Annotated in this window: 50 protein-coding genes, 1 tRNA gene and 1 other RNA gene (1 of these 52 only partly in view); 18 read left to right on the forward strand and 34 right to left on the reverse strand. The window is 72.1% G+C overall.

What is annotated here, in order from left to right; translation table 11 throughout:
- The 4 genes from ACFFF6_RS01505 to ffs all read right to left on the reverse strand — a co-directional run.
- Window positions 1-1,313, reverse strand: a 1,313-nt coding sequence (locus tag ACFFF6_RS01505; RefSeq protein WP_376977565.1) for a DNA polymerase III subunit gamma and tau, incomplete at its 3' end; no start/stop codon positions are given.
- Between the two features lie 59 nt (window positions 1,314-1,372).
- The gene (locus tag ACFFF6_RS01510; RefSeq protein ID WP_376977567.1) at window positions 1,373-2,260 is read right to left on the reverse strand and encodes a hypothetical protein; all 888 of its coding nucleotides are present in this window, start codon (window positions 2,258-2,260) and stop codon (window positions 1,373-1,375) included.
- A 68-nt stretch (window positions 2,261-2,328) separates the two neighbouring features.
- Window positions 2,329-3,255 (reverse strand): TIGR01777 family oxidoreductase, encoded by a 927-nt coding sequence (locus ACFFF6_RS01515; protein ID WP_376977569.1) that lies wholly within the window; start codon window positions 3,253-3,255, stop codon window positions 2,329-2,331.
- A gap of 33 nt (window positions 3,256-3,288) precedes the next feature.
- Window positions 3,289-3,385, reverse strand: an RNA gene (gene ffs, locus ACFFF6_RS01520) — signal recognition particle sRNA small type.
- 225 nt (window positions 3,386-3,610) lie between these two features.
- Here ffs and ACFFF6_RS01525 point away from each other — a divergent pair.
- Window positions 3,611-5,152, forward strand: coding sequence for an alanine/glycine:cation symporter family protein (locus tag ACFFF6_RS01525; RefSeq protein ID WP_376977571.1), 1,542 nt, complete (start codon window positions 3,611-3,613; stop codon window positions 5,150-5,152).
- Between the two features lie 69 nt (window positions 5,153-5,221).
- On the opposite strand, the gene ACFFF6_RS01530 is transcribed toward ACFFF6_RS01525, so the two are convergent.
- From ACFFF6_RS01530 to ACFFF6_RS01540, 3 genes are all read right to left on the reverse strand, one after another.
- Entirely contained in the window at window positions 5,222-6,226 is a 1,005-nt protein-coding gene (locus ACFFF6_RS01530; protein ID WP_376977573.1) for an aldo/keto reductase family protein, read from the reverse strand.
- 5 nt (window positions 6,227-6,231) lie between these two features.
- Window positions 6,232-7,266 (reverse strand): glycoside hydrolase family 43 protein, encoded by a 1,035-nt coding sequence (locus tag ACFFF6_RS01535; RefSeq protein WP_376977575.1) that lies wholly within the window; start codon window positions 7,264-7,266, stop codon window positions 6,232-6,234.
- A gap of 113 nt (window positions 7,267-7,379) precedes the next feature.
- On the reverse strand, window positions 7,380-8,015 hold the full coding sequence (locus tag ACFFF6_RS01540; protein ID WP_376977577.1) for a MerR family transcriptional regulator: 636 nt from the start codon (window positions 8,013-8,015) through the stop codon (window positions 7,380-7,382).
- Window positions 8,016-8,212: 197 nt separating this feature from the next.
- On the opposite strand from ACFFF6_RS01540, the gene ACFFF6_RS01545 reads away from it, so the two are divergent.
- Entirely contained in the window at window positions 8,213-8,854 is a 642-nt protein-coding gene (locus tag ACFFF6_RS01545; RefSeq protein WP_376977579.1) for a DUF4188 domain-containing protein, read from the forward strand.
- Here the strand turns inward: ACFFF6_RS01545 and ACFFF6_RS01550 are convergent.
- The 7 genes from ACFFF6_RS01550 to ACFFF6_RS01580 all read right to left on the reverse strand — a co-directional run bounded on the left by ACFFF6_RS01550 (window position 8,827) and on the right by ACFFF6_RS01580 (window position 15,942).
- Complete coding sequence (locus tag ACFFF6_RS01550; RefSeq protein WP_376977580.1) at window positions 8,827-9,465, reverse strand: response regulator transcription factor; 639 nt, start codon at window positions 9,463-9,465, stop codon at window positions 8,827-8,829. The genes ACFFF6_RS01545 and ACFFF6_RS01550 overlap by 28 nt on opposite strands.
- Window positions 9,462-10,652 (reverse strand): sensor histidine kinase, encoded by a 1,191-nt coding sequence (locus ACFFF6_RS01555; protein WP_376977581.1) that lies wholly within the window; start codon window positions 10,650-10,652, stop codon window positions 9,462-9,464. The genes ACFFF6_RS01550 and ACFFF6_RS01555 overlap by 4 nt, the downstream gene beginning before the upstream one ends.
- A 35-nt stretch (window positions 10,653-10,687) precedes the next feature.
- The gene (locus tag ACFFF6_RS01560) at window positions 10,688-11,827 is read right to left on the reverse strand and encodes a hypothetical protein (RefSeq protein WP_376977583.1); all 1,140 of its coding nucleotides are present in this window, start codon (window positions 11,825-11,827) and stop codon (window positions 10,688-10,690) included.
- Between the two features lie 64 nt (window positions 11,828-11,891).
- Entirely contained in the window at window positions 11,892-12,590 is a 699-nt protein-coding gene (locus ACFFF6_RS01565; RefSeq protein WP_376977584.1) for an LrgB family protein, read from the reverse strand.
- A complete protein-coding gene (locus tag ACFFF6_RS01570; RefSeq protein WP_376977586.1) occupies window positions 12,587-12,982 on the reverse strand; it encodes a CidA/LrgA family protein in 396 nt (131 codons plus the stop codon). The genes ACFFF6_RS01565 and ACFFF6_RS01570 overlap by 4 nt, the downstream gene beginning before the upstream one ends.
- A gap of 4 nt (window positions 12,983-12,986) precedes the next feature.
- Window positions 12,987-14,582 carry an AbgT family transporter gene (locus tag ACFFF6_RS01575; RefSeq protein WP_376977588.1) on the reverse strand — a complete coding sequence of 532 codons (1,596 nt, stop codon included), beginning with the start codon at window positions 14,580-14,582 and terminating at the stop codon, window positions 12,987-12,989.
- Between the two features lie 10 nt (window positions 14,583-14,592).
- Window positions 14,593-15,942, reverse strand: a complete 1,350-nt coding sequence (locus tag ACFFF6_RS01580) for a M20 family metallopeptidase (RefSeq protein WP_376977590.1) — start codon at window positions 15,940-15,942, stop codon at window positions 14,593-14,595.
- A 153-nt stretch (window positions 15,943-16,095) separates the two neighbouring features.
- Here ACFFF6_RS01580 and ACFFF6_RS01585 point away from each other — a divergent pair, with 153 nt between their 5' ends.
- The 3 genes from ACFFF6_RS01585 (at window position 16,096) to ACFFF6_RS01595 (ending at window position 18,105) form a co-directional block, all read left to right on the forward strand.
- Entirely contained in the window at window positions 16,096-17,742 is a 1,647-nt protein-coding gene (locus ACFFF6_RS01585) for a sodium-dependent transporter (protein WP_376977591.1), read from the forward strand.
- A 23-nt stretch (window positions 17,743-17,765) separates the two neighbouring features.
- Window positions 17,766-17,873 (forward strand): methionine/alanine import family NSS transporter small subunit, encoded by a 108-nt coding sequence (locus ACFFF6_RS01590; RefSeq protein WP_376977593.1) that lies wholly within the window; start codon window positions 17,766-17,768, stop codon window positions 17,871-17,873.
- 144 nt (window positions 17,874-18,017) lie between these two features.
- Window positions 18,018-18,105: transfer RNA gene (locus tag ACFFF6_RS01595), tRNA-Ser, on the forward strand.
- Between the two features lie 164 nt (window positions 18,106-18,269).
- On the opposite strand, the gene ACFFF6_RS01600 is transcribed toward ACFFF6_RS01595, so the two are convergent.
- From ACFFF6_RS01600 to ACFFF6_RS01620, 5 genes are all read right to left on the reverse strand, one after another.
- The gene (locus ACFFF6_RS01600) at window positions 18,270-19,004 is read right to left on the reverse strand and encodes an ABC transporter permease (RefSeq protein ID WP_376977594.1); all 735 of its coding nucleotides are present in this window, start codon (window positions 19,002-19,004) and stop codon (window positions 18,270-18,272) included.
- A complete protein-coding gene (locus tag ACFFF6_RS01605; protein WP_376977596.1) occupies window positions 19,001-19,768 on the reverse strand; it encodes an ABC transporter ATP-binding protein in 768 nt (255 codons plus the stop codon). Before ACFFF6_RS01605 ends, ACFFF6_RS01600 begins: the two co-directional genes overlap by 4 nt.
- A 361-nt stretch (window positions 19,769-20,129) precedes the next feature.
- Window positions 20,130-20,717, reverse strand: coding sequence for a TetR/AcrR family transcriptional regulator (locus ACFFF6_RS01610; protein WP_376977597.1), 588 nt, complete (start codon window positions 20,715-20,717; stop codon window positions 20,130-20,132).
- Between the two features lie 19 nt (window positions 20,718-20,736).
- Window positions 20,737-21,786 (reverse strand): Rv2578c family radical SAM protein, encoded by a 1,050-nt coding sequence (locus tag ACFFF6_RS01615; protein WP_376977598.1) that lies wholly within the window; start codon window positions 21,784-21,786, stop codon window positions 20,737-20,739.
- Between the two features lie 73 nt (window positions 21,787-21,859).
- Window positions 21,860-22,501, reverse strand: a complete 642-nt coding sequence (locus tag ACFFF6_RS01620) for an NAD(P)-dependent oxidoreductase (RefSeq protein WP_376977599.1) — start codon at window positions 22,499-22,501, stop codon at window positions 21,860-21,862.
- 124 nt (window positions 22,502-22,625) lie between these two features.
- Here ACFFF6_RS01620 and ACFFF6_RS01625 point away from each other — a divergent pair, with 124 nt between their 5' ends.
- From ACFFF6_RS01625 to ACFFF6_RS01645, 5 genes are all read left to right on the forward strand, one after another.
- Window positions 22,626-23,006, forward strand: a complete 381-nt coding sequence (locus ACFFF6_RS01625; RefSeq protein ID WP_376977600.1) for a winged helix-turn-helix transcriptional regulator — start codon at window positions 22,626-22,628, stop codon at window positions 23,004-23,006.
- A 78-nt stretch (window positions 23,007-23,084) separates the two neighbouring features.
- Window positions 23,085-24,167, forward strand: a complete 1,083-nt coding sequence (locus ACFFF6_RS01630; RefSeq protein ID WP_376977601.1) for a hypothetical protein — start codon at window positions 23,085-23,087, stop codon at window positions 24,165-24,167.
- A 4-nt stretch (window positions 24,168-24,171) separates the two neighbouring features.
- Window positions 24,172-25,149: a hypothetical protein gene (locus ACFFF6_RS01635; protein WP_376977603.1), complete on the forward strand. Its 978-nt coding sequence runs from the start codon at window positions 24,172-24,174 to the stop codon at window positions 25,147-25,149.
- 134 nt (window positions 25,150-25,283) lie between these two features.
- The gene (locus ACFFF6_RS01640) at window positions 25,284-26,444 is read left to right on the forward strand and encodes an LLM class flavin-dependent oxidoreductase (RefSeq protein WP_376977604.1); all 1,161 of its coding nucleotides are present in this window, start codon (window positions 25,284-25,286) and stop codon (window positions 26,442-26,444) included.
- Window position 26,445: 1 nt separating this feature from the next.
- Window positions 26,446-27,108, forward strand: coding sequence for a CE1759 family FMN reductase (locus tag ACFFF6_RS01645; protein ID WP_376977606.1), 663 nt, complete (start codon window positions 26,446-26,448; stop codon window positions 27,106-27,108).
- Window positions 27,109-27,120: 12 nt separating this feature from the next.
- On the opposite strand, the gene ACFFF6_RS01650 is transcribed toward ACFFF6_RS01645, so the two are convergent.
- On the reverse strand, window positions 27,121-28,545 hold the full coding sequence (locus tag ACFFF6_RS01650) for a sulfatase family protein (protein ID WP_376977608.1): 1,425 nt from the start codon (window positions 28,543-28,545) through the stop codon (window positions 27,121-27,123).
- Window positions 28,546-28,710: 165 nt separating this feature from the next.
- On the opposite strand from ACFFF6_RS01650, the gene ACFFF6_RS01655 reads away from it, so the two are divergent.
- Both ACFFF6_RS01655 and ACFFF6_RS01660 read left to right on the forward strand, forming a co-directional pair.
- Window positions 28,711-29,457: a siderophore-interacting protein gene (locus tag ACFFF6_RS01655; RefSeq protein WP_376977610.1), complete on the forward strand. Its 747-nt coding sequence runs from the start codon at window positions 28,711-28,713 to the stop codon at window positions 29,455-29,457.
- 112 nt (window positions 29,458-29,569) lie between these two features.
- Window positions 29,570-31,432, forward strand: coding sequence for a glycoside hydrolase family 3 protein (locus ACFFF6_RS01660; protein WP_376977612.1), 1,863 nt, complete (start codon window positions 29,570-29,572; stop codon window positions 31,430-31,432).
- Here ACFFF6_RS01660 and ACFFF6_RS01665 read toward each other — a convergent pair.
- The gene (locus ACFFF6_RS01665) at window positions 31,419-33,668 is read right to left on the reverse strand and encodes a glycoside hydrolase family 3 C-terminal domain-containing protein (protein WP_376977614.1); all 2,250 of its coding nucleotides are present in this window, start codon (window positions 33,666-33,668) and stop codon (window positions 31,419-31,421) included. The genes ACFFF6_RS01660 and ACFFF6_RS01665 overlap by 14 nt on opposite strands.
- 116 nt (window positions 33,669-33,784) lie before the next feature.
- Between ACFFF6_RS01665 and ACFFF6_RS01670 the strand changes: the two genes are divergently transcribed.
- Entirely contained in the window at window positions 33,785-34,555 is a 771-nt protein-coding gene (locus ACFFF6_RS01670) for a sugar phosphate isomerase/epimerase family protein (RefSeq protein WP_376977616.1), read from the forward strand.
- 93 nt (window positions 34,556-34,648) lie between these two features.
- On the forward strand, window positions 34,649-35,821 hold the full coding sequence (locus ACFFF6_RS01675; protein ID WP_376977618.1) for a LacI family DNA-binding transcriptional regulator: 1,173 nt from the start codon (window positions 34,649-34,651) through the stop codon (window positions 35,819-35,821).
- 64 nt (window positions 35,822-35,885) lie between these two features.
- Here ACFFF6_RS01675 and ACFFF6_RS01680 read toward each other — a convergent pair whose 3' ends face one another.
- Complete coding sequence (locus tag ACFFF6_RS01680) at window positions 35,886-38,024, reverse strand: hypothetical protein (RefSeq protein ID WP_376977620.1); 2,139 nt, start codon at window positions 38,022-38,024, stop codon at window positions 35,886-35,888.
- 400 nt (window positions 38,025-38,424) lie between these two features.
- Here ACFFF6_RS01680 and ACFFF6_RS01685 point away from each other — a divergent pair, with 400 nt between their 5' ends.
- Window positions 38,425-39,189 (forward strand): SurA N-terminal domain-containing protein, encoded by a 765-nt coding sequence (locus ACFFF6_RS01685; protein WP_376977622.1) that lies wholly within the window; start codon window positions 38,425-38,427, stop codon window positions 39,187-39,189.
- Here the strand turns inward: ACFFF6_RS01685 and ACFFF6_RS01690 are convergent.
- From ACFFF6_RS01690 to ACFFF6_RS01740, 11 genes are all read right to left on the reverse strand, one after another.
- Window positions 39,173-41,152 carry a DUF2264 domain-containing protein gene (locus tag ACFFF6_RS01690; RefSeq protein WP_376977624.1) on the reverse strand — a complete coding sequence of 660 codons (1,980 nt, stop codon included), beginning with the start codon at window positions 41,150-41,152 and terminating at the stop codon, window positions 39,173-39,175. The two genes, ACFFF6_RS01685 and ACFFF6_RS01690, sit on opposite strands and share 17 nt — an antisense overlap.
- Entirely contained in the window at window positions 41,152-41,991 is an 840-nt protein-coding gene (locus tag ACFFF6_RS01695) for a sugar phosphate isomerase/epimerase family protein (protein ID WP_376977626.1), read from the reverse strand. The genes ACFFF6_RS01690 and ACFFF6_RS01695 overlap by 1 nt, the downstream gene beginning before the upstream one ends.
- Window positions 41,988-43,235: a DUF993 family protein gene (locus tag ACFFF6_RS01700; protein WP_376977628.1), complete on the reverse strand. Its 1,248-nt coding sequence runs from the start codon at window positions 43,233-43,235 to the stop codon at window positions 41,988-41,990. Before ACFFF6_RS01700 ends, ACFFF6_RS01695 begins: the two co-directional genes overlap by 4 nt.
- Window positions 43,236-43,240: 5 nt before the next feature.
- Entirely contained in the window at window positions 43,241-44,392 is a 1,152-nt protein-coding gene (locus tag ACFFF6_RS01705; RefSeq protein WP_376977630.1) for a Gfo/Idh/MocA family protein, read from the reverse strand.
- Window positions 44,393-44,617: 225 nt separating this feature from the next.
- Window positions 44,618-45,403, reverse strand: coding sequence for a sugar phosphate isomerase/epimerase family protein (locus ACFFF6_RS01710; RefSeq protein ID WP_376977632.1), 786 nt, complete (start codon window positions 45,401-45,403; stop codon window positions 44,618-44,620).
- 198 nt (window positions 45,404-45,601) lie between these two features.
- Window positions 45,602-47,416, reverse strand: a complete 1,815-nt coding sequence (locus tag ACFFF6_RS01715) for an ABC transporter substrate-binding protein (protein ID WP_376977634.1) — start codon at window positions 47,414-47,416, stop codon at window positions 45,602-45,604.
- Window positions 47,413-47,664, reverse strand: a complete 252-nt coding sequence (locus ACFFF6_RS01720) for a hypothetical protein (RefSeq protein WP_376977636.1) — start codon at window positions 47,662-47,664, stop codon at window positions 47,413-47,415. Before ACFFF6_RS01720 ends, ACFFF6_RS01715 begins: the two co-directional genes overlap by 4 nt.
- Window positions 47,661-48,719: an ABC transporter ATP-binding protein gene (locus ACFFF6_RS01725; protein WP_376977638.1), complete on the reverse strand. Its 1,059-nt coding sequence runs from the start codon at window positions 48,717-48,719 to the stop codon at window positions 47,661-47,663. Before ACFFF6_RS01725 ends, ACFFF6_RS01720 begins: the two co-directional genes overlap by 4 nt.
- Window positions 48,712-49,767, reverse strand: coding sequence for an ABC transporter ATP-binding protein (locus tag ACFFF6_RS01730; RefSeq protein ID WP_376977639.1), 1,056 nt, complete (start codon window positions 49,765-49,767; stop codon window positions 48,712-48,714). Before ACFFF6_RS01730 ends, ACFFF6_RS01725 begins: the two co-directional genes overlap by 8 nt.
- Window positions 49,767-50,678: an ABC transporter permease gene (locus ACFFF6_RS01735; RefSeq protein WP_376977641.1), complete on the reverse strand. Its 912-nt coding sequence runs from the start codon at window positions 50,676-50,678 to the stop codon at window positions 49,767-49,769. Before ACFFF6_RS01735 ends, ACFFF6_RS01730 begins: the two co-directional genes overlap by 1 nt.
- Window positions 50,675-51,775, reverse strand: coding sequence for an ABC transporter permease (locus tag ACFFF6_RS01740; RefSeq protein WP_376977642.1), 1,101 nt, complete (start codon window positions 51,773-51,775; stop codon window positions 50,675-50,677). The genes ACFFF6_RS01735 and ACFFF6_RS01740 overlap by 4 nt, the downstream gene beginning before the upstream one ends.
- A gap of 471 nt (window positions 51,776-52,246) precedes the next feature.
- On the opposite strand from ACFFF6_RS01740, the gene ACFFF6_RS01745 reads away from it, so the two are divergent.
- The 3 genes from ACFFF6_RS01745 to ACFFF6_RS01755 are packed head-to-tail and all read left to right on the forward strand — an operon-like array spanning window position 52,247 to window position 55,312.
- Window positions 52,247-53,536, forward strand: a complete 1,290-nt coding sequence (locus ACFFF6_RS01745; RefSeq protein WP_376977644.1) for an ABC transporter substrate-binding protein — start codon at window positions 52,247-52,249, stop codon at window positions 53,534-53,536.
- Window position 53,537: 1 nt separating this feature from the next.
- Window positions 53,538-54,452 (forward strand): carbohydrate ABC transporter permease, encoded by a 915-nt coding sequence (locus tag ACFFF6_RS01750; RefSeq protein ID WP_376977646.1) that lies wholly within the window; start codon window positions 53,538-53,540, stop codon window positions 54,450-54,452.
- Window positions 54,449-55,312: a carbohydrate ABC transporter permease gene (locus ACFFF6_RS01755; RefSeq protein WP_376977648.1), complete on the forward strand. Its 864-nt coding sequence runs from the start codon at window positions 54,449-54,451 to the stop codon at window positions 55,310-55,312. Before ACFFF6_RS01750 ends, ACFFF6_RS01755 begins: the two co-directional genes overlap by 4 nt.
- A gap of 312 nt (window positions 55,313-55,624) precedes the next feature.
- Here the strand turns inward: ACFFF6_RS01755 and ACFFF6_RS01760 are convergent, their stop codons facing one another.
- Window positions 55,625-56,007, reverse strand: the 3' portion of a protein-coding gene (locus ACFFF6_RS01760; protein ID WP_376977650.1) for an alpha-galactosidase. It continues 892 nt past the right edge of the window; the window shows 383 of its 1,275 coding nt (coding positions 893-1,275); the start codon falls outside the window, past its right edge — the gene reads right to left on this strand; its stop codon occupies window positions 55,625-55,627.

Genomic DNA, 56,007 nt, shown 5'->3' on the forward strand with positions numbered 1-56,007 from the left:
GGCGGTGCGTCCTCGGTGCGCGGCGCCTGCGCGGCAGCGGGAGCCGTGGCCGATGCGGCCGGCTCCGGCGGCGCACTCCGCCCGCGGCGGGCCTCGGCCTGCTCCTGAGCGATGCGCCGGGCCTGCTCCCGACCGCTTCCGGCAGACACGGAGCCCGCGGCAGCGGCACCCGCGGCGGGAGAGGATGCGCCAGGGGATCCTGCGGCGGAGCGCTCGTCCCGCAGCACGAGGCGGGCGGCGAGCAGCTCGAGGTGCAGGCGCGGCGAGGTCGCCCCGGACATGGTCGAGAGGGTCTCGTGGATCAGGTCGCCGCAGCGGGACAGGTCCGCGGGGGCGAACGTGGAGGCCTGCTCGCGCATGTGCACGAGATCCTCCGCGGGGACCTGGGGCAGCAGCTCCTCGCCGCGATCCGGGACGGCGCCGAGGACGATCAGGTCCCGCATCCGCTCGAGCAGGTCCTCCACGAAGCGACGCGGCTCGTGACCGGTGGCGAGCACCTGCTCGACGGCGCCGTAGAGCCCGGCGCCGTCGCGCTGCGCGATCGCCGTCACGGCCCGGTCCAGCAGGGCGCTGTCGGTGAAGCCCAGCAGCGCGATCGCGGTCGCGTGGTCGAGGCCCTGCTCCCCCGCCCCGGCCATGAGCTGGTCCAGGACGGACATGGTGTCACGGGCGGAGCCGCCGCCGGCGCGGACCACCAGGGGCAGCACGCCCTCCCCCACCTGGACGTCCTCCGCCCGGCAGACCTGGTCCAGATACGGCAGCAGCACCTGCGGCGGGATCAGCCGGAAGGGATAGTGGTGGGTGCGCGAGCGGATGGTGCCGATGACCTTGTCCGGCTCGGTGGTCGCGAAGACGAACTTCACGTGCTCCGGCGGCTCCTCGACGAGCTTGAGCAGGGCGTTGAAGCCGGCGGAGGTCACCATGTGGGCCTCGTCGATGATGAAGACCTTGTAGCGGTCGCGCGCCGGGGCGAAGGTCGCCCGCTCCCGCAGCTCGCGGGCGTCGTCGACGCCGCCGTGGCTCGCGGCGTCGATCTCGACGACGTCGAGGCTCCCGGGACCGCCACGGGACAGGTCGCGGCAGGAGTCGCAGGTCCCGCACGGGGTGTCGGTGGGGCCCTGCGCGCAGTTCAGGCAGCGGGCGAGGATGCGCGCGGACGTGGTCTTGCCGCAGCCGCGCGGACCGGAGAACAGGTACGCGTGGCCGATCCTCCCCGCCCGCAGCGCCCGCTTCAGGGGCGTGGTGACGTGGTCCTGGCCGATGACATCGGCGAAGGACTCGGGACGATAGCGACGGTACAGAGCGGTGGCCACCCCACCAGGCTAGTGGAGCCTCCCGACAGAGCGCGCCGCGGACCCCGCCGCTGTGGACGTCAGGACGATGGGGAGGAGGAGCCGGGCTCCTCCTCGCGGCCCGGGGTCCCGTCCGCCCGGCCAGCGGCCTCGTCCATCCGCCGGGCCCGCCATCGCACCCGCTTCCAGGCGGCGGCCCCGACCAGGGCCACGACCACGACGGGCACCAGCACGTCGCCCGCCCAGTCGGGGATCGCCGGGAGGAACGGTAGATGGATGTCGGGCCAGGGAATCGCCGGGATCCATCCGAACAGGAAGCGCCTCACCGCCGCGATCGCCTCCCCCACAGGGGCGAGCACCTCGCCGAGCCACAGGACCGGCGGTCGCACCAGGCCCTCGACGAATCGCCTCGCCGGCGCCAGGAAGCCGGAGAAGAGGGCGCCGATCCCCAGCAGAGGGACGAGATAGACGGCCGCCTTTCCGCCCGCGGCCAACAGCGCGGCGCGCAGCGGATGCGCAGCCTTCCGCTCCTCCCGCGCGGCGGAGGCGCTGCCGGGATCGGGGCGCAGCGGGGTGCCCCGCAGCTCGAGCGATCCGGTCACGTCGACCTCTCCCATGCCGCCGAGGCCCGTCGTGCGCACCTCGATCGTCTCGGCATCGGCGAGCGTCCCGTCCTCGCCCGGACGGCGGACCCGATAGATGATCGACCGGATGCTCTCCCCGGCGCGGAAGGCGAGACCGTCCGCCTCCCCGCTCACCGCGTCGTGCACGGCCTCGTGGACGACCACGCCCGGGGCGGTGGCCTCGACGCGGGGCTCTTCCTCCTTCTTCGGGTCGTGGTAGACCCCGTCGATGACGAGGACCGCCCGCGCGTCGAGGACGCCGTGCCGGGCGAGGACCACGTAGTCGTGCCCGCCGTGATGTCCCCGGTAGGCGGTCACGGGCGGAGTCGTTCCCTGCGCGCTCATGCCCCCATCGTCCCGGCCGCCCGATGCGCAGAGGCCCCCCGATGGCAGGCGGAGCCCCCGTCGATCGTCTACGCCCGCCCCAGCTCCTGGCGCAGCGCGGACTCCAGATCGATGGCGTTCGGCACGAAGCCGCTGGCCCGGAGGCGGGCATCGCTCACCGCCTGGTCGGTGAGGATCAGCTCGTCGGTCCCGTCCGCGCCCAGCAGGAGCCGCGGGCCGAGGGGCGGGACCGGCAGCCGGGCCGGACGGTGCAGCACGTGCCCCAGGGTGCGTGCGAACTCGGCCTGCGTGACGGGGCGGGGGCCGACGGCGTCGACGGGACCGTGCAGCTGCGCGGCGCTCACGGCGTGCGCGTACACCCGTGCCATGTCCGTGAGACCGATCCAGCTCATCATCGCTCCGGCCGGCCCCATCCGTCCGCCCAGGCCCAGCCGGTACAGCGGCAGCTGCGGCCGGAGCGCCCCGCCGAGCGGGCTGAGGACCATGCCGGTGCGCACCAGGACGGTCCGGATTCCGGCGTCGGCCGCGGGCCGCGCGCAGGCCTCCCAGGCGCGGACGACGTCCGCGAGGAAGCCCTCGCCGGTGGACGAGTCCTCGTCCAGCATCTCCCCCGGACGCCGTGGCCCGTAGATGCCGATGCCGCTGGCCTGGACGAGCGCCGCGGGCCGCTCGGAGGCGGGGAGCGAGACGAGGGCCGAGGCCAGCAGGCGGGAGCTGCGCAGGCGGGAGCCCAGGATCTCCTCCCGGGCGCGAGGCGTCCAGCGGGTGGCGATGCTGCGGCCGGAGAGGTGGACGACCGCATCGGCCCCGGCGAGGGCCGCGGGATCCAGCAGGCCGGTGTCCGGGTCCCAGCGGATCTCCTGCGGCGCCGAGACCGGGCGTCGGACCAGGCGTCGGACCTCGCACCCCTCCGCCCGGAGCAGAGCGACCAGGCGGGTTCCGATGAGCCCGGAGGCCCCCGAGATCACGACGGTGCGGTGCGGGGCGGCATCCATGGGCTCACGGTACTCGCGCGCCGCCGCCGGGCATAGGACGACCCCTCGCGCACCTGCCAGAGCCTGCCTGCCCTTGCTGCCGTCAAGCCCTGGGGGAGTTCAGCCGGATGACACCGCACGAGGGGTCGCGGACAACTCTATCGGACGGGCGGGGAGCATGCACGCCGAGCACGGCGCCGCCTCCTCGGGGAGGACGAACATCACGGCCCGGCAACGGCGCGCCCGATTCCTCCGATTCGCCCCCGCCCCGCTCCCCGGTCCGCTACGGTGTCACCCAGCACCCGCGCCTGTGCTCGCCGTCACAGGCGAGGACGCTCCGCGGAGCACCGCCCTTCCCCACACGCGGAGGATCTCCATGAACTTCGACGAACTCGTCGGCGGCGCGAACGACCTGGTCTGGTCGCTCCCGCTGGTCGGACTGCTGCTGCTCGCCGGCCTCTACTTCTCGCTGCGCACCGCATTCCTGCAGGTCCGCTGCATCCCTGACATGCTCGCCCAGCTCAAGAAGGGCGAGTCCTCCCCGGACGGCACGTCGTCCTTCCAGTCCCTCATGATGTCGCTGGCCGGGCGCGTGGGCATGGGCAACATCGGCGGCGTCGCCACGGCGATCGCGCTGGGCGGTCCCGGAGCCGTGTTCTGGATGTGGCTGATCGCCTTCCTCGGCGCCTCCACCTCGTTCGTCGAGTGCACCCTGGGGCAGATCTACAAGGAGAAGGACAAGGACACCGGGGAGTACCGCGGCGGCCCCGCGTACTACATCGAGAAGGCGTACAAGCACACGGCCGCCGCGCCCCTCTTCCTGATCTACGCGATCGTCTTCGCGGTCGTCACGATCCTCGCGATGTGCTTCTTCCTGCCCGGCGTGCAGGCCAACGGCATGTCCTCCGCGGTGTACAACGCGTGGGGCGTCCCGCACTGGCTCACCGGAGCCTCCGTCGTGATCCTGCTGGCGTTCATCGTCATCGGCGGCGTCAAGCGCATCGCCCAGTTCGCGGTGATCGTGGTCCCGCTCATGGCGATCCTGTACATCCTCGCGGCGCTCATCGTCTTCTTCGTGAACTTCGACCAGATCGGGCACGTGTTCAGCACGATCTTCTCGAGCGCGTTCGGCGCGCACGCCGTGTTCGGCGCGATCGTCGGCAAGGCGATCGAGATGGGCGTCAAGCGCGGCCTGTACTCGAACGAGGCCGGTCAGGGCACGGGCCCCCACGCGGCGGCCGCCGCGGAGGTCTCGCATCCGGCGAAGCAGGGCTTCGCCCAGTCCTTCGCGGTCTACATCGACACCCTGTTCGTCTGCACCGCGACCGCCTTCCTCATCATCTCCACGGACATGTACAAGGTGTTCGCGCTCGACGAGGAGACGGTCATCTACCCCGGCACCATCCCGGCGGAGACCGACTACGGCCCCGAGTTCGCGCAGGCCGGCTTCGAGACGGTCTTCCATGGCCTGGGCCCCACCTTCGTGGCGATCGCCCTGCTGTTCTTCGCCTTCACCACCATCGTGGCGTACTACTACATGGCGGAGGTCAACCTGACCTACCTCAACCGCTGGATCCCCAATGCTCTCCTGCGTCGCGCGCTGATCCGCGTGCTCCAGGGCCTGATCCTGTTCGCGGTGATCTTCGGCGCCGTGACGACGACGGGAACGGCCTGGGGCCTCGGCGACATCGGCGTGGGCACGATGGCCTGGCTCAACGTGGTCGCGATCATCATCCTGCAGGTCCCTGCGCTGAAGGCCTTCAAGGACTACCAGACGCAGAAGAAGCAGGGCCTGGACCCGCAGTTCGATCCGCGCACGCTCGGCATCCGCAACGCCGAGTTCTGGGAGAGGCGCGCCGACGGCCTCGTCCAGCAGGGCCGCCCCGACGAGGACCTCGCGAGCTCCGCGAAGGACTGACCGCCCCTCGGGATCGACAGCGGCCCGTCCGCCCCGCGCGCGGGGTGGACGGGCCGCTCCTGTCGGGCCTCAGGACAGGCGCTGCGCCGGGGAGAGCGTCTTGGCGGCGTCGGTCTCCGGCAGATCGCCGAGGACCTCGTCGATGCGGGCCCTCACGTCCGCGGAGAGCCTCACCCCGGAGGCCTTCACGTTCTCGGTGACCTGCTCGGGACGGGAGGCGCCGATGATCGCGCCCGCGACGTTGTCGTTCGACAGCACCCAGGCGACGGCGAGCTGGGCGAGGCTGAGGCCCAGGTCCTCCGCGATGGGGCGCAGCTCCTGGACGGCGGCGAGCGTGCGGTCCTCCAGGAAGCGCCTGATCATGTCGGCGCCGCCCTTCTCGTCCCGGGCGCGGGAGCCCTCCGGCGCCTCGTGGCCGGGCAGGTACTTGCCGGTGAGGATGCCCTGGGCGATCGGCGACCAGACGATCTGGGAGACGCCCAGCTCACGGGAGGTCGGCACGACCCGCTCCTCGATCACGCGCCACAGCATCGAGTACTGCGGCTGGTTCGAGACGAGCTGGATGCCCAGCTCACGGGCCAGCTGATGACCGGCCCGGATCTGGTCGGCGTTCCACTCGCTGACGCCGATGTACAGGGCCTTGCCCTGGCGGACCACGTCCGCGAAGGCCTGCATGGTCTCCTCCAGCGGCGTCGCATAGTCGTACCGGTGCGCCTGGTAGAGGTCGACGTAGTCGGTCTGCAGGCGGCGCAGGGACCCGTCGATCGACTCGCGGATGTGCTTGCGGGACAGGCCGGTGTCGTTGTGGCCCTTGGGGCCGGTCGGGAAGTACACCTTGGTGAGGATCTCGAGCCCGGCGCGGCGCTCGCCCTTCAGCGCCTCGCCGAGCACGACCTCGGCGGCGGTGTTGGCGTAGGTGTCGGCGGTGTCGAAGGTGGTGATGCCGGCGTCGAGGGCGGCGCGCACGCAGGCCCTCGCACGCTCGTCCTCGACCTGCGAGGCGTGGGTGAGCCAGTTGCCGTAGATGATCTCGCTGATCTTGAGGCCGCTGCGGCCCAGGTGACGGAATTCCATGCGGCTCACACTACGGCGGGGGCGGTCCCGGCGGGGTCCAGGATCGCCGTGGAGGTCGGGGAGGGCCGCGTCGCGGGCAGGGGCGTGCCCCAGATCGGCGCGCCGGACGCGTCGAAGCGGAGGACCTGGGCGCAGGCGTGGCGGTTGGGGTCCAGCAGCGGGTCGCCGATGATCTCCGTGTAGGTGCGGGCGTGGTACACGAGCACGGGCTCGCCGGTCTTCGTGGTGGTGAAGGAGTTGTGGCCGGGGCCGTAGCGGTCCACCGAGGGATCGGAGGTGAAGACGGGCTCGGGGCTCTTGGTCCAGGAGGCGGGGTCCAGGAGGTCGGCATCGGCCGGAGCGGTGAGCAGACCCATCGCATACTGCGGCCCGGTCGCCGCGGCGGAGTAGGTGAGGTAGACGGTGTCCCCGTGCTGCAGCACGGCGGGCCCCTCGTTGACCCAGAATCCGTCCTGCTCCCAGGCGAGCTCGGGGCGGGTGAGCTCGACCGCGGGGCCGGAGAGCGTCCACGGATCCGACATCGGCGCGATGTACAGGTTCGAGTTCCCCGGAACGCCCTCGCGCTGCTGCGCCCACACGTAGTACTGCTGGCCGTCCCGGACGAAGGTGGTCGCGTCCAGGGCGAAGGACTCCCAGCCGCTGTCGACCTGCCCGCGCAGGACCCACTCCCCTGCCACCGGGTCCTCAGCGGTGTTCTCGAGGACGTACATGCGGTGGTTGAAGGTCTGCGCCATGCCGGGGGCGTCGGCGGAGACCTCGCCGTCCGGGGCGGCGGCGACGTAGATGTACCAGGCGCCGGCCACGCGGTGGATCTCCGGGGCCCAGATGAGATGGGAGAGCGGACCGTCCGCGGGCTTGGTCCAGATGACATGCTCGACGGCGGCCTGCAGGTCCTCGAGGCGCTCGGCGCGACGCAGGATGATCCGGTCGTACTGCGGATGCGAGGCGGTGAAGAGGTACTCCTCGCCGTGGCGGAGCACGCAGGGATCGGCCCGCTGGAGCACGAGCGGGTTCGGGAGGGCTGCGGGGACATCGGGCATGGGGGCCTCCGGGGAGCGGGGTCAGGAGTCGCCGACGGCGCGTCGGCATCTCATGGTAAACGTTGTAAAGTCCATCGCGCCAGCATGGGCACGACCATCCGGAGCGCGACCGATCAGCCCTGCCCCATCGGCCGCGCATCGCCGCCCGCCTCGAGCCAGGCGACCTTGCGCTGGGCGAGCAGCCGCAGCGCGGAGAGCACGGGGTCGATCATCACGGTGCCGACCACGACCCGGTGCACCGCGGCGGCAGGGTCCCGGACCGGCACCGAGGCGACGTCGACCCGCGCGACCTGCTCGACCGCATCGGCATAGCGGTCCATCACGGAGCCGTCGATGTCGATCCCCGCACGCTCGCAGGCGGACCACGCCGCCTCGAGCCGTCCCGGCAGCGGATCGTCCTCCGGCAGGATCGGCCACCCCCGGCGGACCAGCCAGGCCCGGGCGCGGGTGTCGTCGGGGAGCTCTCGGCCGACCCCGGCGACCAGAGCGTCCTGCGAGGTCGCCATGAGGTCCAGGCGCGCCGGATCGGGCACGTCCAGGGCCGCCACCACCCGACGCACGCCGTCGATGCCGAGCCCGCCCTCCTCGAGCAGGGCGCGGATGAGACGCAGCCGCCCCAGATGCTCCTCGCCGTACTCGGCCGTGGTGCGGGAGGTCCGCTCCCCCGCCGGCAGCAGCCCCTCACGCAGGTAGTACTTGATCGTCCCCACGCTGACGGCCGAGGCCGAGGACAGCTCGGAGATCTTCATCGGGGCTCCTCCTGGATCTCGCGGACATCCGGATGATCGCGCGCCGCACGGACCGGGATGACGACGCAGTCCGATCCTGCCATCTCCGAGGCGCGGATCCGCGGGGACGCCGGCCCCAGGGACCTTGACGCCACCAGCCCGCCGGCCCCACACTTGGAAAGCAGTGCTTTCCAGTATGCGCACCCCAGGAGCACGCCATGCCCCGCAGGACCTCCCGCCTCCCGTTCCCGTTCCGCAGCCGGCACGCATCCCGCGGCCCGGGGCGCGCACCGGCCCCTCTCCCGCAGCGCCCGCCGACGCTCACCCACGCGCCGACCGACGACCTCGTCGTCTTCCACATCGGCATGACGATCCGCGCCCGGCACCGGCCCGACCTCTGGGCACCCGTGCTGCTGGCGATGCCCCCGATGATCTCCGAGCTGGTCCGCAACCGGGACGCCGCCGCCCGCGGGGAGACCGAGGACCTGGGCTTCCTGCACGCCGAGATGCTGATCGGGAAGGACGGACCGTGGGTCATGCAGTACTGGCGCAGTGCGGACCATCTGTACGCCTATGCCCGGGACCCGCATCGCGTGCACCTGCCGGCGTGGAAGCGGTTCAACGCCGCGGCTCGCGCGCATCCCGGGGCGGTCGGCATCTGGCACGAGACCCACCTCGTCCCTGCCTCCGGGATCGAGTCGGTGTACGTGGGCGGGGCCGCGGTGGGCCTGGCCCGCGCCGTCGGCACCGTGCCGGTCTCCGCGCGCGGCCGCGCGGCGCGGGAGCGCCTGCTCGGGGCGGGGAGAGCTCCCGGATCGCCCGCGCCGCCCGGTCAGGGCTCCACGAGCCCGCATCGGTAGGCGATGACGGCGGCCTGCGTGCGATCGCGGGCGCCGAGCTTGCGCAGGATCGCCGCGACGTGGGTGCGGATCGTCTCCACGCCCAGCTGCAGCCGGTCGGCGATCTCCGCATTGCTGAAGCCCTCGGCGAGCAGGGCGAGGACCTCCCTCTCGCGGGTGGTGAGCTCGGGGCCTCCGGGGCGGGGCCCGCGCGGGCGGGGCCGCAGCAGGGACCGCGCATGCTCGGGCAGCAGCAGGCTGTCCCCGCCCGCGACGGTGCGCACCGCCTGCACGATCTCCTCCGCGCGGGCGCGCTTGAGCAGGAATCCCGCAGCGCCGGCGGCGAGCGCGTCCTGCACGTACCGGTCGTGCTCGAAGGTGGTCACCACCAGGATCCGCGGCCGGTGCGGCAGGCGCAGCGCCAGCTCCGTCGCGCGGATCCCGTCGACCCCGGGCATGCGCACGTCCATGCAGATGACGTCGGGCCGCTCGCGGCGGGCGAGGGTCAGGGCCTCGGCGCCGTCGGCCGCCTCGCCGACCACCTCGATGCCGTTCTCGGAGTCGAGGATCATGCGCAGCCCCTGGCGCACCAGCGGCTCGTCGTCGGCGAGCAGCACGCGGATGATGGTCATGGGCCCTCCTGGAGGATCGGGAGACGAGCGCGGACTCTCCAGCGGCCGGCTTCGGCCCCGGCCTCGAGGTCGCCGCCGAACAGGGCGAGCCGCTCGGCCAGCCCCGGCAGCCCCCGGCCCCCGCGACGGGGCGCCGGATCCGCATCGGCCGGACTCCCCTCCGTCGCGGGAGCGAGGGGGTTGGTGACCACGAGATGCAGCTCGGCCCCGACCGGGCCCAGGCTCAGCTCCACGGGGCCGGGACCGCCGTGGCGACGGGCGTTGACGAGCAGCTCGGCGAGGATCCGCACCAGCTGCTCGCCCTGCACGGCCGGGAGATCGGCAGGGACCTCGACCCGGGCCCTCAGGTCCATGCCGGTGCGGCGGTGCTCGGCCAGCACCGCCTCGAGACGGCGCCGGTGCTGCGCGGGCGGGCCCACGGGACCGGCGGGGGCATCCTCCCGCAGCGCCGCGAGCATGCCGTCGAGCTCCTCGAGGGCTCCGCGGGCGGTGTCCTCGATGCGGGCCAGGGCCTCCTCGGCGGAGGCGGGGTCCTTCGCGATGACGTGCCGGCCCGCGGCGGCCTGGAGGGAGACGACGGTGAGCGCGTGGCCGATGCCGTCGTGGAGGTCCCGGGCGATGCGGGTGCGGGCGGCCTCCTGCGCGCTGCGGCGGAGGGCCAGCGCCAGGCGGTCCTGCGCGGTGGGGCCCAGCAGCAGCGGGGCGAGTCGGGCCGCGAGCACCCCGAGAGGCCACCAGATGCCGAGGGCCCCGACGGCGAGGAGCACCGCGGCGATCCCGAGCGCGGTCCGGCCGGGAGCGCCGGAGGGGATCGGCACGATCGCGCCCGGCCCCCCGCGCAGCAGCTCCGCGATCACCAGGACGCTCGCGGGCAGGGCCATCGTCAGCCCCGCGGCGAGGATCGCCCCGGACAGCAGGTGCAGCTGCACGAAGGCGATGCCGCCCGCGCGGTGGGCGGCGCGCGGGCGGGAGGGGACGACGAGATCCTCCTCGACGCCGAGCATGGTGCGCGCCGCGGAGACCTCGATCTCCCGCACGCCGGGCACGAGACCCAGCAGCCCGCCGAGCAGCGCGCTGCCGAGCACGAGCGGCACGAGTCCGCGCACCCGGAGCTCCGGCGGGATGAACAGCGCGATCAGGAGGGCGACGGCGGTGCAGATGGCCGCGCCGGCCATCAGCCACGCCACCCGGCCTCCCTGCCGGCCGCCTCTCATCCCACGGTTCACCCCGCCATCCTCGCCGATGCGACCGGCACGGGGCGAGACCCGGCCGATGCGGCGCGGCGGTGCGCCACGTACCCGGCGACCGCGAGGGCGAGCGACGGCCCCCAGATCCAGCACGGGAAGATCAGCGCGAAGCCGAAGCCGAGCACCGGGCCGAGGCCCGCCCCGGACAGCACCACCGGCACGGCCGCGAAGCACAGCAGCGCAGCGACCGCGAACCCCGGGACCGCGGCGAGCGCCACGGGAACGCTGCGCCCACCCACCACCGGGAACCATCGGGGGAAGGTCTCGCCCCAGGGACGGATCAGGCCCACGGTCAGCAGCGCTCCCAGCCAGCATCCGCCGGAGAGGGCGAGACCCCATACCCGGGTGGCGGGATCGGCCGAGGCCATCTCCCCGCCGAACAGAGGCCACGGGGTCAGCCAGGTCAGGCGCGTGAGGGCGTAGGGCATCGGCCCGCAGGCGGCCAGGATCGTCCACGCCCGGCGGTGGCGGCGCAGCGCCCCAGCGATGCGATCCATGGTCGGGGCGCCGTGGAGGGCACGCAGCGCGATGCCGGCCCAGATCGCCCCGGTGCCCACGAACAGCGCCGTCGAGGCCAGCGGCACGACCTCCTCGAGCAGGGCGGGCAGCAGATAGCCGAGAAGATGCGCGAGCACCTCACGACCTGCCAGCACACCGATCAGGATCGCGGCCATCAGGGGCATCCCGACCGCCCAGCGGGCCGCCCCGCCGCGATGGATCAGGGCCGCGGCCGCCGTCAGCACGATCACGGGGACGACGAAGGCGACCATGTAGCCCGCGTGCGAGAGGGTCGCCATGGAGCCGAAGGCGAGGCCCGGGACGAGGAGCTGGATGCCGGCCGCGCCCAGCAGCAGACGGCGCGGCGGCGGGCCGCCCCTGCGCAGGAGCGAGAGCGCCCGGAGCGCGGCCGCCCCGGCCAGCAGAGCCGAGAGGAGCTGCACCGCGTGCATCGGCGCAGCGCCGAGGAGGTCCGCCAGCGGAGGGCGGGATGCCGCGTGCAGCGGCGAGGCCGACGGCAGGAGCAGCCACGCGAGCGCGGCGGCGGTGCCGAGGAGCGCAGCGGCGACCGCCGCGCGCAGGAGAGGGACGAGGTGGGGATTCTTCTCAGGAGCCATGTCCCGAGCCTTCCGCGGCGGCGGGAGCCGCGGCTCCCCCGCACGGGGGACCCCCCTCCCCCGGTCAGCGCAGGAGCGCCGCCGCGAGGAGCGGCAGCACGACCGTCATGAGCAGCGCGTTCAGGACCATGGCGGCGCTGGACCAGCCGCCGGCGACCTCGGACTGCGCGAGCGCACGGGAGGTGCCGATCCCGTGCGAGGTCATCCCTATCGCGAAGCCGCGGGCGCGCGGGTCCCGGACCCCGACGAGGCTCAGCAGCTCGGGGCCGAGGACCGCGCCGAGGGTCCCCGAGATGAGGGTCAGGATCACCGCGAGCGGCACGGAGGCGCCCAGCACCTCCGCGATCGACAGCCCCACCGGGGAGGTGACCGAGCGCGGCAGCGCGGAGAGCAGGACGGCGTCGTCGGCTCCCAGCAGCCTCAGCGCGAGCACGGTGACGGCGATGCTCACGGCGCCGCCGACGGCGAGGGAGAGGGCGACCGCGGGGATCGACGCGGCGAGCGCCCGACCGCTCCGGAGCAGGGGCAGGGCGAGCGCCACCGTGGCCGGGCCCAGCAGCAGGGTCAGGATCGCGACCTGCTCGAGGTACTCGGCGTACGACAGGCCCGTGACCTGCAGGACCGTCGCCACCAGGACGACGGTCACGAGAACCGGGGACAGCAGTCCGGGGCGCCCCAGCCGTTCGTACACCGCCAGGGCGAGCAGATAGGAGGACAGGGTCAGGGCGAGGCCGAACACGGGCAGGTGGATGATCGTGCTCATGCGGCATCGGCCTGCCGCCGCGCGTCCTGCCGCCGCAGCAGCGCCTGCAGCAGGTGCCCCACCACCACGAGGGTGAGGGCGAAGGAGCCGCCGACGGCGAGCGCGAGCGGCAGCGCGTTCTGCGCCAGGTGCTGCAGCTCGAGCAGGATGCCCACTCCGGGCGGCACGAACAGCAGCTGGAGGTGCGCCAGCAGCGGCGCGGCCGCGGGCTCGGCCAGGCGCAGCAGCGGCCGGGTCGCGGGCACCAGGCCGAGGACCACCAGCAGCACGAGACCCAGGACCACCCCCGGGACGGGGAGATCCAGCAGCTCCGCGGCGGTCAGCCCCGCCAGCTGGAGCAGCACCAGGATGACCAGGCCCCGCAGGACCGGGGGCAGATGGACGCGGGACATGCCCTCAGCCCAGCCGGATCCCGTTGCCCGGGCCCAGCGGGAGATCGGCGAAGAAGAACACGGCGAGGATCGCCGTCCACACCAGCCAGAACGGGACCACGAAGGGGAGCATCCGCGCGAACAGGGTGCCGAGCCCCGCCTCCGGCTCGTAGCGGCGCAGCATGCCCAGCAGCACGACCATGTACGGGTTCATGGGCGTGATGACCTGCGTGGCGGAGTCGCCGACGCGGAAGGCGGCCTGGGTGAAGGCCGGCTCGTAGCCGAGCAGCGCGAACATGGGGACGAAGACGGCGGCCATGATCGTCCACATCCCCGAGCCGGAGATGATGAAGAGGTTCAGGACGCTCGCCAGCAGGATGAATCCGAGCACGGCCCCGAACCCGGTGAGGCCGATGGCCTCCAGCCCGGCCGCGCCGGTGACCGCGATCCAGGAGCCGATGCCGGACCAGTTGAACAGGGCGATGAAGTTGCCGAGGACGAAGGCGAGCACGAGGAACGGCAGCATCTCCGTGATCGCCGCGGTCATCATGGCGACGGCGTCCCGGGTCGAGCGGAGCGTGCCGACGACCGCGCCGTACACCGCGCCGAGGACGACGAAGTAGGCGAAGACGAGGAAGACGATCGAGCTGAGCAGCGGCGACTTCGGCAGGAACCCGCCGTCCTCGTTGCGCCACGGCGAGTCGGGCAGGAGCGCGGCGACGAGCACGATCGCGGTGAGCAGGACACCTGCGCCGACCGCGGCGAGCAGGCCCCGGTTCTCGGCCGGGCTGAGCTTCGCGCGCATCTGCTCGACCGAGGAGCCGGTGTCCTGCTCGCCCTCGAGCGGGACCTCGTCGCGGGGCACTCCCTGGCGCAGGAGCCGGGGCTCGATGACGCGGTCGATGATCACCCCGGCCAGGACGCCCAGCACGAGGGAGGAGGCGATGTTGAAGAACCAGTTCGAGACCGGGTTGACCGCGGTCGCGCCGAGCCCGGGGAAGGTCTCCACGACGGACGTCGTGATCCCCGCGAAGAGGGCGTCCAGGCTCGTGGGGACGATGTTCGTGGAGTACCCGGCCCCGGCCGCCGCGAAGCCTCCCAGGAGACCGGCGACCGGATGGCGTCCGGCGGCCTTGAACACGAGGGCGGCCAGCGGCGGCACGACCACGAAGGCGGAGTCCGCCATGATCGAGGAGATCACGCCGACGACGCCGACGACGTAGGGCAGCAGCGCCGCGGGCGAGGAGCCGAACAGCTTGCGGATCCCGGCGGCCAGCAGGCCCGAGTGCTGTGCGATGCCGATGCCCAGGAGGATGGGCATGACGGTGATGAGCGGCGGGAAGCCCATGTAGTTCTCGCCGAGGCTCGTGGTGAGCCAGGTCAGCCCCTCGCCGGTGAACAGGCCCTTCACCACGGTGGGCTCCTCGGCGCCGGGCACCTCGACGACGACGCCGCGCATCTGCATGATCGTCGAGACCGCGCCGGTGATCAGGAACAGGATGAGGAAGAGCATGAACGGCTCGGGCAGCCGGTTGCCGGCCCTCTCGATGCCGGTCAGGAGGCGGTCGCCGGCGCCGCGGAGGCGTCCGGCGGGGGCAGGGGAGGTCGGGGCGGAGGGCATCGGGATCTCCTCAGTCGAAGTAGGAGGGGACGTCGATCGCTCCGCCCGCGGCCTCGAACTCCGCCGTGACCGCGTCCATCAGAGCGCGGTCGTGCAGGGCGTCCAGGACGGCGGCGGCGAGCCCGTAGGCGCCGTCGGCGGCGGCCGCCGCCGCGGCATCGGAGACGGCGTGCCGGGCGAACTCGCGGGTGTGCAGGGCGACATCGCCCGGGGCGATCCTGATCACCGGGTGGATCCCGGGGAGGCGGAAGGACACGTTGCCGAAATCGGTCGAGGCCGCGAGCGTCTCGGAGACCACGCCCCGCGGCAGGGGGTCGCGGCCGCGACGGCGCTGCGCCTCCACCCAGCGTCCCGTGAGCGCCTCGTTGGTGCGCACCGGGAGCGACGGCGGCTGCTCGTCCCACAGCACGCGCACCCCGCAGCCGGTCATGAGGGCGGCGCCGCGGGCCGCGTCCTCGACGCGCCGGGACAGGTCGCGCAGGGTCGCGGGCGCGAGGGACCGGACGTACAGGTCCAGTCGTGCCAGGTCCGGGATGACGCTGGGCCGGTCCCCGCCCTCGCGGATCACGGCATGGATCCGATCCGAGGGCGGCGTCTGCTGCCGCAGCAGGCCGATGCCCTGGTAGAGCAGGTTCGCCGCGTCGAGGGCGTTGCGGCCCATGAACGGCTGTGCGGAGGCGTGCGCGGTGTGGCCGTGGTACTCGACGGTGAGGGTGCGCCGCCCCAGCCAGGCCTGGTCGGCGAGGTCATGCCCGTAGGGGTGGGCCATGACCGCGGCGTCGATGCCGTCGAAGGCGCCGCGGCGGGCCATGTGCTCCTTGCCGCTGTGCCCCTCCTCCGCGGGAGTGCCCAGCAGCACGACGCGCCCGGGGACGGCGGCGGGGTCCTCGCGGGCGAGCTCGGCCAGGGCGAGGTAGGCGCCGAGCCCCATCGCGGCGATGACGTTGTGCCCGCAGCCGTGGCCCACCACGGGGAGGGCGTCGTACTCGGCCAGGATCGCGATCGTCGGCCCCGGCGCGGGACCGGTCAGCTCGGCCCGCACCGCCGTGTCCAGGCCGTGGACCCCGAGCTCGGCGGGCAGCCCGCGGGAGGCGATGGCGTCGACGATCGCCCGGGAGGAGCGGTGCTCCTCGAAGGCGGTCTCCGGGTGGGCGGCGAGGTCCTGGAGCAGCTCGACCATCTGCGCCTGGCCGGCCTCGACGTGCTGCTCGAGGCGCTGTCGGAGATCGGCGGGGGCGCCGTCGAAGGCGGAGCCGGGATGCCGGGCGGTGCGCTCGGCGAGGGCGGTGGCGGCGGCGAGCTCGTCGAGGTAGGCGGTCGAGATCGGGGAGTGCGCGGGAACGGCGTCGTCAGCGGGCATGGGCCCGAGCGTAGCGCCCCGAAGCCCGGGCCGGGACCAGCATGCGGACCATCATGTGTCCGATGGGTGAACGATCCGCCATCTCGGGCAATAATCCTGGGACCTGCGATCCTCCTGGGTCGCCGCTGACGTCATCCCTGGAAGGACCTCCCCATGAGCGAGAGCTCCCCCGTCGCGGAGAGCGGGAAGAAGAGCGCCGACCGCGGCGCCTTCTCCGGCCGCTCCGCCTTCATCTTCGCCGCCATCGGCTCGGCCGTCGGCCTCGGCAACATCTGGCGCTTCCCCGCGGTCGCCTACGAGAACGGCGGCGGCGCGTTCATCCTCCCGTACCTCGTCGCCCTGCTCACCGCCGGCATCCCGCTGCTCTTCCTCGACTACGCGATCGGGCACCGGTGGCGCGGCTCGGCGCCGCTGGCGTGGCGGCGCTTCCGCCGCTGGGCCGAGTTCATCGGCTGGTGGCAGGTGCTCATCTGCGTCATCATCGCGATCTACTACGCGCTCATCATCGCGTGGGCGCTGAACTACATGGTCTTCTCCGTGGACACGCGCTGGGGCGATGACCCGGAGGCCTTCTTCGGCACCTTCACGCAGGCGCTCGGCGGGGCGGACCTGACCGTCTCCTTCGACTACGTCGGCCCGGTGCTCGCGACCGTCGCCCTGGTGTGGGTCGCGACCCTCGTGGTGATGACGCTCGGCGTGCAGAACGGAGTAGCCCGCACCTCGATGATCTTCATCCCCCTGCTCGTGGTCATGTTCGTGATCCTCGTGATCAGGGCGATGATGCTGCCCGGCGCCTTCACGGGTCTGGACGCCTTCTTCCGCCCGAACTGGGGCGCGCTGCTGAATCCCGCGGTATGGGTCGCGGCCTACGGGCAGATCTTCTTCTCCCTCTCGGTGGCCTTCGGCATCATGCTCACCTATGCCTCGTACCTGAAGAAGAAGACGGACCTCACCGGCTCCGGCCTGGTCGTCGGCTTCTCCAACTCCGCCTTCGAGATCCTCGCCGGCATCGGCGTGTTCTCCGCGCTCGGCTTCATGGCGCAGGCGCAGGGCGTCGAGGTCGGGGAGGTCGTCTCCTCCGGCATCGGCCTCGCCTTCATCGCCTTCCCGGCGATCATCGGCGAGGCGCCCGGGGGTGCGCTGATCGGCGTGCTGTTCTTCGGCTCGCTGGTGCTGGCGGGCTTCACCTCGCTGATCTCCATCGTCGAGGTGGTCGTCGCCGCCTTCCAGGACAAGTTCGGCCTCGCCCGCGTCCAGGCCACCCTCGGCGTCGGCGTCCCGCTGGCGCTGATCTCCACCATCCTGTTCCCCACCACGATGGGGCTCGGGCTGCTGGACACGCTGGACAACTGGGCCAACCAGTACGGCATCGTCGCGGCCGCGCTCGTGTCGACGATCGCGGTGACCTACGTCGCCCGCGGCCTGCCCACCCTGCGCGATCACCTGAGCGCCAAGGGCAGCTTCCCCGTGGGGCGCTGGTGGTACGTGTGCGTGGGCCTCATCGCGCCTCTCGTGCTGGGCGTCTCCCTCACCCTGACCACGATCGGCCTGCTCACCGCCGAGACGACGTACTCGGAGTACCCGGCGTGGTTCATCCTCGTCTTCGGCTGGCTCATGGCGATGGGGCTGCTGGGCGGGGGCATCGTGCTCTCGCTGCTGCCGTGGCCGCGCCGCTCGAACCTCGATCAGCTGGACTCCGACGGCGACGAGGTCGCCCCGGAGGCGCTGCCCGGCCGCGGACTGGACGCCGAGCCGTCCGCGCAGGTCACCCCCGGCACCCCGCACGCCCTGCGCTCCTGAGCGCCCTGCCCCAAGGAGGACACATGTCCGCATCCGCCATCGTCATGATGCTCGTCGCGATCACCACCGTGTGGGGAGGTCTGGTCGCCGCCGTCGTCAATCTCGTGCGGCACCCGGAGGAGCAGGACTGAGCTGCGCCGCCGGGCTGCGCCGACGAGATGCGTGCGGGGCCCGGCGGCAGCACAGGTTCCGATGTGATGTACGCCCGCCTGGCCCGGCCCCAGGTCGCGGCACCTGACGTTCTCCGGTATTCTCATGAGCGCTCCTTGAGCATTGGAGGATTCGCCTAGCGGCCTATGGCGCACGCCTGGAACGCGTGTTGGGTTCACGCCCTCGGGGGTTCAAATCCCCCATCCTCCGCCAAACGAAGGGCCCCTGACCTGCAGGTCGGGGGCCCTTCGGCGTCTCGGCTCCCCCGATCGACCGCAGCCTCGGGCCGGACGCGCAGCGGCGATCCGCCCCGAGGCCGCGGGTCGGCGCCGCGTTCCGCCGCCTCCGCGCTCCGGACGCCTCGCCCGTCCCCTCCCCTACGGAGTCCTCCTGCGCAGCGTGAGCGGGGCCAGGATCAGGAAGGCCGTGGCGAATGCGGCGATCAGCAGGACGGGCCGCCACAGGTCCCACCCGTCCTGGCCGTCCGCGACGGCGCGCACCGCGTCGACGGCGTAGCTGAGGGGGAACCACGCGGAGGCCGCCTCGAGCACCCGGGGCATGTCCGCGCGCGGGATGAACAGGCCGCCCAGGATGATCTGTGGGAAGACCAGCAGCGGCATGAACTGGACGGCCTGGAACTCGGTGCGGGCGAAGGCGCTCGCGAGCAGGCCCAGGGCGGTCCCCCCGAGCGCGTCGAGGACGGCGACCATCCCCAGCTGCCACAGCGGCCCGTCCACATCGAGGTCACAGACGAGCACGGCGAAGGCGACGGTGATCGCGGCCTGGAGCGCGGCCATGAGCCCGAAGGCCAGGGCATAGCCCAGCAGCAGGTCCGCCTTCCCCACCGGCGTGGTCATGAGACGCTCGAGCGTCCCGGAACGGCGTTCGCGCAGCGTCGTGACCGAGGTGATGAGGAACATGACGATGAAGGGGAACAGCGCGAGGATCGGGCCCCCGAAGCGGTCGAAGACGCCGTCCTGGTCGCTGAACAGCCAGGCGAACAGGCCCACCAGCAGGCTGGGGGCCACGAGCATGAGGGCGATGGATCGCGGGTCGTGCCGCAGCTGCGCGAGGACCCGGGCCGCTGTCGCGAGGAGCCGGCGCGCGCTCACGCGATCTCCTCCTCGCGGTCGGCCTGTGCGATGAGGGCGAGGAACGCGTCCTCGGCATCATCCGTCCCGGTCCGCGCCAGGAGCTCGGCAGGCGTGGTGTCCGCGAGCAGCCGTCCCTCACGCAGCAGGAGCAGCCGGTCGCAGCGCCGCGCCTCGTCCATGACGTGGCTCGAGACCAGCAGGGTCGTCCCGTCGGCGGCGATCCGCGCGAACGTCCCCCACAGCTCGGCGCGCAGGACGGGGTCCAGGCCCACGGTCGGCTCGTCGAGGACGACCAGCTCGGGCTCCCCCAACAGGGCCGCCCCGAGGGACACACGTCCGGCCTGCCCGCCGCTGAGCGTTCCCACCGGGACGGACGCGTGCCGGCGCAGGCCCACGACGTCCAGCACCCGGTCGACCTCGGTGCGTCGCACTCCGAGGACGGCGGCGAAGTACGCGAGGTTCTGCCGCACCGTGAGGTCCTCGTAGACTGCCGCGCCCTGGGTGCCGTAGGCGACGCGGCGGCGCAGCGCCGTCGATCCCGCCGGGGCGCCGAGCACCTCGACGCTTCCGCCGGCCGTCCTCTGCACGCCGACGATCGCGCGCAGCAGCGTCGTCTTCCCGCCGCCCGAGGGCCCCAGCAGTCCGGTGATCCGACCGCGGGCGATGTCCAGGTCGAGGCCGCCGAGCACCGTCCTGCCGCCGCGGACGACCCGCAGCCCGCGCACGTGCACCGCCGGGCGGGGCGCCGTCCGGGAAGGATCCGCACTCCTGATATTCATCATGCGTTGAATACTGCGCCTCGGGGCCGCACGCGTCAAGACCCCCGATGGCCCGGCCTGGTGCCGGACGCCGATGAGAGCCGGCCGAGGCGACGCGCCGCCGCGGGGGAACCGCGAGCCGCCATCGCGCCACACGGACAGAACCGACCCCGCCCGCTGCCCCTGGCTGAGGCACTGGCCCCTCGCGACCGAGCGCCTGACCGTCGTTGGAGCACAGGCAACAAGGTTCTGGCTCATCCCCGGGCAGCCGATGCAGACCCCCACCCCTTCTGCCTCACCCCCGGGCAGCTGCGATCGACCCGACCCGTTCTGCCTCGCCACCCCCGGGCAGCCGCAACGGGCCGCCTCTCGCCGCCCTCCGGCGTCAGCCGTAGAGGTAGCGCTGGAGCGTGGGGCCGATCAGCGCCGCGACCTCGTCGACGCTCGCGCTCGCGAGCGGCTCGAGGCGGACGACGTATCGGGCGATCACCATGCCGACGACCTGCGAGGCCACGAGGTTCGCGCGCAGCGGGCCGTCCTCCGCTCCGGTCGCCCCGGCGACCTTGGCGATGAGCTCGCGCGAGAGGAAGCCGATGAGCGGCTGCGCCATCGGCCCGGCGCCGAGGGCCGCCCGGAGGACGGTGACGGTGCGGCGGCGGACATCGGGCTGCTCGAGACGCCCCAGCACGTAGCGGACGATCCGCTCCCCCACCTCCTCGCGGGGCCCCTCGAGGATGCGCGGGACGTCGAGGTCGGGGCGCAGGGGCACGCCGATCGACTCCGCGAACAGGTCCGCCTTGGCCCCGAAGTAGTGGTGGACGAGCGCAGGATCCACCCCGGCGCGCGCGGCGATCGCCCGGATGGTGGCGCGGTCGTACCCGTGCTCGCCGAACTCCTCGGTCGCGGCGGCGAGGATGCGGGCCCGCGAGTCGGTTCCTCCGCGCGGCCGACCGCGCCCCCGGGGGCTGCTCATGATCCCAGGGTAGCGAGGATCAGAAGAGGGCGCCCTGCCCGCTGAGCTCCTGCGCGGCGGGGGCGAGGGCGCGGGTGCGGGCGCGCGCCCGATGCTCCGGCTGGTCGACGTCCTCGGTGCTGCGCAGTGCGTGGCGGGGAAGGAGCGCCGCCACACGTCTGCCCAGGTCGCGTCGGTATCCCGCCGGGGCATAGGAGGCGTGCGCGTAGAAGCGTCGATACCCGGCGGCCAGGTGCGGGTGCTCCCGCTCGACCCAGGCGAGGAACCATTCCTTGGCCCCGGGTCGCAGATGCAGCGCACCGTGGACGACGTGCGCGGCGCCGGCCTCGGCGATCCGGGAGAGCGCCGCGTCGAGCTGGGCGTCGGAGTCGGTGAGCCAGGGCAGGATCGGCATGAGGAAGACGGTGACGGCGAAGCCGGCATCGGCCGCGGCACGCACGGTCGCCAGGCGGGCGGCCGTGCTCGGCGTCCCGGGCTCGACCGCTTTCTGCAGCGCTTCGTCGAAGATCGCGATGGACATCGACAGGTCCACGGGGACCCGCCCTGCCGCCTGCTCGAGCTGGGGGAGGTCGCGACGCAGCAGGGTGCCCTTGGTGAGGATCGACAGCGGCGTCCCGGAGTCCGCGAGGGCGGAGATGATCCCCGGCATGAGCCGGTACCGGCCCTCCGCGCGCTGGTACGGGTCCGTATTGGTGCCCAGCGCCACCTCCTCGCGCGTCCAGGACCGGCGGCCGAGCTCCGTCCGCAGCACCTCCGCGACGTTGACCTTGACGACGACCTGCTGGTCGAAGTCCGCGCCGGCGTCGAAGTCGAGATAGCGGTGGGTGCTGCGGGCGAAGCAGTACACGCAGGCATGGGAGCAGCCGCGGTAGGGATTGACGGTCCAGCTGAAGGGCATCGAGCTCGCGGCGGGCACCCGGTTCAGCGCGGACTTCGCGAGGACCTCATGGAAGGTGACGTCCTGGAACTCCGGCGTGCGGACGCTGCGCACGAGCCCGGCCATGCCCACCAGGGCACGGGTGCGCTCCTGGACGCTGTCTCCCTCGAGGGTCTGTCCGCTCCACCGCATGCGGCTAGTCGAACACATGTTCGACATCCGGTCAAGACCGAAGACCGCGCGGGAGATGTCAGCAGACGGCCGTTCAGTAGGCGACGGTGAAGCGCGCACCCGTATGCGCGGGCGCCTCGACCTCATCGAGGACGGCGCTCGCGAGATCCGGGGCGGAGAGCGCGGAGACACCGGCGTCGTCGACGAGGAGCACATCGCCGCCGATCCGGAAGGTCCCGCGAGCCTCCCCGGGGCTGTGGGCGCCGAAGCCCGCGGCGGGGCTCACGAAGAACCAGGCGAGCTCGTCCCCGCGCGCACCGAGGTCCTCGAGCACACCGCCCATCTCGAGAGCCTCCTCCCGGAAGGCCGCGGGGAAGCCGGGGTCCTCGACCAGGCGCGGACCGCCCTCGACGACCCGCAGGGACCCCGCCCCGCCGATCACGCCGAGGCGCTGCCCGCTCGCGGCGACGGCATCGGCCGTCCGGGCGAGGACCTCGCGGGTGCGCCCGGCGAGGGGGCCGCGCGGCGAGATCGCGGAGATGACGACCTCGGCGCCGTCGATCGCGGCCGCGCGCACCTCCTCCTCGAGGACGGAGCCCAGGTGATAGCGGACGCCGGGGACGGGGGCGTCCGCGGCGGAGCGGCTGAGGGAGGTGACCTCGTGGCCGCGCGAGGCGGCCTCGCGGACGATCGCGGAGCCTGCGTAGCCGGTGCCGCCGAGGATGGTGATGCGCATGTCAGATGCCTTTCCGGACGTTCCTCGCTGCGTTCGCAGCGCAATGGTTACCATAGGAGACCCGCTCTCCATTGGGAAGCAGGCACTTTCCGGTAACCACCTCGCACCGCTCGCGGAGGCCCTCATGCGCAGCACCGAACCCGACCCCTACCAGCGCGGATGCCCGTCCCGTCGACTCCTGGACCGGATCGGCGACCGCTGGACCGTCCTCGTGATCCTCACCCTGCGCGAGGGGCCGCGACGCTTCTCGGAGATCCGTCGGCGGATCGACGGGGTCAGCCAGAAGATGCTCACCCAGACCCTGCGCGCGCTCGAGCGCGACGGCCTCGTGACGCGGACCGTGCACCCGGAGGTCCCGCCCCGGGTCGTCTACGAGCTCACCGCGCTGGGCCGCAGCCTCATCGGCCCCCTCGACGGCCTGCTCGGCTGGGCGACCGCGAACCTCCCCGAGGTCGAGGACGCCCAGGAGGGCTATGACCGCGAGCTCCTGAGGACCCCCCGCTGACCCACGACCGCCCCCGGGCCGGGCGCCGCCGGTTATCCTTCCGGTGACCACCCGTCGGCCGGACGCAAGGAAATCGCCATGTCGCAGGGACCGCAGGGGAACCCCTCGCAGCAGCCACCGCAGTGGCAGCCCGCCCCGGGACAGGATCCGCAGGCGCACGCCTACGCCCCGCCGGGGCCGCCCGCGCCGCCGCAGCGGAAGCGGCCGTGGGCGCTGATCCTCGTGGCGGTCGGATGCGTGCTGCTGCTGTTCGTGGGCGTGCTCGGCGGCCTCGGCTATCTCGCCTACAGCACCCTGCGCAGCGACGACCCCACGGCCGGCCCGACGACAGCGACGGCCCCTCCGACCGAGGCGCCCACCCCGAGCGGCTCCGAGGTCGTCCCCTTCACCCCCGTGGCTCCCTACGACGAGAACACGCGCAGCCCCGAGGAGATCCGCGAGATCCTCGCGGGCAGCCCGCTGACACGCGGCTCGTATCCCCCCATCGGCGAATGCACCCTGCCGACGCTCGCGGCGGATCCCTCCGCGGAGGAGCTGCAGGCCTTCCTCACCGCGGGGACGGGCTGCCTGGGCGGCACCTGGGCACCGGTGCTGGCCGCCGAGAACCTCCCCTGGCAGACCCCGACGGTGGTGGTCTTCACCTGGCCGGACGTCCCGGCGTCCTCGGACTGCGATGCCAGCACCTTCAGCCAGAATGCGCCGCGCATGTGCAACCTGGACAACATCCTCTACTGGCCGCTGGGCGCCGGGCGCTTCGCACCGCTCGCCGCACCGGAGCAGCTGGGCGAGGCATACCTGATGGATCTGTCCTACCAGCTCATGAACACCGTGACCTGGCAGTCCTCCATCGCGGTCTACATGAACTTCTACCAGGACGAGTTCGAGGAGTCGGATCCGGAGTTCCGCGACAGCTACCGGCGGTTCAACCTGCAGATGCGCTGCCTCTCCGCGGCGACGGCCATGCAGCTGCCCGAGGGGGCGCGGCCCTCCCCCGCGCTGCAGGAGATCCTGCTGGACGAGTCCACCTGGGAGCTGGGCGAGGACCCGCGCTCGGTCCCGCCGGCGGCGACCGTGCGCTGGACCCGGATCGGGATCGACAGCCAGGGCGACATGTCGGCCTGCAACACGTGGGTGGCGGACCCGGCGGACATCGACCGCTGAGCCGATGACCTCGCCGACCCGCTCCGCCCGACGCGCGCTTCCCCTGCTCGCGGGGGCGGCGGGCTGCGTGATGCTGCTGGTCCTCGTGATCGCGGGCGGGATCGGCTATCTCGTCCTGCGGCCCGGGCCGGGCTCTCCCGCGCCTCCGTCCACGACGGCGTCCTCGCCCTCGTCGTCCGCGGCCGCCGCCTTCGAGGTGATCCGCCCCGATGAGGAGAACACGCGCAGCCCGGAAGAGCTGCGGACGGTGCTCGCCGCGAATCCGCTGACCCAGGGGAGGCTCCCGGCCACCGGCCCCTGCACCCTCCCGGAGGTCGCCGTCGACTCGACCCCGGAGCAGCTGCAGACGTTCCTGCAGGCCGGTGTGGACTGCTACGCCCGGAGCTGGGCCCCGGCCATGAGCGACCGGAACCTGCCGTGGGCGACGCCGCGCGTCGTCGTGTTCGTCTGGCCGGAGCTGCCGCCGGGCCACGGCTGCGACTCCTCGGAGTTCACCCAGACCCGGCCGACGATGTGCGACCTCGACGAGACCTTGTACTGGCCCGTCGGCGCCGGGAGCTTCGCGCGCGCCGTGATCGGCGGGGAGCTCCCGGCATCGGATCTCGCGGGGGCCTATCTGTGGGACATCGGCGTGCAGATGACGCGGACGATGGCCTGGCAGTCCTCCCTCGTGCTGTACATGACGCATCTCCAGACCGCGCACGAGGACTCCGACCCCGAGCTGCGCGACACCTATCGGCGCACCAACCTGCAGCTGCTGTGCGTCTCGGCCGCGTCCTCCGTCCAGCTGCCGGAGGAGCTGCGACCGTCCACGACGCTGCGCGCACGACTGCTGGACGAAAGCTCGTGGACCCGCGGGGAGGAGCCGCGCACGCTCCCGCCCTCAGCCTCGATCCGCTGGCTGCGCACGGGACTGGAGTCGCGCGGGGACCTCTCCCACTGCAACACCTGGACGGCCGCGGGCTACGAGATCTCGGGCTGAGCCTGCGACCCGGACCACCCCGCACAGCCCCGCGCTTGCGCACGCGCCGCAACTAGTTTAATCTTGAACTATCGCGGAGCCGGGACGCACCAGCGTCCTCCCGTCGCCACCTCGACGCCCGGAAAGGGAGCCTCATGCAGTTCGGAATCTTCACCATCGCCGACATCACCCCGGATCCGACCACCGGGAGGATCCCCACCGAGCACGAGCGTCTCGAGCTCATGGTCGAGGAGGCCCTGCTCGCGGAACAGGTGGGCCTGGACGTGTTCGCGCTGGGCGAGCACCACAACCCGCCGTTCGTGACCTCCTCCCCCACCACGACCCTCGCCTACATCGGCGCGAAGACGCAGGACATCATCCTGTCCACCGCGACGACGCTGATCACCACCAACGACCCGGTGAAGATCGCCGAGGACTACGCGATGCTCCAGCACCTCACCGGCGGGCGCGTGGACCTCGTGATGGGCCGCGGCAACACCGGCCCCGTCTACCCGTGGTTCGGCAAGGACATCCGCAAGGGCATCGAGCTCGCGGTCGAGAACTACGAGCTGCTGCACCGCCTGTGGCGCGAGGACGTCGTGGACTGGGAGGGCGAGTTCCGCACCCCGCTGCAGCAGTTCACCTCGACCCCGCGCCCGCTCGACGGCGTCGCCCCCTTCGTGTGGCACGGCTCGATCCGCTCCCCGCAGATCGCCGAGCAGGCCGCCTTCTACGGCGACGGCTTCTTCCACAACAACATCTTCTGGCCCATCTCCCACACGAAGCAGATGGTCCAGCTGTACCGCCAGCGCTTCGAGCACTACGGCCACGGCCGCGCGGACCAGGCGATCGTGGGCCTCGGCGGGCAGGCGTTCATGCGCAGGAGCTCCCAGGACGCGGTGCGCGAGTTCCGCCCCTACTTCGACCACGCCCCCGTCTACGGCGGCGGCCCCTCGATGGAGGACTTCACCCGGCAGACCCCGCTCGTGGTCGGCTCCCCGGAGCAGGTCGTGGAGCGCTATCTGACGATGGCCGACCACGTCGGCGACTACCAGCGCCAGCTGTTCCTGCTCGACCATGCGGGCCTGCCCCGCACGACCGTCCTCGAGCAGATCGAGCTGCTGGGCACCGAGGTCGTCCCCGTGCTGCGCCGCGAGCTGGACGCCCGCCGTCCGGCCGATGTGCCCGATGCCCCCACCCACGCCTCCCTCGTGGCGAAGGCGGAGGCCGAGCGCGGCGCCTTCGACGCCGCCTACCGGTTCGAGACCGGCGACAACTGGACCGGTCTGCGCGCCGAGGACCGGAAGGATGCCTGAGATGACCACCTCCTCCCCCACCCGCCTGCTGGTGCTGAGCGCCGGCATGTCCACCCCCAGCTCCACCCGCATGCTCGCCGATCAGCTGGCCGGCGCGGCACGCCGCAGGCTCGAGGCGGAGGGGCGGACGGTCGAGGTCCGCACCGTGGAGCTGCGCGAGATCGCCCATGAGATCCTCGATCTCATGCTCACCCGCTTCCCCGGGGAGCGCATGGGCCAGGTGCTCGCCGAGCTGCGTGCGGCCGACGCCGTCATCGCGGTCACGCCGATCTTCAACACGGCCGCCTCGGGCCTGTTCAAGTCCTTCCTCGACGCCGTCGACCCGGACCTCTGGAAGGACCTCCCGGTGATGCTCGGGGCGACCGCCGGCACCGCTCGCCACTCCCTCGCCCTCGAGTACGCGATCCGGCCGATCTTCGCCTACCTGAGAGCGGAGGTCGTCCCCACCGCCGTCTTCGCCGCGAGCTCCGACTTCGGCGCCGCCGAGGCCGGGGAGGGGGCCGACGCCCCGCTCAGCGCCCGCGCCGACCGCGCCGCCGCCGAGCTCGCCAGGCTGCTCGGCGACCGCGCGCCCGCCCCGCAGGCGGCACCCGCGGTCCAGGCCCCGGGGCTCGATGCCGAGTTCGCCGACTTCGTGCCGATGGGGCAGCTCCTGGGGCGGTGAGGCGGGGCGCGCTCAGCCCGCCTGCACCATCTGCGCCTCCCACGCCTCATGGAGGGCGCGCAGCTCGGCGACGGCCTCGGGGTGCGCGACCGAGACATCGGCCGCCGCGGATTCGTCGGAGCTCTCGCCGATCGGCACGAGGCTGAGCCCGGAGCCGATGTCGGTGTGCTCGACGTCCCGCAGCCCGGCTCGGTACGGGGTGTCCGGCGCGACCCAGCGCAGCTTCCACCGCGGGGTGCGGACGGCCCACTGGAAGCCGGTGTCGAAGTGGAGGGCCGCATGGCCCGGTGCCGCGGGGTCCTCCCACAGCGGCCGCAGGTCGCGGCCGTCGACGGGGTGCTCCGCGGGGAGCTCGGCGCCCGCGAGCGCCGCGAAGGTCGGCAGCAGGTCGAGGGAGGAGACCAGCGCCTCCGAGCTCTGCCCGGCGGGGACCGTCCCGGGCCAGGACACCAGGTACGGGACGCGGACGCCGCCCTCGTAGAGGCTGTACTTGGTGCCGTCCAGCGGGGTGTTGTCGCCGTAGTTGCAGGTGGAGCCGCCGTTGTCGGTGAGGTAGACGACCAGGGTGCTCTCGCGCCGGCCGGTCGCCTCGAGGTGGTCGAGCATCCGCCCGATCTCGCGGTCCATGATCTCGAGCTGGGCGAGATAGTAGGCGCGGCCGTTCTCGAGGTGCGGAGAGATCGCGCCGTCGTACCAGTCGGCGTAGGTCGCGAGCTGCGGATCGAAGTCGTCGTGGGCGGGCAGGGCTCGCGCGTCGAGCTCGTCCTGGGGCAGCTGCCAGGCGAAGTTGTGCACGGCGTTGAAGGCGACCATGCAGAAGAAGGGATCCTCCTGCGGGGTGCGCGAGCCGTCGCCCGGGCCCATGAAGTCGATCGCGCGGTCCGCGAGCGTCACGGTGAGATGGCCGGTCACGTCGACCTCGACGCCGTCCTGATAGAGGGGCTGCACGCCGTGCACCCGCGATGCCTCCTCGCCGCGCTCGCGCACGGCGTCGGCCGAGTGCTGCAGGTAGTGCAGGCGTCCGAAGGACTGCCCGGCGAGCCCGTACAGGCTGGTGTCGAAGCCGTGGCGGTCGGGGCAGGCGCGGTCCCCGGGGCGCTCGGGCCCGTAGTGGACCTTGCCGAAGTAGCCGGTGCGATACCCGGCCGCGCCGAGGATCTCCGGCATGACGGGGCGGTCGGCGGGCGGGAAGGCGGAGGTGTCGAACCAGCGGGCGCCCCAGCGCTGCTGATGCGCACCGGCGATCAGCCCGGCCCGCGAGGGCGAGCAGATGGGGGCGCTGACGTAGCCGTTCTCGAAGGACATGCCGCTGCGGGCGAGCCGGTCCAGGTGCGGGGTGCGGGCATCGGCGCTGCCCCGCAGGGAGCGGTCGCCGTAGCCGTGGTCGTCGGAGAGGATGAGCAGGATGCTCGGGCGGGGAGCGGACGCGACGGTCATCGGATGAATCTAGCGGATCCCCTCCCGCGACGCCCGGTTCGACACCACGGCACCGTCATGCAGTATGGTTAGGCTTACCTCATCTCCATCGCGGATCGTCGCATCCGATCGTCGCATCCGCGTCCGGCCCCAGCCGCCGGCCTCCACCACCACCGGGAGCCGCCCATGACACCCGACCCCACCCTCGCTCCGCGCATCAGCGCTCCCCGGCGGGGCCTGAACGGCGCGATCATGAAGGCATGGAGGGCGCAGGACCTGCGCCTGCGCATCAGCGATCGCCAGGAGGTGAGCGAGCACTTCCTGCGTCTGCAGGTCACCCTCGGCGATCTGCTGCAGCGCGAAGCGGTGTACCCCACCTACTGGCTGCGCCTGTGGTTCGCCGGACCGGACGGCCGCGGGCACCAGCGCGGCTACACCCTCGTGGACCCGGCACCGGCCTCCGGCACCGCCTGGATCGAGTTCTACCTGCACGCGGGGATCGCCTCGGACTGGGCGCGCGGAGCCCGCATCGGCGACGAGATCGACGCGAGCATCCTGAACTCGCGCAGCCCGGTCGCCTCGGATCCCCCGCATCTGCTCATGGTGGGCGACGGCGCCTCGGTGCCCGCGATCGCGGACACCCTGCGCCGCGTCCCGGAGATCCCGGCGACCGTCCTGCTCGAGCGCGGCTATGCCGACGACGAGCAGGTCCTGCCGCTCCCTCGACGAGCCGACGCGCCGGTGACCTGGTTCGACCGGGACGGCAGCATCGAAGAGGCCGCGCTCGCGGCGGCGGCATCGGCCCCGGAGGGCACCTCCTTCTTCGTGAGCCTGGAGAGCGCGCCGACGCGCCGCATCGGCTCCGCCCTGCGCCGGCGCCTGGGGGTGCCGAAGGAGCAGGTGCATGCGCTCGCCTACTGGAAGCGCACCTGAGGTCGCGCCGGAAAGAAACCACCGCCCGGTGGTTTTTCTCTCGCCGTCCCTGCGCCCGGGCTCCGCGGGGTCTACGCTGAGCGCGTCCGCGTGCCGCGCCGAAGGAGGCCCCATGACCACGAAGCCCGCCCCGATCACCCTCACCGCCGAGGATGGGACCGTCTTCCGCGACCTCGACCATGACGGGGCGATGGCGCCGTTCGAGGACCCCCGCCGCTCCCCCGATGAGCGCGCCGCGGACCTCACCTCCCGGCTCAGCCTCGAGGAGAAGGTCGGGCTCATGTTCCACTCGATCATCGAGACCACGCCCGAGGGCGAGCTCGCAGACGGCTCCGGCGCGGTCGCGACGATGAGCACCGAGGACATGGTCCTCGCCCGCGGCATCACCCATGCCAACGTCCACGCCCTGCCGGGCACGGCCCGCCTCGCCGCCCGCTGGTCCAACCGTCTGCAGGAGCTCGCGGCCCGCGGCCGCTTCTCGATCCCTGTCACCGTCTCGACGGATCCGCGCCACTCCTTCGCGGAGAACAGCGGCGCCGCCTTCTCCGCCGGGTCCATGTCCGCCTGGCCGGAGCCGCTGGGGCTGGGGGCGCTCGACGATCCGGAGGGCGTGCGCCGCTTCGCCGATGCGGCGCGACGCGAGTACCGGGCCGTCGGCATCCACGCCGCCCTGCACCCGCAGATCGATCTCGCGACCGAGCCCCGCTGGGGCCGCCAGTTCCACACCTTCGGTCCCGATGCCGAGCGCGTCTCCCGCGTGGCCGAGGCCTACCTCGACGGCTTCCAGATCAGCGGCGAGCTGGGCCCGGACTCGGTGGCCTGCATGGCCAAGCACTTCCCCGGCGGCGGCCCGCAGAAGGACGGCGAGGATCCGCACTTCCCCTACGGCCGCGAGCAGGTCTACCCGGGCGGGCGGTTCGAGCTGCACCTCGAGCCCTTTCGCGCGGCGATCGCCCGTGGCGTCAGCGCGCTCATGCCCTACTACGGCATGCCGGTGGGCCTGGTCCGGCACGGTGAGGAGATCGAGGAGGTCGGCTTCGGCTTCAACCGTCAGGTGCTCACCGGGATCCTCCGCGAGGAGCTCGGCTTCGACGGCGTGATCTGCTCCGACTGGGGCCTGCTCACCGACACCGTCGCGATGGGCCTGCCGCTGCCGGCCCGCGCCTGGGGCGTCGAGCATCTGAACCTGGAGGACCGGATCGTGAAGGCGATCGAGGCGGGCGTGGACCAGTTCGGGGGCGAGGAATGCCCCGAGGCGATCGTGGCCCTCGTGCACGAGGGCCGCATCGCGGAGTCCCGGATCGACGAGTCCGCGCGCCGCCTGCTGCGGGTGAAGTTCCAGCTGGGCCTGTTCGAGGACCCTTTCGTCGACGAGGACGCCGCCGAGGAGGTCGTCGGGGCTCCCGAGCTGGTCGCCGCGGGCCGGGAGGCGCAGGCGGCCTCGACGACGGTGCTGCAGGACCGCGAGGGCCTGCTGCCGCTGCGCGGCACCGACCGGAAGGTCTTCGTGTGGGGCCTCGCCGAGAACGCCGCGGCCCGGCTCGGCACGGTGGTCGCGAGCCCGCAGGAGGCCGATCTCGCGATCATCCGCCTCGAGGAGCCCTTCGAGCCGCGCGCGGACCTGTTCCTCGAGCCGTTCTTCCACCAGGGCAGCCTCGAGTACCGCCCGGGCCTGCTCTCCCGCATCGCCGCGATCGCACAGCACTGCCCCGTCCTCGTGGATGCGAAGCTGCTGCGCCCGGCGATCCTGGCCCCGCTCACCGAGATCGCCTCCGTGCTCGTGGCCACCTACGGCTCGAGCTCGGAAGCGCTCGTGGACGCGCTCAGCGGCGCCGTGCCTCCGCGCGGCACCCTGCCCTTCGAGATCCCGGCCTCGATGGAGGCGGTCCGCGCCTCCGAGACGGACGTCCCGGGCGGGACGGAGAACCCGACGTTCCCCGTCCGCCACGGGATCGGCGGGCTCAGCAGCCGTTGATGTGATCCAGCAGCTGCTGGATCTGCTCGGGCGCGATGCCCACGAGGCTCACGAAGCGGCCCACCGGGATCTGCTCGGCCATCTTCCGCATCTCCGGATCGTCGAAGAGCCCTCCGGCACCCTCCTCGCCCTCCGGGGCGCCCGCGGCGAGGAGGGTGCCGATCGCCTCGGCGCCGCCGGGCAGCGCCAGCAGCTCGCCGACGGTCGTGGACATGGTCGCCGGGTGCGCCCGCTCGTCCCCGGCGAGCTCGACCTCGGCTCGACAGCGCAGATCGCGGCTGCTGGCGCCCACCTCGACGCGATAGGTGCCGGCCTCGACCGCCCAGTCGTCGGCCCGGACGTCCCAGTGCTGCAGCTCGGTCCCGGGGATCGCGATGCGCAGCCGTGCGCTGGCCCCCGGTTCGAGCTCCACGTCCCCGAAGCCCTTCAGCTCCCGCGGGGCACGGACCAGGCGCGAGGACGGGACGGAGACGTAGGCCTGGACCACCTCGCGGCCCGCGCGCGACCCGGTGTTGGTGACGGTGACCTCGAGGGCGAGGCCGTCGGCCTCCGCGGCGACGGCGAGGTCCGCGTACGCGAAGGTCGTGTAGCTGAGGCCGTATCCGAAGGGGTAGGCGACCTCCGTTCCCAGCGCGTCGAAGCCGCGATACCCGACGAACAGCCCCTCCCCGTAGTGCACGCGTGAGCTCTCCCCGGGGAAGTGCAGGTAGGAGGGGGTGTCCTCGAGGCGCAGCGGGAGCGTCTCGGCGAGCTTGCCGGAGGGGTTGACGCGGCCGAAGAGGATGTCCGCGGTCGCCTCCCCTCCCGCCTGTCCGAGCAGCCAGGCCTCCAGCACGGCGGAGGCGGAGCGCAGCTGCGGGCTGAGACGGATCGCGGATCCGTTCGAGAGCACCACCACGACGCGGTCGCTGACGTCGATCACGTCCTGCAGAAGCCGTTCCTGCGCGGCGGGCAGGTCCATGTCGGTGCGGTCGTAGCCCTCGGACTCCACGTCCTCCCCCAGGCCCAGGAACAGCAGCACGGTGCCGGCGCCGCGGGCCAGATCGAGCGCCTCCTCCCGCAGAGCCTCGGCATCCGCCTCGGAGCCGGGCACGAAGCCGCGGGCGAAGGGGACGTCCCCGACGATGTCCCGGATCGCATCGAGGGCGCTGCTGAGCCGGGTCGGATTGACATGCGAGGAGCCCGCGCCCTGGTAGCGCGGGGTCTGCGCGAAGTCACCGATGACCGCGAGGCCGGCGGCATCCTCGGAGAGCGGCAGGATGCCGTCGTTCTCGAGCAGGACGATCGCGCGCCGTGCGGCCTCGAGGGCGACGGCGTGATGGGTGGCGACGTCATAGGCGGCCGCGGGGTCCCGGTGGGCCAGGCCCCTGCCGATCAGGTCGAGGACCTTCGTCGCCGCCCGGTCCAGCGCGGCAGGATCCAGGGTCCCCGACTCCGCAGCGGCCTCGACGGCGGCCTGGCCGGCGGGAGCGGCGGGCATCTGCAGGTCCGCGCCCGCGGCGACCGCGGCGGGCCGGTCCACGATCGCGCCCCAGTCCGAGACGACGAGGCCCTCGAAGCCCCAGCGCTCGCGGAGCACCTCCGTGAGCAGGAAGCGGTTCTCCGCGACCGTCGTTCCCCGGACGGAGTTGTAGGAGTGCATGAGCGTCCACGGCTGGGAGCGGGTCACCACGGAGCGGAAGGCGCGCAGATAGATCTCGTGCAGCGCCCGGTCCTCGACCTGCACGTCCACGCGCATGCGGTCGGTCTCCTGGTTGTTGAGCGCGAAGTGCTTCACGGAGGCGCCGACCCCGGCGGCCTGCAGGGCATCGACATAGGCGATCGCCAGCTCCCCGGTCAGATGGGGGTCCTCGGAGAAGTACTCGAAGTTCCGCCCGCACAGCGGAGAGCGCTTGATGTTCATGCCGGGCCCGAGCACCACGGAGACGCCCTCGGCGAGCGCCTCCTGGGCGATGGCCCGGGCCACGGCGGCGGCGGTCTCCCGGCTCCAGGTCGCGGCGAGGCCCACGGCCGGCGGGAAGCAGGTCGCGGGGACCGAATCGTGCAGACCCAGGTTGTCCGCCGCATCGTGCTGGGTGCGCAGGCCATGCGGGCCGTCGCTCATCATGATGCCGGGAAGGCCGTGGGAGGGAACCCCGTGCAGGTTCCAGAAATCCGCGCCGCCGGTGAGGGCGGCCTTCTCCGCGATGCTGAGGGAGGAAGCATCGGGCAGGGCAGGAACGGGCTGATCGGGCATGACGGGGTCCTCTCTGACCGGGCCGGGCACCACTCCGGGCAGGGGCCCGAATGCTCTTCAGGGTACGCCCGCGTAAGCTGGGACATCGCATTCCATCGTGCTGAGGAGGCCTCCGAATGATCCGCCCTGGACTGTGCTCGGTCACGTTCCGCGAGCTCGCCGCCGCCGAGGTCGTCCGGCGCGCCGCGGCCGCCGGTCTCGCCTGCATCGAATGGGGCGGGGATGTGCACGTCCCCGCCGGGGACATCGATGCCGCCCGCCGAGTGCGAGCCCTCACGGAGTCCGCGGGACTCGAGGTCGCCTCCTACGGCTCGTATCTGCGCTTCGTCGGGCCGGAGGTGGAGGTGGCCGCGCAGGCGCGGGACGTGCTGCTGTCCGCGGAGGCCCTCGGGGCGCCGCGCATCCGGGTGTGGGCGGGAGAGGCGGGGTCCGCGTCGACCTCGCCCGAGGAGCGGGCGGAGATCGTCCATCGGATCCGCAAGGTCGCCGATGCCGCGGCCGCCCGGGGCATCGACCTCGGCCTCGAGTTCCATGGCGGGACGCTCACGGACGAGATCTCCTCGACCCTGGCGCTGCTCGCCGAGATCGGGCACGAGGCGGTGTGGACGTACTGGCAGCCGCATCAGTCGCAGCCGACGGAGGAGGCGCTCGCGACCCTGCGCGCCGCACTGGCCCAGGTCAGCACGGTGCACGTCTTCTCCTGGTGGCCCGGAGGCGAACGCCTCGCGCTCGCGGAGCGCGAGGATCTGTGGACGGAGGCCTTCGGGATCCTCGCCGCCGAGGGCAAGGACCACGACGCGCTGCTCGAGTTCGTGCCCGGGGATGACCCGGAGCTGCTGGATCGCGAGGCGATGACGCTGCGCAGCTGGCTGGGGCTCGAGGGGTAGGCGCGGCAGCCTCCACCCGGAGCCGACGCGGCTTTCGGTGAACCTTTCGATCACGCGCCCCGAGACGAGGCCTCGGCCGTATGCTGAGTCTCCTTGGACATCGCTTACCGGATCGGGGGCATCATGCCGGCTGTACGACTCTCCGACGTCGCGAAGGACGCGGGCGTCTCGCTCGCGACGGCGTCCCGGGTCCTGAACGGATCGGCGCGCACCCCGGGCAGGGCGGTCGCGGAGAAGGTCCGCGCCTCGGCCGCGAAGCTCGGCTATGTCACGAATGCGCAGGCGCAGGCGTTGGCGCGATCGCGTTCGGGGCTCATCGGCCTGGTGGTGCACGACATCGCGGATCCGTACTTCGCCGTCCTCGCCCGAGCGGTGCAGCAGCGCATCTTCGCCTCCGACAGCCAGGTCCTCCTCACCCAGACCGACCGCGACCCGGAGACGGAGATCCGAGCGATCCGCTCCCTCATCGCGCAGCGCGTCGATGCGCTGGTGCTGTTCGGCTCGCACCGGTACGGGGCCGATACGGATTCCTCGATCCTGCAGCTGCTGCAGGGCTTCGAGGCCCACGGAGGCCTCGTGGTGTGCGTGGGGCAAGCGCCGGGGGTGGGGAGGACCATCGTCACGGAGGACGCGGCAACCGCGCATGAGCTGGCGACGTCGCTGGTCGTCGAGGGGCATCGGCGTTTCGCGGTCCCGCAGGGCATCAGCGGGATCCCGACTGCGGCGCACCGCACGGGCGGCTTCCTCGCGGGTCTCGCCGAGGCGGGGATCGAGGTCGAGCTGTACGGGACGGCGGGCCTGAACCGCAGCGGGGGGCACGCCTTCGCCGCGCAGGTCGCGGAGCATCTCGCCTCGCCGGAGGGCGTGGCCGCCACCGAGGCGTCCGGCGGTCTTCCGCTGTGCGTCTTCGCCCCGGCCGATGTGATGGCCCTCGGCGTCCTGGGCGAGCTGCGCAGGCACGGCCTGCGGATCCCGGAGCAGGTGGCGGTCGCGGGCTTCGGCGGGGTGCCCGGGGCGCATGATTCCTCGCCGGTGCTGACCACGGTCGCGCTCCCCCTCGAGGAGATGGCCGAGCAGGTCAGCGCCTGGATCCTGTCGGAGCAGACCGGGGCGGCGGAGGACTCCTCCGATCGGACCGGACGGGACCAGACAGGATCGGACCAGACAGGACCGGACCCGGACGGGCGCGACCAGGAAGGACGGGACCAGGTGCGGGATCGCCGCATGCACGGCGAGATCCTGCTGCGGGAGTCCACAGCGCTCTGACCGGTGGCGGGCGGTGATGGGCGCCTGCGACGACGCGTCGGCAGCCGCGCAGCTGCCACGCAGGTCAGCCGGTCTGCGGCCCCTCGTCCGTGCGGCGGTCCAGCCCAGGTTCGCGGACCCGCGCAGTGCGGGTCCATGCATGGACCCGATGGGGGCTGATCCATCGGACACCGGTCCCGACGGGCGTGGTCGGGTCGCCGCTGCGGACGGTGCGCCAGGGGCCCTCGTTCTTGGCGAGATTCGCCCGTGCGTCGAGGCCCTGCGCGTTCTCGATGCTCGTCCCGCCGCCGTCCGCGTGGTCATGGACGTGATCGACCTGGGTCGAGGCCGCCTGGGAGTAGGGCTCGCGGCTGATGCGGTCGACGGCGAGGATGAGGTCGCGGAACGTTCCTCGGAAGGTGCGGGCTCGCGCGTCCATGGCCTGCAGCTCGCCGCTGGCGGGGTACAGGTACAGGCGGCGCAGCATCGAGATCGCGGCGGTCCGGGCAGCCTGCTCCTCGACCTCCGCGGCGGTCTGCGCGAGTCCCGGCAGGTGGCCGCAAGGCGCGGAGCGGATCAGGTGGGCGGGCAGGATCCCGTATCCGGACAGATGCGCCTGCTCGACCGGGTCGTCCGGTCCGAGGAGCGCGGTGTCGGTGATCGCGACGCACACCTGCATCTGCGGCCCGTGCGGTCGCCTCCGGGGTCGCCGCAGCGTCCCGGCTCGCTCCTGTCCGCCGGATCCCGGCCCGGAACCGCCCGTGCTGGCGAGATCGGGGCTCGGGTCAGTGTGCTCGGGGGTGACGTCCGGGTCGGAGCAGGCGGCAGGAGAGCAGACGGCAGGATCAGGTCCGCGGGCGGATCCCATGGGGCCGAAGCCGCCGTGCCGGCGCTCCGTCGCATGCTCGGCACGGACCGCTTCGAAGGCCGCGCGGGCTCCCGGGGCCATGGCCCCGGGCGTGCTGCAGGGCCGCAGGACCGGCTCACCGATCCGGATGCCCGGGTCATCATCGATGAACTCGTCCTCCCCGAAGGGCGGGAAGCTCTCGGGCGGGGAGCCCGAGGCACGGGAGGTCGGATCCGGAGCGGGTGCGGTTGGACGGGTCGGGGCCGGAGCGGGCACGGCCGTGGTGGGCGGAAGCGGTCCTTCGGTGCGGACGGCCGTCAGGGGTGGTCGTACGGTCCGGGCCACGATCCCGTCCGGCCCCACGAGGCCCCGCGCGATCGCCATGCCGGCGAAGGTCGTCTCATCGGCGGCGTCCTCGGGCTCCACCCGGTAAGCGGTCACGTCATGGTAGAAGAGCACGGCCTCGGCGAGCGCGTCCGCGCGCCCGGCGCCCAGGGGTGTGCCCGCTCCGGCGGCGCGGGCGGACTCCGCGGAGGACTGCAGCACGGTGTCGATCTGGGCGGCCGTCACGGCGGGGAGGTAGGCGTGCAGGCGGGCCATCCCGTCCTCGACCGGCACGATCGTGACATGCCGGTCGCGGGCCGCCCGCTCGCACCGCGCGACCGAGGCGGCCCGGTCGCTCCGCGCGTCGACGAGCGCCCGCACCCGGTGCCGCACAGCAGTGCTTCCCCGTCCTTCCACGCTCGCGTATCCCTCTGCGGCGAGCACCTGGTCGATCTGAGCGCACATCTGCGACGACTGCCCGCTCAGGGCTCCCGCGATCGCCTCCACCGCCGCCTCCGGAAGGACGGCGCGGTGCTTGGCGTTCGCCAGGCGCGGCATCGAGGAGGCCACGCGCCGCGCGGCGGCGAGGTCCCTCTCCGTCCGGTGCACGCTCTCCCGCCGTGCAAAGGCGAGATGGGTGCCCACGCCGTCGTGCACATGGCGCCCGGTCTTCCCCACCGCCCGGTTCCCCTCCTCGATCCTGCCCGCGGCCTCGAGCATCGCCGCGTCCTCGACGGCGCCGAGGACGGTGCGCATCTGCGAGAGCGCGGCCACGGTCCCGAGTGCTTCCTCGAGGCTCCCGCTCTGCTGGTGGATCGCCCCTTCCTCCGCAGCGCGCGGCGTCGAGGCCCCGTCCTCGAGCGCCTCCGCGAGGTCTGCGAGCATGCCGAGCACCGCGGGCGAGCAGAGCAGCGCCTGGATCACCCGGTCGATCCGCCGCACGTGCGAGCGCGTGGCGTCCTGCTCCGCGAGGACCTCCGGCGAGGGCGGCAGGTCGGCGAGGACGACATCGCCGCCGTCCTCGTACCAGAAATCCTCGCCGTCGTATCCCATACCCCCATTCTCCTCTCCCCCACCCCGGATATCCAGCACTCCCGAGAAGATGTGGATAACCCGGACATGGGGAGGAGAAGCGGCGCACAGCCGGAATCCCACCCTTCGCACAGCCCGCAGGCGACCTCCGCGGACCGCGCCTGCGACCTGGCGAGACGACACACGCCGGAGACCTGGCGAGACGACACCTGACAGCGTCGACCCGGCATACGCGCATCATCGGATCCTCCGGCCGGGAATTCCGCCCTCCGAATGTCCGTCATCTCGCGATAATGCGCCGGATCACACACGAGGAAGGTTTCCTCCCGTCCGTGTCCACGGTCCTGTGAGCGAACACGGATCGCGTGTTGCAGTGCGGCGTGTACGGTCGCCCCCGCCGTACCCACCGAAGGAGCATCCCATGAAGCTCACGAGAGCCGTCCTCGCCGTCGCGGCGACTGCGATCATCTCCCTGTCCGCCTGCTCCGGGGGCGGTGATGCGGCCCCAGGATCCGCCGGCGGGGGCGCATCCGACAGCGGGGCCGCGTCCGACGGAGGCGGTGCCTCCGATGGCGGAGGCGAGAGCGCCATGCCGCAGCCCGACCTCGAGGGCATCCCGGATCCGGTCGCCGAGGTCGGCGGAGAGCCGATCAGCCGCGAGGACTTCGTCGCGGCGTACGAGCCGCTGTTCCAGCAGGCGGCCATGTCCCAGCAGACCACCGGACAGGCGCCCGACGAGGAGGCCCTGCGGACGCAGACCCTCGAGCAGCTGATCTCCAGCCGTCTGCTCGCCCAGGCCGCGGCGGAGGCCGGGATCACCGCCTCGGACGAGGACGTCGACGCGCTCCTGCAGACGATCGCCGAGCAGAACGGGATGGGATCCGTCGAGGAGGTCCTCGCCGCCTTCGAGCAGCAGGGCATGTCGGAGGAGGAGGTGCGGGCCGACGCCTCCGAGCAGGTGGTCATCGAGGCGTACATCGCGCAGGAGGCCCCGGTCGCCGAGCCGACCGAGGAGGAGCTGCAGGCCCGCTACGACGAGCTCGCCGGCCAGGGGCAGCAGCTGCCGCCCTTCGAGCAGGTGAAGCCGCAGATCGCCCAGCAGATCACCGCGGAGCGTCAGCAGGAGGCCGGCGGGAAGCTCGCGGCCGGTCTGCGGGAGAGGACGGAGGTCACGACCCACCTGTGAGCGACGGGAGCGGCAGGACCGCCTCCTCGCCGGCGGGCAGGCGCAGGACCACCGCATCGTCCGTGATCCGCGCGGCGGGCAGGCCGGGCGCCGGCGCTCCCGGGCCGCGCAGCCATGTCGCGACGACGAGGACCGCATCCCCGCGATCCATCCCGTGCAGGGGGAGCCGGACCTGCGGGGAGGCGAGCAGCGGGCCGAGCGGGGAGGTGCCCTCCTCCCGGTGGACGTCGAGCCGCGCCGGCCCGAGCGTGCTCGCGAGGACGGCGAGGCCGCTGCGGAGCCTGCCGCCGTCCCGGGGGACGCCCAGCTCGAGCAGCGCGGACGGCTCTGCGGCCTCCTGCATGATCTCCGTCCCGGAGAGCGGCCAGCCGGCGGCGCCCAGCTCGAGGCCGTCCCGCGTCTCCGCACCGATGCCGAGGCGGGCCGTGTGGATCTCCAGGCCGGGGAGCACGAGGCTCGCCAGCGCGGTCCGCGGGCCGGTGAGGACCTCGCCGCCGTCCGGATGCCAGTGCGGCACATGCACGGAGGCCCCCTGAGCCCCGGCCGTGACCTCACGCAGCCCGCGCGCGAAGAAGCCGGTGCGGTGGCTCCAGCCGTGCTCGGGGTGGACGAGGCCGATGACCATGTCCTGCGGCTGCCGCTCCCCCTCCCCCGCCATCGGCGGACTCGTCGCGGTCGAGTATCCGAGCCGCGCATACGCCGGCGAGTCGGGGCGCAGCGCCCCCGGCCGCGCATGGTCGGTGCCGTGGTTGATCACCCGGACGATCCCATCGGCCCGGGTCCGGGAGACGATCCAGCCGGGCACGGGCAGGAGCTCCACGCCGTCAGCTCGTTCGACGGGCAGCGGCTCGAGCGGCGCCGTCCACACCGGATGCGTGCGCGGCAGGGCCAGGCCCAGGAAGCCCTTGGCCGCCCAGTATGGGGAGCCGGGGCCCGAATAGTCCTGCGTCATCTGCGGGAACGCCCTGAACCAGCCGAGGTTCAGCAGCCCGTCGGCATCGGGGACGCCGTGGTCCAGGAAGTGCCCGAGGATCCCGGAGGCGGCGCGGCGCAGGCGCCCGGGCGCGATCACGGGATCGGGACCGTCGGCGAGGCCGGCGAGGGCCGCGGCCCAGTGCGGGGCGGCGACCGCCATGCGGTAGGTGAGGCTGCGGCCCTGGATCAGGGGACCGCCGTCGGCACCCAGAAGGCCCTGCGCGTCCTCGATGTACGCGGCGAGGCGACCGCGGTGGAGGGCGACCAGCTCGTCGTCGACGAGGCCGTCCTCGCGCAGCCCGGCCACGCCGCGCATCCGCAGCCACAGCGTCGGCAGGACGGCGAAGGCCCACGTCATGTAGTGGTCGACGTTCCGCTCGTTCCCGTCGACGAACCAGCCGCCCTCGCGGGAGAAGGATTCGTGCAGGGCGAGGTCGTGGCGCAGGTCCGCGTGCAGCGCCTCGCGCAGCGGACCGGGCCGGGCGGTCTCCGGATCGAGATCCCGCAGGACGGTGAGCGCGATGATCCGGAACCACACCCAGTTGTTGTCCGGGTAGCGGGTGCCGATGATCTCCCGCAGCCAGGTGATCGTGCGCTGCTGCGCGGCGGGATCCAGCCGATCCCAGATCCAGGGCCGGGTGAGATCCAGGCCGAGGGCGATCGAGGAGGCCTCGACCTTCGCCTGGGGCAGCTGCGCGGGCCGCGGCCAGGCGTGCGCCGAGGACGGATCGGGGCCGGCGGCGATGCCGCGCGCGTACCGCTCCAGATGGCCGTGCGCGTCCTCGCCGTCCCGCCCGGCAGCGAGCAGCGCGGCGATGAGGAAGGAGCGCGCGAAGCCCTCGAAGCCGTCGGACCGCTCCCCGGAGCGGCTGCGCTTCCCGGGCGGGAGGATGAGCGCGCAGTCCTCGCTCGCATGGGGCCGCAGCGCGAGCAGGAGGCCGTCGGCGACGGCCTCCCACCGCGCTCTGTCGGGGAGAGCGGACGGCATCAGCCGGCGTACGGCGCCACGAGCTCCTCGTAGCGGGCCGCGATCGTGGCCAGCGCCGTGCCGACGGGATCCGCCCACACGTCCTCGTTGAAGATCTCCACCTCGATGTCGCCGCGGTAGCCCGTGGCCGCCACCATGCGCGTGATCGAGGGGAAGTCGATGTACCCGTCGCCCGTGTAGCCGCGGGAGAAGAGCGGCTCCGCCGCGAGCGGGAGGTTCCAGTCGCACACCTGGTAGGCGAGCAGGCGGCCCGACGCCGCGGCGCGCTCGATCGAGCGCTCGAGGTACGGGTCCCACCACACGTGGTAGGTGTCCACGACGACGCCGACCGCGGGGCTGCCTGCGGACTCGGCGATGTCGAGGGCCTGATCGATCGTCGAGATCACGGCGCGGTCGGCCGCGAACATCGGGTGCAGCGGCTCGAGCGACAGGGTCACTCCGGCCTGCTCCGCGTGCCCCGCGATCGCGGCGACCCCCTCGGCGACCCGTTCCCGGGCGCCGCGGATGTCCTTGTCGGCGAGGTCGACGCCGCCGGCGACCATGACGAGGGTCGGCGCGCCGAGCGCGGCGGCCTCGTCGATCGCGCGGCGGTTGTCGTCCAGGGCCGATGCGCGGTCCGCCTGCGCGGAGGCCGTGAGGAATCCCCCACGGCACAGGGAGGAGACGCGCAGGCCCAGGTCGTCGGTGCGGCGGCGCAGCTGAGCGAGCCCGAGCTTCTCGACGTCCTCGCGCCACAGGCCCACGGAGCCGATGCCCGCGGCCGGCAGGGCCTCGAGGAGCTGCTCGACCGGGGTGGTGCGGCAGGTCCAGCGATTGATGGCGAGTCGATCCAGGCTCATGCCGGCACCTCGTATCCGTTCACACGCAGCATGGCGTGCCACCGCTCGGCGGCGAGGGCCGGGTCCTCGAGGTTGCCGGTGGAGGCGGCGAGCTCGATCGTGCGGGACAGCTGCGGGAGGCTGCGGGCGGCGTGCATGCCGCCGACCATCTGGAAGGCCTGCTGGTGGCCGTTGAGCCAGGCGAGGAAGGCCACCCCGGTCTTGTAGTGGTAGGTCGGGGCGGCGAACACGTGGCGGGCCAGCTCCTCCGCCGCGTCGAGGATCTCCCGGGCCCGGGCGAAGTCGCCCGCATCGATCGCCTGCACGGCGGCGGAGGCCGCGGGCGCCGTCACCGAGAAGGCGCCGAGCAGGGCGTGGGAGAAGGTGCCCTCCACCTGCTCCGTCCCCGGGTCCGGCTGCGCGCCGACGATGAGATGGGAGAAGTGGAAGTCGTCGCCGGTGAGCATGGCGACGCCCTCGGGCAGCCGCTCGCGCACGGCGATCTCCGCGGCGTCGTCGAGCAGGCTCATCTTCACGCCGCGGATCTTCGCGGGATCCGCCTCGATGATGCGCAGCAGGGTCTCGGCGGCCACGCCCGTGTCCGAGGAGCCGAAGTAGCCCTCGAGCTGCGGGTCGAAGGCGGTGCCCAGCCAGTGCAGGACCACCGGCTCGGTCGCGGACTCGAGCACGCGGCGGTACACGTCCTCGTAGTCGGCGGGGCTCGTCGCGGCGCGGGCGAGGTGGCGGGAGGCCATGAGCACGGCTCCGGCGCCGGCGCCCTCGGTGTGGGCGAGCTGCTCGCGGTAGGCCTCGACGATCTCGTCGAGGCCGAGGTGCCGCTCCTGGCGCTGGTCGGTGGACACGCCGGCGACGACGAGGTCGCGCACCTGCGCGCCGGCGGGGAAGACCGCGGCGATCTCCGGGTCCGCGAGGGCGGCTCGCGCGGCATCGGCCGTGCGGGTGATGAGCTCGCGGGTCGCGGCGGGGTCCAGGCCCATGTTGCGCTGGGCCGTGTCCATCGCATCGGCCACGCCCAGGCCCCGCCGCCACATGGTGCGGCGGAAGGCGAGGGTCGCGTCCCAGTCGATGTCCGCGGGAGCCCCGGGGGTGTTGTCCGCGTGGGCCTTCGGCGCCACATGCACGGCGGCGTAGACGGTGCGGGAGCGCAGCGGCGCGGTCGGGGCGGCGAAGGCGGCGGCCTCGCCGAGCTCGACCTGCCGCAGCGAGCCGTCCTCGCCGAGCAGGGTCAGCTGCAGGGTGCTCATCGCGCTCAGCCCTCCAGCACGTCGAGCTCGATGCGGCGGCCCTCGGCCGCGCTCTTCAGACCGACCTCTGCCAGGCGCACGCCGCGGGCACCGGCGAGCAGGTCGAAGGGGTAGGGGCGTCCCTCGGCGTAGTGCGCCAGGAAGTCCTCCCACTGCACCTTGAAGCCGTTGTCGAAGACCTCGTTGTCGGGGACCTCGATCCAGTCGGCGCGGTAGTCATGGGGATCGCGCACGTCCGGGTTCCAGACGGGCTTGGGGGTCGCCTCGCGCGGCTGGATGCGGGCACCGTGCAGGCCCACGACGGCGGAGCCCTTGGTGCCGTCGACCTGGAACTCCACCAGCTCGTCGCGGTGCACGCGCACATCCCAGCTCGAGTTCATCTGCACGACCACGCCGGTCTCGAGGCGGAAGATGCCGTAGGCGGCGTCGTCGGCGGTGGCGACGTACTCCCGGCCCTTCTCGTCCCAGCGCTTCTCGATGTGCGTGGCGGTCTGCGCGTACACGTCGACGATGCGGCCGAAGAGGTCCTCGATGACGTAGTTCCAGTGCGGGAACATGTCCGCGACGATGCCGCCGCCGTCCTCGGAGCGGTAGTTCCAGGAGGGGCGCTGGGCGCTCTGCCAGTCGCCCTCGTAGACCCAGTAGCCGAACTCGCCGCGCACGGAGAGGATCTCGCCGAAGAAGCCGGAGTCGATGAGGCGGCGCAGCTTGAGCAGGCCCGGGAGGTACAGCTTGTCGTGGACGACGCCGGTGACGGTGCCGGCCTCCTTCGCGATGCGGGCGAGCTCGAGGGCGTCCTCGAGGGACTCTGCGGTCGGCTTCTCCGTGTAGATGGCCTTGCCCGCGGCGATGGCCTTCTTGATGTTCTCGACGCGGAGGTTGGTCACGAGGGCGTCGAAGTACACCTCGTAGTCGTCCTGCTCGAGGGCGGAGTCGAGGTCCGTGGTCCAGTTCTCGAGGCCGTGGCGCTCGGCGATGGCGCGGAGCTTCTCCTCGTTGCGGCCCACCAGCAGCAGATCGGGGACGAGCACGTCCCCATCGGCGAGCTCGACGCCGCCCTGATCGCGGATCGCGAGCAGGGACCGGACCAGATGCTGACGGTACCCCATGCGCCCGGAGGCGCCGTTCACGATGATGCCGATGCGTCGCTGTGCCATGTGTGTCTCCTGCTCAGGGTGCGGGGATGCTGCGGGGTCTGGTGCGGCCCGACCGGAGGGGCCGCCCGGGAGCGGATCCGGTCCGGCACGGCGCTGCGCCGGGGACGGCCTTCCTCGGACGTCGAACGGTAACCGCTTTCCATGGATACTACAGCACGAACCCCGCGCCTGCGCAAGAACGGCCCCCTCCAGGGCACCGGGATCCCGGCCGGGCGGGCCCCTGGATCATGAGCGGTGCGCGGGGTCCGCCGCACGCACCGCCGCGAGGGCGTCCGGCAGCTCCGCGGCGAGGTCCTCCCAGCGGCACTCGAGGGTCACATCGCCGGTGTAGCCGCCGCGCCGGAGCGCGGCCAGGAACTCGCCCAGCGGCCAGTCCCCCTGCCCCGGCGGCACCCGGTCCGTGTCCGCGATGTGCGCATGTCCGACCCGTCCTGCGAGGAGCTCGACCTGCGCGAGGGGCTCGGCCTCGAGCTGGATGTGGAACAGGTCGGCGACGATCCGCACCCCCTCGATCCCGTGCGCGTCCAGGAATTGCGCGGCCTCGCCGACGGTGTGGATCAGGTCGGTCTCGCCGCGGTGCAGGGGCTCCAGGACGATCTCCAGCCCGCGGGCGCGCGCCTCGTCGCGGAAGAGGATCAGCACCTCCGCGAAGCGTGCGGCCCCCTCGGAGGCGGGGACGTCCGGGCCGATGGTCCGGGCGGCGCCGCTGCCGAGGACGATCTTCGCCCCGTGCCCGGCGACGGCGGCGACCGCATCCAGCGCCGTCCGCGCGTACGCGCGGATGCGGCCCATCGGCACCGAGGGGTCGGCCACGCGCAGGTCGCCGGGGATCAGGATCGCGAAGGACGGCACCGGTCGCGCGGGGGACGGCGCGAGACGGACCGGCTCCCAGGCGCCCTCCGTCGGGCTCGGCGCGACGAGCGTGCCGACCACGGTCGACTCGAGGTAATCGGCGCCGGCGGCGAGGGCGAGGCGCTGCTGGTCGATCGGGGCGATGACTCCATGGGCCACGGCGGGACTCCTCCTGCGGGCGGTGCGCGGCATGCCGCAGGGATGCGACAGCGGTCACCAGAACGTTGACACGTCTCACAGCCTCGGAGCGACGGTTCCCGCCGGTTGCCGCCCTGCGTGCCCGGAGACGGCTGTGCGCCCCCGAGGCGGGATCGGAGGGATCCGCCTCGGGAGCGCACGGCCGGGGATCGGGCCGGATCAGACCGGCTTCACATCACCGCGGAACATGCCGAGGACCACGAAGTTGTCGGCGTACGGCGCATTCGCGAGCAGCGGGTCGCCCTCCTTCGGGAAGCCGGTGACGCGCTCGCCCTCGAGCGCAGGGTTGTTCCCGTAGCGCTCGAAGATCGGGATGATCGGGAGGAGCTCGTTGAAGGCGAGCGCCGCGACGCTCACGTTCTTCTTCTGCTCCTCCACGTCCAGGCCCTGACCGGAGATCTGGACGATCTCCTCGAGGTCCACCGTGCCCGCGGACGTCTTCACGTCCTGCAGCGGGAAGCCGATGCCCTTGCCGCCCTGGTTCTTCGCGATCGGGATGTTGTGGGTGAACAGGTCCGTCACGAAGGAGAAGTGCGGATGCGGATGCGCGGAGGAGCCCCACGCCTGGATCGCCATCTGGAAGTCGCCCTTGTCGATGTCGATGGGGGCCTGCTTGTCGTCGAGTCCACGTGCCGTGACCGGGATGCCGAAGGCGGTCAGCTGCTCGGCGACGTTCTTGCCGGAGGCGGACCAGTCCGCATAGGTCTGCGGGAACTGGATCTCGTAGGACGCCGGCTTGCCGTCCGGCTTCGTCCAGGCATCGCCGTTCTTCTTCCAGCCCGCCTCGGTCAGCAGAGCCGTCGCCTTGTCGGGATCCAGCTCGTACGTGTTGATCTTGCCCTTGACCTCATCGGTCAGCCAGTCCTCGACGAAGTTGTCGGAGAAGCCGACCATGTTCTCGACCGCCTTGCCGGACTGGCCCAGGGCGATCTGGCCGTTGGCGGCGCGGTCGATCACGTGGGCGAAGGCCTGGCGCACGCGGACATCGGCGAACTCCGGGTACTTGTCCAGGTTCAGGAACAGGGCGGGGCCCGAGTAGACCGGCGGGCGCAGGATCGTGTACCCCGCGGCCTCGAAGGGCGCCTCCGAGGCCGGGGCGAAGCCGTGCGTCGCGTAGTCCACGTCCCCGGACTGGACCAGCGGCGTGATCTCCGTGGTCTCGCCGTTGTAGAGGACGACCTGATCGAACTTCACCTTGTCCGCGCCGAAGCCCTTCTCGTTGCGGACCATGGTGAGCTGGGTGTTGGCGATGGACTTGTAGTCGAAGTCGTAGGGACCCGAGACGATGACGTTCTCCGGCTTGAAGCCCTGGAACTCGGTCGACAGCGCCGCGCCGTCGCCGTCGTCCATGGTGCCGCCGGCGTCGACGATCGCCTTGGCCTTGTCCGCCCACTCGCCGTACTGCGCGGTGGAGAGGATGTTGCTCTTGAGGATGTACCGCTCGAGCACGGCCGGAGGGTTCTCGAACTTCACGACGACCGTCTGCTCGTCGGGAGCCTCGAGGCCCGTGATGAAGTCCCAGCTGGTGGCGCGCTGCATGAACTGCAGGTACAGCGTCGTGAGGACGTCGCCGCTGGTCAGCGCGCTTCCATCGCTCCAGACGAGGTCCTTCTTCAGCACCACGGTGAGGGTGCCCGCCGCCGCGTCCAGCTCATGCGACTCCGCGAGCAGGTACTCCCACGTCTTCTCCTCCCACAGCCACATGGCGAGCGGCGGGACCAGCAGGTCGCGGTACAGGCCGTCGCCGATGATGGCGGTCGGCACGCCGGCGTAGGGCTGTCCCGCGAAGTTGAAATGGCCTTCCGGAGCGGGCTTGAACGGCCACGCGCCGTGGAAGGCGCTCGCGCCGCCCCCGTCGCCGTTGCTGCCGCTGCCGCCTCCGGGCTCCGCCGGGCTGCACGCCACGAGGGCGGCACCGGCCGCCGACGTGAGGCCGACGGCCCGCAGAAGATCTCGCCTGGTCCAGGTGGTCATGATTCCTCCTTGGTGTGGATGACGTCCTCATCATCCGGGTCTGAGGGGTCCGACTCCCGAAGGCGACGGACGATTCTGATGCGCAGCACCGTCGCCGAGGCGACGATCGCTGCGAGGCCGAGCACGAGCGCGATCCAGCTGACGAGGCGCTCCGGAGTGCCCCCGGCGGTGCCGAGGAGCATGAGGGCCGCGCCGACGCCGACGAAGCAGCCGAGCGCCAGCAGCGCCCGCGCGGCCATGTCGATCACGGCGGACCTCCGGCCTGGGGCGTCGAGGCCGCCCGGGTCCTCGGATCGGTCACCACCATGCAGGAGACGTCATGGCCGGCGAGGCCGGGGGACGTCTCCAGCACGGGACGCTCCGTGCGGCAGCGGTCCTGCGCGAGCGGGCAGCGCGGCTCGAACGCGCATCCCGCAGGCAGGGCCGAGAGGTCGGGCACCTCGGCGCTGCGCAGCCCGCCGCCGGCCTTCTTCTGCTGGGTCAGCTCTGGATCCGGCTCCGGCACCGCATCCAGCAGGGCCTTCGTGTACGGGTGCTGGGGATTGTTGATGACCTGCGGGGTCGGGCCGGCCTCGACGATCTTGCCGAGGTACATGACCGCGGTGCGCCCCTCCCAGCCGAAGTACTTCGCCAGGGCCAGGTCGTGGGTGATGTAGATGAAGCCGACGTTCTGCTCCCGCCGCAGCCGCGTGAGCATGTTCAGCAGGCCCACCCGGATCGACACGTCCAGCATCGACGTCGACTCGTCGGCGATCAGGAGCTTCGGGGAGAGGGTGAGGCCGCGGGCCACGGAGACGCGCTGGCGCTGCCCGCCCGAGAGCTGATGCGGGAACTTCGCCTTGTAGCTCTCCGGCGGGGTGAGGTCCACGCGGGTCAGCAGCTCGTCGACCGTCGCGTCGACCTCGGTCTGCCCCTTCGCCATGCCGTGGCGGCGCAGCGGGATCGACAGGGTCGACTGGATCGAGCGGATCGGGTTGAGCGAGGCGTACGGATCCTGGTGGATGTACTGCACGTCGCGGCGGTACTCCCGTCGCTCCGCGCGCGTCATCGTGGACAGGTCCTTGCCGCGGTAGCGGACCGCGCCGCCCGTCGGCGAGGCGAGCCCCGCCGCGAGGCGGGCGGCGGTCGTCTTGCCGCTGCCGGACTCGCCCACGAGGCACAGCACCTCCCCGGCGTCGACGCTCAGCGAGACATCGGAGACGGCAGGGATGTCCTTGCCCTTGACGTGGAAGACCTGCGAGGCATGGTCGAGCTCGATGAGCGGCGCAGCCGCGCCGTCGGCCCTGGGCGTCGTCTCAGGCACGGGCGATCACCTTCCGTTCGTGATGGACCTCGTCATGGCGCAGGCAGGCCGCGGCGTGGCTGCGGTCCTCGGACCGCGGGGTCAGCGTGATCAGCTCGGGCTCCGCGACGCGGCAGGCGTCGGTCGCGAGCTCGCAGCGGGGAGCGAAGGTGCAGCCCGTCGGCAGCGTCGCGAGCGAGGGCGGGGCGCCGGGGATCGAGGCGAGCTCCGGGAGGTCGCCGACGACCGGGGGCACCGCGTTGATGAGCTTCGAGGTGTACGGGTGCTTCGGGCCGTAGAAGATGTCCGCGGTCGTGCCGGTCTCGATGACCTTCCCCGCGTACATGGTGATGACGCGATCCGCGAGCTCGGCGGCGAGCGCGAGGTCGTGGGAGATGAAGATCATCGCGAAGCGGTGCTCGACGCGCAGCTCCGCGAGCAGATCGATCACGGTGCGCTGGGTGAGGATGTCCAGCGCCGTGGTCGGCTCGTCCAGCACCAGCAGACGCGGCCGCAGCAGCAGCGCCATGGCGATGAGGGTGCGCTGCTTCATGCCGCCGGAGAGCTCGTGCGGGTAGCTGCCCAGCACGCGGCGGGGCTCGAGCCGCACCGAGCGCAGCGCCTCGGAGGACCGCTCGAGGATCTCCTTCTTCGAGGGGCGGCGATCCGAGTGGTCGATCAGGGTGTCGGCCATCTGCGCGCCGATGGTCAGCACCGGGTTGAAGGCGTTCTGCGCGCCTTGGAACACCATGGCGGCCTCCGACCAGCGCCAGCGGCGCAGCTGGGCGGGCGTCATCCTCGTGACGTCGAGCTCGGTGCCGTCCTCGCGACGGTACGTGATCGAGCCGCTCGTGATCTCGCCGAGGGTCGGCAGCAGGCGCAGCAGCGCCGAGCCGAGCGTCGTCTTGCCGCAGCCGGACTCGCCCACCAGGGCGAGCGCGGATTCCGGGAACAGGTCGAAGGAGATGCCGCGCAGGGCGCGCACGGACTGGTTCTTCCCCGTGCGGTAGGCGACCTCGAGGTCCTTGACCGACATGACGGGGGCGTCCGGGTTCTTGTGAGTGGTCATCAGCGATCCCTCAGTCGGGGGTTGAGGATCTCCTCGAGCGTGCGCGTGAGAAGGATCAGACCCAGCTGGAGCAGCACGATCATCACGACCGGCGCGATGATGTAGGCCATGGCGTCGGGGTTGAACATCGCGCCCTTGGTCCAGGCGTCGTTGATCATGATCCCCCAGTTGGTGCCGCGCTGCGGGGCCAGACCCAGCAGGTACAGGCCCACCATCGCGTAGATCGCGTTGGTGACGGCGATGATGAAGTTGATGAGGATGTAGCTGGCCATGTTGGGGACGATCTCGCCGAACACGATCCGGAACCAGCCGACGTCCAGCAGCTGCGCCGCCTCGACGAACTCGCGCTCCTTGAGGGACAGCACCTGGGCGCGGATCGAGCGCATGAGCACCGGCCAGGTGAGCACGCCGATGATGACGCCCAGCAGCACCGGGGAGTCGAGCTTGTAGAAGGCGCCGACCACGGCCAGCAGGACGATCTGCGGGATGGTCATGACGATGTCGGTCAGCTGCAGCAGGATGGCGTCCAGGCGCCCGCCCACGTACCCGGCGAGCGCGCCGATGGCGACGGCGATGACGGTGGTGATCGCGGCGGCGAGGAAGCCGACCATGAGCACGGTCCCGCCGCCGATCACGAGCAGGTGGAAGGTGTCCTTGCCGCCGCCCTCGAGTCCCAGCCAGTGCTGGGCGCTCGGGCCCTCCCAGGCGCGGGAGGGATCGCCTGCGACGTCGGTGCCCATGATGAGCGGGCCGATCAGGGAGAAGGCGAGCACGGCGACCACGAGGATCAGGCCGATGAAGCCCTCGGTGCTGCGGGTCATCTCGCTGAACAGGCGCGCGAGCGGGCTCTGGCCCTTCTTGGCCTTCGCCGGGACGGCGAGCGCGGCGGTCGAGGTGGCGTCGACGCTCATGCGGCACCTCCTGCGCCCAGGCGGATCCGCGGATCCAGGGCGGCGTTGATCAGGTCGGCGGCGAGGTTCGCCAGGACGACCGTGATCGTCACGACGAGCAGCACGCCCTGGATGGTCGGATAGTCACGCGTGTTGATCGACTCGAACAGCAGCAGGCCGATCCCCTCGTAGGAGAAGGTCTGCTCGACGAAGATCGCGCCGCCGACGACGAATCCGGCCTGGGTGGCGATCTGGGCGATCAGCGGGAGCAGGGCGTTGCGCCCCACGTAGTCGGACTGGATGCGCACGTCCTTGAGGCCGCGGGCCTTCGCGACGGTCACGTAGTCCTCGCCGAGGATCTGCGTGGTCGAGGACTTCATGATGAGAGCCCACGTCCCCGCCGTGGTGAGGATGTAGGTCAGCATGGGGAGGGTGGCGTGGTAGCCGATGTCGGAGAGGAAGCGGAAGCTCAGCTCCGGCTCGAGCCCCGGGGACATGTTGCCGCGCATGCGGGCGTAGTCGATGATCCCGAGCTGCACCGCGCCGACCACGACGATGAGGATCGCCAGGAGGTAGTTGGGGATCGCGTGGAAGGTCGAGCCGATGACGGTCACGAGGTTGTCGATGATGCCGCCGCGGCGGTAGGCCATGATCATGCCGAGGATCAGGCCGATCGAGATCGAGATGATCAGGGCGAGCCCCACGCTGTACAGGGTCCAGGGGAGGTAGGTCGCGATCTTCTCGGCGACGCTCACCCCGGGGGTCGTGATCGAGGAGCCCATGTCCCCGCGCAGCAGGCCGAGGAGGTACTCGACGTACTGCTGGACGATGTTGCTCGCGGGGTCGAAGCGGAAGTAGACCTGGGCCTCCGCCGCCGCCTGCTCGTACGTCTTCCCGTACAGGGAGATCTGCTGATTGATGTAGACGTCCACGGGATTGCCCGGCAGCAGCCGCACCAGGAGGAAGACGCCGGTGGCGACGACCCAGACGACGAAGGCCGAGCGCACGAGGCGCCGCACGATGAAGGAGTTGAGGACTCCTCGGACGAACGATGGTCGGGGCCTCGGGGGCCCTGCAGTCTCTGTCGCGGCATGAGCCGGCGACGCGTCGGTGGTCATGGTCCTCCTCCCGGGTGAGCTACGGTGCTCGAAGGGAACTCTAGAGGGTCGAAGGTGCCCATGTCTGCCTGATTCGGTAACGAATCGATCATGATCGGCCGAAAACCGGCTCGCGCTCGGTCACACCGTCAGACGTCGTCCCCCAACGCCGCACATCGGCCCTCGAGCACCGGGCGGACCCGACCGCTCCGCCGCCGGACGCGACCCGCGCACTCCTTCGGCGCGCACGGTCGCCACCATGGCTCGCCCATCTCTTGACGAGTTCTCTGCCCGTTTGTAAGTTAGCGACACTTATCGCGCATGGGGCCATCGCCGCCCCCGATGCCACCGACGATGACCACCCCCGACCCGAGCCTCGGATCGGAGCAGCCCGCCCATCATCGATACCAATCGACATTCTGACGCCCGGGACGCGACCGTCCCGGACGTCCGCCACGGATCGCCCAGCCACGCAGAGGAGCACTGATCCCCGTGACCACACGAAGAACCGCCATGAAGGCGCTCGCCGGAGGCGTCGGAGCGATGCTCGCCGCCGGCGCCCTGCCCGGATGCTCGCGCAGCAGTCGCCGCACGGTGCGCTTCACCTTCAGCAAGCGCGAGGCCATCGGCTTCATGAACCAGGTGATCGCCGACTACAACGCCTCGCAGGACCGGTACGAGGTCGTCATGGACACCTCAGGCCCCGGCGCGATCTCCGCGAGCTTCGTGCGGGGCGCCCCGCCGGACCTCATGCTCGCCCGCCACAACCACGAGATCTCCCGCTTCATCCAGCGGTGCACGCTCAGCGACCTCTCCGACACCGACATCGCTGCCACGATCGACCCCGGCACGTCCCCGCTGTCCGAGCCGTTCGGCGAATGCACCGGCCGCATCTCCACCCTCCCCTACTCCTCGATGGCCTGCGCGATCGTCTACAACAAGAGAATCTTCGCCGAGCACGACCTGCGGATCCCCACGACATGGACCGAGCTGATCGAGCTCTGCGACACGCTCATGGACGCCGGCATCACCCCCTTCTACGCGACCTTCGCGGATGCCTGGACCGTGGGGCAGGGATGGTTCGACTACGCCATCGGCGGCGCCCTCGACGTGGACGCCTTCTACCGGCAGCTGACCGCGCAGGGCACGGACGTCGGCGCCGGCTCCGCGGTGTCCTTCCAGAAGGACTTCCTCGAGCCGATCGAGAGGATGCAGCTGCTGGCGCGGGACTACACCCAGTCCGACGCGAAGAGCCGCACCTACGACTTCGGCAACGTGGAGTTCGCCCGCGGCGGCGGAGCGATGTACATGCAGGGGCCGTGGGCGATGGCGGAGGTCGCCAAGATCGATCCCGAGGTCGAGCTCGGCACCTTCCCGCTGCCCATGACCGAGGACCCCGCGGACCTCAAGGTGGTCGCGAGCATCGACCTGGCCACGATGATCCCGCAGGACGCGGCCAACCCCGAGGGCGCCCGCGACTTCCTCGCCCACCTCTACGAGCCGCAGATCATCGAGGCCTACAACGCCTCCCAGATGGGCTTCGTCCCGACCACGACGAGCGCGATCCCCACCGACCCGAGGATCGCCGGCATGGTCGACGCGTACACCACGGGCGCGATCTACCTCGCCCCCGGGCAGATCAATCCGCCCGCGATCCCGACCAACAACTACGCGCAGTCCCTCGTCCTGGGCGCCGACGCCCGCACGATCCTCGGCTCGATGGACGCGGACTGGGCGCGCGTCGCCTTCCGCCGATCCGCATCCGCCAGCAAGGAGGCATGACATGAGCACCGCCCCGCAGCCGCAGACCGGCCCCGCGCCGCTGCGCCATCGGCGCCGACGCGTCGAGCCGCTGTACTACGCGTTCCTCATCCCGACGCTCGTCCTGTTCACCATCGCGATCCCGCTGCCCGGACTGGTCGGCATCTTCTTCAGCTTCACCGACTCGATCGGCATCGGCGACTGGGGGTTCATCGGCCTCATCAACTACCGGTCGGTGCTCGACGACCCCGCGGTGCTGGCGAGCTTCCTGTTCACCTTCGGCTTCTCCCTCGCGACCGTGGTGGTCGTGAACGTGATCGCCTTCCTGCTGGCGCTGGGGCTGACCTCGAGGATCCGCTTCACGGCCGCGCTGCGCACCGTCTTCGTGATCCCCATGGTCGTCTCCGGCATCATCATCGCCTTCGTGTTCCAGTTCCTCTTCCAGAACTCGCTGCCCGCGGTGGGCTCGGCGCTGGGGATCCCGTTCCTCTCCAGCAGCATCCTCGCGAATCCCGATCTGGCGTGGGTGGGGATCGTGATCGTCACGGCGTGGCAGGCGATCCCCGGGACGCTGCTCATCTACATCGCCGGGCTCCTGTCGATCCCTCACGAGATGTACGAGGCCGCGGCGGTGGACGGCGCCTCCGCGCTGCAGAAGCTGGGACGGATCACGCTGCCGCTGGTCGCGGGCTACGTGCTCATCAACGTGATCATCGGCTTCAAGAACTTCCTCAACGCCTACGACATCATCGTCGGCCTGACCGACGGCGGGCCCGGGACGTCGACGACGAGCGTCGCGATGGCGATCATCAAGGGCTTCGAGTCCGGCGACTACGCCTATCAGATGGCCACCGCGACCCTCCTGTTCATCGTCACCGTCGTCATCGCCGTGCTCCAGCTCTCCGTGAGCCGCGCCGGCGGAAGGAGCGCCTCATGACCACCTCCCGCACCGCTCGGCCCGTCGTGCGCGGCCTGGGTCGCCGCACCCGCTGGTCCACGACCGTGATCCTGCTGCTGTGCGCGGTGACCGTCGTGCTTCCGCTGTACGTCACGGTGGCGATGGCCTTCAAGACGTCCGGCCAGGCCGTCGACGGCAACGCCTTCTCGCTGCCGATGCCGCTGAGCCTCGACGGCTTCGTCCAGGCATGGGAGCTCACCTCGTTCCCCGTCGGCTTCGCGATGTCGCTGCTGGTGACCGCCGGGACCGTGACCGCGACGATCCTGCTGGCCTCGTTCACCTCGTTCGCGATCATGCGCAACTGGGAGCATCGGCTGTTCCGCTGGTCGTTCTTCTATCTGCTCGCGGCGATGTTCATTCCGTTCCCGGTGGTCGCGCTGCCGCAGATCCAGCTGACCGGCCGCGTGGGGCTCGACAATCCGCTGGGCGTGATCTTCCTGGCCACGATGTTCCAGCTCAGCTTCAGCGTGCTGCTGTTCACCGCGTTCCTGCGCTCGATCCCGGCGGAGCTCGAGGAGAGCGCGCGCATCGACGGCGCGAGCACATGGCAGACGTTCTGGCGGCTGATCTTCCCCCTGCTCGCGCCGATGAGCGCGACCGTCGGGATCTTCGCGTTCCTCTACGCGTGGAACGACTTCATGATGCCCTCGCTCATCATCTCCGACCCGGCGCTGCAGACCCTGCCGGTGCGTCAGGAGCTGTTCCAGACGCAGTTCAGCAGCAACTACAACGTCGCGTTCGCCTCCTACCTCATGGCGATGTCCCCGGCGATCATCGCCTACCTGTTCGCCCAGCGCTGGGTGATCGAGGGCGTCACCCGCGGCGCGGTCAAGGGCTGATCGGGCAGGGCTCCGGCCGGAGGTCACGCGAGGGACGAGCGGGACCGAAGGCCGGTGCACCACCCGATCCGCCGATGGAGCAGGGCTGATCGTCTCCGCTCCGGCCGGAGGCGGCCCGAGGAACGAGGGGCGCCGCAGGCCGGTGCGATGGCGATCGGCCGATGGAGCAGGGCTGATCGTCACCCCTCCCGCAGGCCAGTGCGGTGCAGATGACGCTTTCCGCGTGGGAAAGCCTCATCTTCACCGCACCCACGGACCTGGGCAGCAGTGCGAACCCGGGCGTGGACCCGGGCGCGGAGTCAGGCGAGGGAGTCAGGCGAGGGAGAGGACGGCGACTCCGTGCGGGGCGAGGTCCACGGTGAACCAGCCGTCCTCGGCCTCGGCCTTCGCGCCCGTCCACAGCTCGGTGCCGGCCGCATCGGCCGGGACATCGAGATCCTCGGCGTGGACGCGGTGCGTGTGCGGCTGCTCGCCCAGCCAGAACAGGGCTCGCACCTCGCGTTCTCCGACGCGGGCACGCCAGATGATGAGGTCCCGGTCGCGGACGATCTCCCGCGCGTCCTCCCCCGCGTCGCCGATCTCGAGGATCGCGGCGTTCGTGAGCACCGCGAGGGTGTCCTCCGGGGTGTCCGGCAGGTGCCCGCCCATCATGAGCGGGGAGCGTCCCAGATTCCACAGGGTGAGCATGGTCCGCT

The sequence above is a fragment of the Brachybacterium hainanense genome (genome assembly GCF_042434575.1).
In the GTDB taxonomy this organism is placed as follows: Bacteria; Actinomycetota; Actinomycetes; order Actinomycetales; family Dermabacteraceae; genus Brachybacterium; species Brachybacterium hainanense.

Coding starts and splice junctions, on each gene's coding strand:
- ACFFF6_RS01750 (WP_376977646.1), top strand. CDS start 53,538: ATGAGCACCGCCCCGCAGCCGCAGACCGGCCCCGCGCCGCTGCGCCAT.
- ACFFF6_RS01700 (WP_376977628.1), bottom strand. CDS start 43,235: ATGAGCACCCTGCAGCTGACCCTGCTCGGCGAGGACGGCTCGCTGCGG.
- ACFFF6_RS01630 (WP_376977601.1), top strand. CDS start 23,085: ATGTCGCAGGGACCGCAGGGGAACCCCTCGCAGCAGCCACCGCAGTGG.
- ACFFF6_RS01560 (WP_376977583.1), bottom strand. CDS start 11,827: ATGGCTCCTGAGAAGAATCCCCACCTCGTCCCTCTCCTGCGCGCGGCG.
- ACFFF6_RS01665 (WP_376977614.1), bottom strand. CDS start 33,668: ATGCCCGATCAGCCCGTTCCTGCCCTGCCCGATGCTTCCTCCCTCAGC.
- ACFFF6_RS01655 (WP_376977610.1), top strand. CDS start 28,711: ATGACACCCGACCCCACCCTCGCTCCGCGCATCAGCGCTCCCCGGCGG.
- ACFFF6_RS01535 (WP_376977575.1), bottom strand. CDS start 7,266: ATGCCCGATGTCCCCGCAGCCCTCCCGAACCCGCTCGTGCTCCAGCGG.
- ACFFF6_RS01695 (WP_376977626.1), bottom strand. CDS start 41,991: ATGAGCCTGGATCGACTCGCCATCAATCGCTGGACCTGCCGCACCACC.
- ACFFF6_RS01625 (WP_376977600.1), top strand. CDS start 22,626: ATGCGCAGCACCGAACCCGACCCCTACCAGCGCGGATGCCCGTCCCGT.
- ACFFF6_RS01670 (WP_376977616.1), top strand. CDS start 33,785: ATGATCCGCCCTGGACTGTGCTCGGTCACGTTCCGCGAGCTCGCCGCC.
- ACFFF6_RS01610 (WP_376977597.1), bottom strand. CDS start 20,717: ATGAGCAGCCCCCGGGGGCGCGGTCGGCCGCGCGGAGGAACCGACTCG.
- ACFFF6_RS01690 (WP_376977624.1), bottom strand. CDS start 41,152: ATGCCGTCCGCTCTCCCCGACAGAGCGCGGTGGGAGGCCGTCGCCGAC.
- ACFFF6_RS01565 (WP_376977584.1), bottom strand. CDS start 12,590: ATGAGCACGATCATCCACCTGCCCGTGTTCGGCCTCGCCCTGACCCTG.
- ACFFF6_RS01545 (WP_376977579.1), top strand. CDS start 8,213: ATGCCCCGCAGGACCTCCCGCCTCCCGTTCCCGTTCCGCAGCCGGCAC.
- ACFFF6_RS01640 (WP_376977604.1), top strand. CDS start 25,284: ATGCAGTTCGGAATCTTCACCATCGCCGACATCACCCCGGATCCGACC.
- ACFFF6_RS01715 (WP_376977634.1), bottom strand. CDS start 47,416: ATGACCACCTGGACCAGGCGAGATCTTCTGCGGGCCGTCGGCCTCACG.
- ACFFF6_RS01650 (WP_376977608.1), bottom strand. CDS start 28,545: ATGACCGTCGCGTCCGCTCCCCGCCCGAGCATCCTGCTCATCCTCTCC.
- ACFFF6_RS01525 (WP_376977571.1), top strand. CDS start 3,611: ATGAACTTCGACGAACTCGTCGGCGGCGCGAACGACCTGGTCTGGTCG.
- ACFFF6_RS01575 (WP_376977588.1), bottom strand. CDS start 14,582: ATGCCCTCCGCCCCGACCTCCCCTGCCCCCGCCGGACGCCTCCGCGGC.
- ACFFF6_RS01645 (WP_376977606.1), top strand. CDS start 26,446: ATGACCACCTCCTCCCCCACCCGCCTGCTGGTGCTGAGCGCCGGCATG.
- ACFFF6_RS01540 (WP_376977577.1), bottom strand. CDS start 8,015: ATGAAGATCTCCGAGCTGTCCTCGGCCTCGGCCGTCAGCGTGGGGACG.
- ACFFF6_RS01740 (WP_376977642.1), bottom strand. CDS start 51,775: ATGACCACCGACGCGTCGCCGGCTCATGCCGCGACAGAGACTGCAGGG.
- ACFFF6_RS01685 (WP_376977622.1), top strand. CDS start 38,425: ATGAAGCTCACGAGAGCCGTCCTCGCCGTCGCGGCGACTGCGATCATC.
- ACFFF6_RS01735 (WP_376977641.1), bottom strand. CDS start 50,678: ATGAGCGTCGACGCCACCTCGACCGCCGCGCTCGCCGTCCCGGCGAAG.
- ACFFF6_RS01730 (WP_376977639.1), bottom strand. CDS start 49,767: ATGACCACTCACAAGAACCCGGACGCCCCCGTCATGTCGGTCAAGGAC.
- ACFFF6_RS01550 (WP_376977580.1), bottom strand. CDS start 9,465: ATGACCATCATCCGCGTGCTGCTCGCCGACGACGAGCCGCTGGTGCGC.
- ACFFF6_RS01635 (WP_376977603.1), top strand. CDS start 24,172: ATGACCTCGCCGACCCGCTCCGCCCGACGCGCGCTTCCCCTGCTCGCG.
- ACFFF6_RS01615 (WP_376977598.1), bottom strand. CDS start 21,786: ATGCGGTGGAGCGGACAGACCCTCGAGGGAGACAGCGTCCAGGAGCGC.
- ACFFF6_RS01605 (WP_376977596.1), bottom strand. CDS start 19,768: ATGATGAATATCAGGAGTGCGGATCCTTCCCGGACGGCGCCCCGCCCG.
- ACFFF6_RS01570 (WP_376977586.1), bottom strand. CDS start 12,982: ATGTCCCGCGTCCATCTGCCCCCGGTCCTGCGGGGCCTGGTCATCCTG.
- ACFFF6_RS01705 (WP_376977630.1), bottom strand. CDS start 44,392: ATGGCACAGCGACGCATCGGCATCATCGTGAACGGCGCCTCCGGGCGC.
- ACFFF6_RS01510 (WP_376977567.1), bottom strand. CDS start 2,260: ATGAGCGCGCAGGGAACGACTCCGCCCGTGACCGCCTACCGGGGACAT.
- ACFFF6_RS01620 (WP_376977599.1), bottom strand. CDS start 22,501: ATGCGCATCACCATCCTCGGCGGCACCGGCTACGCAGGCTCCGCGATC.
- ACFFF6_RS01680 (WP_376977620.1), bottom strand. CDS start 38,024: ATGGGATACGACGGCGAGGATTTCTGGTACGAGGACGGCGGCGATGTC.
- ACFFF6_RS01590 (WP_376977593.1), top strand. CDS start 17,766: ATGTCCGCATCCGCCATCGTCATGATGCTCGTCGCGATCACCACCGTG.
- ACFFF6_RS01660 (WP_376977612.1), top strand. CDS start 29,570: ATGACCACGAAGCCCGCCCCGATCACCCTCACCGCCGAGGATGGGACC.
- ACFFF6_RS01530 (WP_376977573.1), bottom strand. CDS start 6,226: ATGGAATTCCGTCACCTGGGCCGCAGCGGCCTCAAGATCAGCGAGATC.
- ACFFF6_RS01755 (WP_376977648.1), top strand. CDS start 54,449: ATGACCACCTCCCGCACCGCTCGGCCCGTCGTGCGCGGCCTGGGTCGC.
- ACFFF6_RS01580 (WP_376977590.1), bottom strand. CDS start 15,942: ATGCCCGCTGACGACGCCGTTCCCGCGCACTCCCCGATCTCGACCGCC.
- ACFFF6_RS01515 (WP_376977569.1), bottom strand. CDS start 3,255: ATGGATGCCGCCCCGCACCGCACCGTCGTGATCTCGGGGGCCTCCGGG.
- ACFFF6_RS01585 (WP_376977591.1), top strand. CDS start 16,096: ATGAGCGAGAGCTCCCCCGTCGCGGAGAGCGGGAAGAAGAGCGCCGAC.